The organism is Janthinobacterium silvisoli, from assembly GCF_014200725.1.
GTDB lineage: Bacteria > Pseudomonadota > Gammaproteobacteria > Burkholderiales > Burkholderiaceae_D > Janthinobacterium.
On sequence record NZ_JACHCL010000001.1, the window covers coordinates 173014 to 230684 of the forward strand.

Below are 57671 nucleotides of genomic sequence, written 5' to 3' on the forward strand. Positions count from 1 at the left end.
CCTGTTCTGCCGAATGCATGTTGTACAGGGCGATATGCACTTGCGGGCGGCCCACCCGCAAGGCGCGCAAGCCCTCCGGCAGCACCCCGCTATGCATGGCGTTTTCGATATAGCCGATGCACAGGCCGCCTTCATCGCCACGGCCCAGGCGCTTGGCCAGTGCTTCGAGGCGGTTGCCGTGCGTCAAAAAGGCGCGCGTCTCGGCCAAAAAGGTATTGCCATCGCGCGTCAAGCGGATGCGCTGGGCGCTGCGCTCGAACAGGGTCAGGCCCAGCTTGTCTTCCAGTTGCGCAATTTGCCGGCTCAGCGGCGATTGTGAAATATGCAGGCGCTCGGCGGCGCGGCCCACGTGTTCTTCTTCGGCGACGGCGACGAAGTATTGCAGTTGTCGGATATCCAGCATGGTTGACCTCATTAGACCTTTTATGACTCAAGTTAAGCAAATTATGTCTTGGACAGGCTTAACTTGTCCAGCTATTCTGTCTTCACTGTTTCATCTTATTGAATCTGACACCAAGGAAAAACACCATGAGCATCAAACACTTACTGACCGGCAAACTGGGGTTCGGCACTGCGCCGCTGGGCAATATGTTCCGCAACATTCCTGAAGACGAAGCGCTGGCCACCGTCGACGCAGCCTGGGACAGCGGCATCCGCTACTTCGACACGGCACCGTTTTATGGCGCCGGCCTGGCCGAGATCCGCCTCGGCGCGGCCCTGAAGAAACACCGCCGCGACGACTACGTCCTCAGCACCAAGGTCGGCCGCATCCTGCTCGATGAACTGGAAGACCCGGCTGCCCGCGAACTGGGCGAAAAAGGCGGCTTGTTCGAATTTGGCCGCAAGAACAAGATCGTCGACGACTACACGGCCGACGCTACCTTGCGCTCGATCGAAGATAGCCTGAAACGCCTGGACACGGACCGCCTCGATATCGTCTGGGTGCACGACATCGCCCAGGATTTCCATGGCGACAACTGGCTGGCGCAATTTGAAATCGCCCGCACCGGCGCCTTCCGCGTGCTGACGCGCTTGAAGGAAGAAGGCGTAATCAAGGCCTGGGGCATCGGCGTCAATAAAGTCGAACCGCTGGAACTGACCCTGGACCTGGCCGAAGCGCAACCGGACGGCTTCCTGCTGGCCGGCCGCTACACCCTGCTCGACCATGAACGCGCCCTGCAGCGTCTGATGCCGGCAGCGGCCAAGCAAAACGTCGATATCGTCGTCGGCGGCCCGTACAGCTCGGGCATCCTGGCCGGCGGCGCGCACTTTGAATACCAGAAAGCCTCACCTGAAATCATTGCCAAGGTAGAGCGCATCAAGGCGATTGCCGCGCGCCATGGCGTCAGCGTCAAGGCAGCTGCCCTGCAATTTTCGCTGGCCAACCCGGCCGTGGCCGCCGTGATCCCGGGCGCCAGCCGTCCGGAACGACTGGCCGAAGACCTGGCCGCTTTGAACAGCGTCATCCCTGCCGCCTTCTGGCAAGAGATGCGTGCCGAAAACCTGGTCAGCCGCGCAGCACCGCTGCCTGGCGACACCATTTAACAAGGAGCCACCATGGCAAGCACCACGACTTTTATCGATATCGCCGCCACGCCGGAACAGGTTTGGCAATTGATCGGCGGCTTTAATTCCCTGCCCGACTGGCTGCCCTATATTCCCAGCAGCACTTTGAGCGAAGGCGGCCAGGTACGCCACCTGGCCAATCCGGCTGGTCAAGCCATCGTCGAACGGCTGGAAGCGTATGACAATGCCGCACGCCGCTACAGCTATTCCATCATTGCGGCGCCGTTTCCCGCCAAGGATTACCGCTCGACTCTGCAAGTCGATGCGATCACCGGCAGCGAGCATGCCCGCGTCACCTGGTCCGGGCAATTTACGCCCGTCGGCGTCAGCGAGGAAGAAGTAACGGCCTTGTTCCACGGCATTTACGCAGCCGGTTTGGAAGCGCTGCAACAGTCCTTACGTAAATAAGAGTCTTGCACAAATAAGACAGTGACAAACCCAGTTCCGCGCTTATCTGCAGATAGGCAGCGGCACTGGGATACATCTGTGTTATCGTTAACAACAAGGGCTTTCCTTGTTGTGTGCGGCGCAGCAAATTTGACCGCTCCCCGGCAGAGACTGCCTGAATCTTTTACAATATTGCCTGTGGGCAGCTCTCCCTGCCTTTTTCACCAGCGCATTTTCACCCTGTCATCCTTACCCAGTTAACAACATGCAAGCATCTGTAGATCCATTGATTCCGCGCGTCACTGCGCCTTTTGGCGCTGGTTATGCCGACCTGGCCCTGGCCATCGGCGGACTGGCCATCGGCACGGGCGAATTCGCCTCCATGAGCATCTTGCCCGTGGTGGCCGATGACCTCAACACCAGCTTGCCGCAAATGAGTCATATGATCAGCGCCTATGCGCTGGGCGTGGTGATCGGTGCGCCGCTGATCACCATCTTCCTGGCCCGCATGCCGCGCCGTCTGATGCTGATCTGCCTGATGCTGATGTTCGCTGGCGGCAACTTGCTGAGCGCCATCGCCCCCAATTATGGTTTGCTGGTGGTGGCCCGCTTCGTGGCCGGCATCCCGCACGGCGCTTATTTCGGCGTGGCAGCGCTGGTAGCAGCCGCTCTGGCCGACCCGGACCGGCGTGGCCAGGCCGTGGCGCGCGTGCTGATGGGCTTGACGGTCGCCAATATCTTCGGCGTGCCGCTGGCCACCTACATCGGCCAGACTTTAGGCTGGCGCTCGGCCTTCTTGCTGGTCGCTGCGCTGGGTTTGCTGACCATGTTGATGGTGCGCATCTTCGTGCCGATGGTGGCTGCCGGCGATTCTAGCCCACGCCGCGAACTGGGCGTATTCCGCCGCCTGCAAGTATGGCTGACCCTGCTGATGGTGGCGATCGGTTTTGGCGGCATGTTTGCCGTCTACACTTTTATTACGCCAACCTTGCTGGAAATTACGAAGGTGTCGCCACTGGTCATTTCCATCTTGCTGGCCATTATCGGTATCGGCATGACGGTGGGTAACCTGATCGGCGGCTGGCTGGCTGACCGCTCGCGCCTGTGGACCATCTTCGGCGTGCTGCTGTGGAACGTGGCCGCCCTGGTCGCCTTCAGCTATACCAGCGAACATGTGTGGCTGCTGGCCGTGAATCTGTTCGCCATCGGCGCCGGCATCGCGGTCGCCCCCGCCGTGCAGACGCGCTTGATGGACGTTGCCGGCGACGCGCAAACCGTGGCCGCCGCCCTCAACCATTCCGCCTTCAACATCGCCAACGCGCTGGGCGCCTGGGCCGGCGGCATCGCCATCGCCATGGGCATGGGCCTGCGTTCGACCGGCTGGGTCGGCGCCATGCTGGCCTGCGGCGGCATCGTCGTGCTCGGCATTTCCGTACTGGTGGAAAACCGCAGCCGCAACCTGGATGGCGTGCAGCCGGCTTGATCAATCATTAACCATCAGGGCGCATCGCTGATACAGGCGATGCGCATTGAGCGTTTATCGATGCTGCCGCCGCAGCCATTCATCGGCGACATCACCCAGGGTGACGGGCACCCCACTGCGTATCCAGGCTATAAAATCACGGTCTAACTTGAAAGCCGGCCCACACTGGGCCAGTAAAAAGCGCCGCACGTTCTGCGTATTGCGGTAGCCAGCATCGATAATGGTGCCGCGCCCGATTTGTCCACCGTGCCAGTCGAAGTGCATATCAGTCCTGTTTTTCATGTATCGGTATACCGGCAATACACTGCCGAGGCTTCATCGCTCTTTTTGACCGATTGCGCGCCGGAAAGCAGTTGATCGCGCTCGAACTGGCGCAACTCAAGCAACTGCGACTGCCGGTCCAGCTAAAACACGGCTACACGCGCCTTGAAGTCCCCTTGCGGCTGCATGGTTTGTATCCATGCAAGGTAGCCAGTATCCTCACACTGCCTTCAGCATCTTCTGCAACACCGTATCGAGCTCATAAAAATCCACCGGCTTGGTCAGGTGCAAGTCAAAACCGGCGTCGGACGCCATCTTGCGGTCCTTGTCCTGGCCCCAGCCGGTCACCGCCACCAGGATCACGTCGCGGCCGCACGGTTGGCTACGCAGGTGCCGCGCCACTTCATAGCCGTTCATGCGCGGCAAGCCGATGTCGAGCAGGATCACTTGCGGCAGGAAACTTTCCGCCAGGGCGATGCCGGCCGCGCCGTCGTAGGCGGTGCGCATCTCGTAGCCGAGGATATCGAGCGCCAGGGCCAGGCTTTCGGCCGCGTCGGCGCTGTCGTCGATCACCAGCACCTTGCCGTCGCGCGAACCGGCCTGCAACTGGCGGTTGGCCGCCGATGGCGCGGGAGCTGGCACCGGCGTGGCCGGCAATGGCAGGCGCAAGGTAAAGGTGCTGCCCTGCCCCACGCCGTCGCTGTGCGCGCTGACGCTGCCGCCATGCAATTCGGCCAGGCCCCGCACCAGCGACAGGCCGATGCCCAGGCCACCCTGGGAACGCGACAAGGCCGGTTCCAGCTGCGAAAACATGTCGAATACGCGTGGCAGGTGTTCGGGCGCGATGCCGATGCCGGAATCGCGCACGCTGATCAATACGTCGCCCCCGGCGCACGACACCGTCAGCCAGATCGCCCCCTGGGCCGGCGTATATTTGGCGGCGTTGGTCAGCAGGTTGGCGATCATCTGGCCCAGGCGCGTGGCATCGGCATCGAGCCAGATAGCGCTCGGCCACTGTTCCACGTGCAGGCGGTGACCGGATTCGGCCACCAGCGTGGCCACGCTGTGCAGCGCCGCTTCGACCACGGGCGCCAGTTCCACGCTGTGGCGGCGCAGTTCCAGCCGGCCCCGCGTGATGCGCGACACTTCCATCAAGTCATCGACCAGATGCGTCATATGGCATAGCTGGCGTCCCAGCACGTCGCGCGCCCAGCTCAGGTTAGGGTCGTCCAGCTGCGCCAGCTTCAGCACTTCCAGCACGTTGCGCATGGGCGCCAAGGGATTACGCAGTTCATGCGCCAGGGTGGCCAGGAATTCATCCTTGCGCCGGTCCGCCACCGCCAGTTCCTCATTGAGCGCATGGGCCTTGCTGCGCGCCAGTTGCAGTTGCTGCTCATACTTGCGCCGGTCGGTGGCGACAAACACGGCGATCTCGTCGTAGAGCACGCCATCGTGCTCGCGCCGCACAGCGTTGAACAGCATGGGCACGGACTGTCCCTGACGCTGGCGCATGTCGAGCAAGACTTCCGAGGCCATGCCCTGCACCTGCATCAGCGGCGTCCAGTGGGTCTGGTGGAAGATGCGCCCGCCGATGGTCAGCAATTCCTGCAGCTTTTTTTTACCCAGCAAGTCAATGGCGGTATAACCGAGCCAGCCGCAAAAAGTGGCGTTGACCTTCAGGATGGTGCCATCCGTGGCGCACAGCAGCAATCCGCACGCGGCGTGCTGGAACAGGCTGTCGCTATGGGGCAAGCTTATCCCAGGCAAGGATGGCATGGCGTCACGCATCATAGGCCCAGGCCGTCGAGGAAGGTGCGGATGGTCCGATAGCTGGTGTCGGGTGCGCTCATGTGCGGGCAATGACCCGCATTCTCGATCACTTGCAGATGGCTGTGCGGCAGCATTTCGCGCAGATAGCTGCCAACGGACAGCGGCGCAATAAAGTCGTCGTTACATTGCACGATCAGCGCCGGCGTAACGTTGTGCGGCAAATCGGCGCGGTGGTCGGCCAAAAAGGTGGTTTGCGCGAAATGGCGGGCGATATCGGGATCGGTGCGGCAAAAGCTGTTGACCAGGTCTTGCCCCAGCCCGGGCCGCTCGGGTACGCCCATGATAGCCGGCGCCATGGTGGCTGCCCAGCCCAAGTAATTGCTGTCCATGGTGTTGAGCAAGTCATCGATATCTTCACGGCTGAAGCCCCCCTTGTAGCCCGTCGCCAGGTCGTCGATATAGCATGGCGATGGTGCCAGCATGACTTGCGCGCGGAACAGTTGCGGCTCGGCCAAGGTTGCCAGCAAGGTGCTCATGGCGCTGACGGAATGACTGACGCAAATCACCGGGCCATCCGCCACGGCTTTGATGATCTGGCGCAGGTCGCGCGCATACCCATCGAGGCTGGCGTAGCTATCGAAATCGTAGGCGCTCAGGTCTGAAGCCCCGCTGCCGACCAGGTCAAACAGCACCGTACGGTAGCGCACACGGAACAAAGGTTCAAGATAAGACCACATGGTTTGGTCGCAGCCGAAGCCATGCACAAACACGATCGTGGCTGCAGCGCCCTGCTGCTGCGGGGTGGCGGGCGGCTCGGCCACCCGGATGTTGTTGCGATGTTCAATACGCATGCCTGTTCCGCCTTGATTGTTTCCGTGTGGAATCTACATTGGCATCTTAACATGCGTTATTTACACTATGCCAGCCTCATTGCAATATGGGAAAAGCGACTGCCTGCGCCTCGCATTCCAGCTCCAGGATATGGCAGTAATCGCCGTGCGGCCGGTACTCGAAAGCGCTGATACGCAAGCTGCGCATCAGCTGCGCCAATACAGGATTCGGCTGCAGCAAAACCGTGCGCAATTGCGCCACCAGCTCAGCCGGAACATTCTGGCCGGCAATCATCGGCAATCCCGGCGACGATGCCGAATACTGCAAGACAGATAGCCCTTCCAGCCAGGCCGGATTTTCCTGCTGCAAGTAGGCAAAGGTGACGCAATCGACAGCCGCAATATCGGCCGCGCCATCGCGCACCATTCCCAGGCTGGCATGGTGGCTGCCCGACCAGATCACCTTGCCAAAGAAGTGCCCATCGACAGCCAGCGGGGCGACGGCGTGGCGCAGCACATTCATGCCGCTGTTGGAGTGAGGGTCATTGGCGGCGGCGGTCAAGCCGCGTGCGTCCTCCAGGCCGCTGACGGGGCCATCACTGCGCACCACGATGGCGCTCGAATAATCGCTGCCATTGCAGCCAGGCATGGCATAGCTGGGCGTGGCGATCAATTGCACCTGGCCTTGCAGCTGCGTCATATAGGGGTAGCCGCACGTCTGGCCGAACAGCAAGTCTGGCTGTCTCCAGAATTCCGGCAAGACGGGATCGCGCACCAGCTCAGCCTGTCCTTGCCAGCCACCGGCCCGCAACCCCGCCAGCACGGCGTCGAGCAAGGCTACATAGGCATCGCGCACAGACGGCGAGACGTTATACATGGGTAAGGCTACTTTCCAGGTCATACGGCTACTCCGGCTCAGGCATATGCGGGTGAACGGGCGCATCGATGGGGTTAAAGCCAAAACGGCGCATCAGCTCGCCATACCCATTGACAAAAAAACCGCCGCTGCGCGCAATATACGCGGCCCGGCGCGCCTGGTACACGCGCGGGATCAGATACCAGGGCAGCGAGGGAAAGTCATGGTGTACCAGGTGCAGATTATTATTCAAAAACAGCAAACGAAATACCGGACCCGCTTCATTGATGACGATGCGCTGCTTGTGGTCTTCCGCTGGCCGGTGCTCATAATACGAGCGTATCTTGGCAATCGACTGGGCCGGATAGGAAATGGCCAGCAGATAATACAGTGGCGATACGCCAAAATAGGCATCGATGGCCCACAGCATGATGCCCAGCATGGCAAAATGGATCAACCACATCGGCACATAGCTCCAGTTACCCTTCAAAGGCTGGCGCACCACCTGGCTCCAGGCGCCGCTGATCGATAGCAGCGGGCCGACCAGCATGCGGCCCCAGAAGGTCTTGTTCAGCCAGTGCAGCTTTTGCATCGGTTTACTCATGCCTGCCCACACGGCGGGCGACACATAATAACTTTCCGTATCGAGCGCTGGCATGGTCAGGTGGAAATCAACGTGATGGCGCAAATGGCTGTCGCGGTACAGCTTATACGGATACCAGACAGCCAGCGGCGCATAACCGAACAGGCGGTTGACCCAGGGCCAGGGCGTGGGATGGCCGTGGATCAGCTCATGCTGCAAGGACATATACCAGGCGCACCACCAGATCATCAGCAAAGTGGCGGGCACGGTACCGATCTGGCGCCAGAAAAACAGCGTGCCCAGCCAGCCTGCATGGATCGTCACAATCAATAGCCAGGTCGGCCATTCGGCCAGCCACAGCCTGCGCCCGCGCTCGCTGGAAATATGCAGCTGCTGCTCCTCGTCGATATACTCCGAGCCTGCCGCGTGTTTGTAGGTTCCCAATCCCATAGGTTTTCCCGTGATGCCTTACAGCCTGATATCGAGCAGCGCTTCGATGCGGTGGAGACCGTCGTCGCCCTGGATGAGTTTGGTCGCCGCCTCGATATCGGGCGCCAGCATGCGGTCTTGCGTATACGGAGCGACGTGTTCGCGCAGCAAGGCCAGCGCAGCCCGCGTGCCCGGCGCCAGCGTATCGGAGGGATAAAATTGCAAGGCTTGCCCGGCTGCCAGCAATTCCAGCGCCAGCACCCTTTCCACATTCGCGATCACCTGCAAGGTTTTCAGTGCGGATGGCGTGGCCAGGCTCAGATGATCTTCCTGCAAGGCCGAAGTCACATAGTTGTCCACCACCATGGCTTGCGACAGCACCTTGTTTTCCGCCACCAGCGAAGCGGCCACGTATTGGACGATCATCAGGCCGGAATTGACGCCGCTGTTTTCCACCAGGAAAGCCGGCAGGCCGCTGACCAGCGGATTGACCAGGCGGTCGATGCGGCGCTCGGCCACACCACCCAGTTCGGCCATGGCAATGCGCAACAAATCGGCGGCAAACGCCATCGACTGGCCATGCGGATGGGCTTGCGACACGACCCGGTAGTCGTCGGGCGTGCCCAGCACCAGCGGGTTGTCAGTGGTCGAGGCCAGTTCGATATTGACGTGTTTGGCCACATGCTCGACCTGGTCGCGCGTGGCGCCGTGGATGTGCGGCACGGCGCGCAGGCTCAGCGCATCCTGCGTGCGCACTCCTTGCGCCAGGGCCAGCACCTCGCTGCCGGCCAGCAATGCACGCAGGTTGCGGCCCACGCGCTGCGAACCCGGATGCGGCTTTAACGCCAGCACTTCTTCATCAAACGCGGCCGTCTGTCCGCGCAGCGCCTCAAAACTCATGGCGGCGACAATATCGGCCCACTTCTGCAGGCGCTCGGCATGAAACAAGGCCACGCTCAGCAAACCCGTCACGCAAGGCGTGCCATTGACCAGGCTCAAGCCATCCTTGGCGCCCGGCACCACAGGCTGCAAGCCAGCGGCGGCCAAAGCCTGTTTCGCATCGATCACCTTACCAGCCACGCGCACTTGCGACAGCCCAGCCAGCGGCAAGCCGATATGCGCCATATGCGTCAAATAACCAACAGAACCGCGCGCCGGTACCAGCGGCGTCAGGTTGAGGTTGAGCAAGGCCAGCAAGCCATCGACCAGTTCCGGGCTGATGCCCGACTTGCCATGGCTGTAGTTGCTGATCTGCGCACACATGATGGCGCGCACCAGCACATCGGGCATGGCCTCGCCCACGCCGCAGGCATGGCTTTTCAGGGTATTCAGGGACAAGGTGGCCAGCGAGGCCGGTTCCAGCACCTGTTCGCACAAGGCACCCAGGCCCGTATTGACGCCGTAGGCGCGCAGACCATCGGCCACGATACGCTCGACAATACGCCGCGCATTGCGCAAGCGCGCTTGCACCGCGGGGCTCAAGGCCAGCGGCGCACCGAGCGCCACACGGGCCACGGCGCGCCAATCGAGCGCGGTTTCATCCAATAACACCATCGGGTTTTCCATTTTCATTTTTATTTCCTTAACGCCAGGGCGTCAGACAGCGTTCCAGCACGCGCATCGAGTAATCGCAAGCTACCGCCAGCAAGGCCACGGCCAGCGCGCCTTCCATGACTTGCGTAGCGTTATTGACGGCCAGGCCAGAGACGATGGGCGTGCCCAGGCTGACGCCGCCCGCCATCGGCGCCAGCGAGGCGGTGGCCACCGACAACACCAGGCTGGTGCGCACACCAGCCAAAATCGCCGGCAAGGCCAGCGGCAATTCCACCGCCCATAGCTGGCGCCAGGCGCCCATGCCGATGCCTTGCGCGGCCCGCTTGATATCGCCATCGACTTGCTGCAGCCCCGTCAAAGCGCCCTGCACCGTCGGCATCAAGCCATAGGCAAACAGGGCAAACATGATGGCTTGCGGGCCGAAGCCGAAGATGGGCGTGGCCAGGAACAGCACCGCCACGGGCGGCAAGGTCTGGCCGATGGTGGCGCCATTGGCGATCAGCGGCAAAAAGGTTTTGCCGACCTTGCGCGTCGCCCAGATCGCCAGCGGCAAACCCAAGAGCAATACACCGGCCATCGCCACAGCCACGATCTGGACATGGCTTAACGCCGCTTCCAGCAAGCTGATACGTTCATACAGCACGGGCTGGCCAGGCTCGCCCAAAGGCGCCAGCAAGGTCTGCCACCAGCTTTCACGGCTATAAACCAGCCACAGCAAAGGCCAGCACAGCAAGCCCAGCGCTTGACGGTTGAAGAAAAATTTACTCATGCCAGCGCCGCAAAATCCGACAGCGCGACATGGCCGACCGCCGCGCCGCTGGCATCGACCACGATCAAGGCTGGCTGCCCGCCCAGCAACTTGCTGAGCGCACTGCGCGCGCTGGTCGCCTGCCCTACCCGCTCGGCGCCGGCCAGGCTGGGTTCCGGCGTGCCGGGGCGCATGAAGTCGCCCACGCTATGGCGGCCCAGGCGTTTCAATTCCGGCTCCTGGCCGATAAATTGCGCCGTGAAAGCATCGGCCGGGTGGCGCAGCATGGTGTCGGGATCGGCGTATTGCACTACCGCCCCGTCGCGCATCAGGCAAATCTTGTCGCCCAGGCGGATGGCTTCATCGATATCGTGCGTAACGAACACGATGGTCTTGCGCACGTCGCGCTGTATGCGCAGCAACTCTTCCTGCAATTGCTCGCGCGTAATCGGATCGACCGCGCTGAATGGCTCATCCATCAGCAGCACGGCCGGATCGGCCGCCAGCGCCCTGGCGATGCCCACGCGCTGCTGCTGTCCGCCCGACAATTCCTTCGGATAACGGTTGCCGAATTTATGCGGATCGAGTTGCACCAGCGCCAGCATTTCATCGGCGCGGTCCAGCCGCCTGGCCTTGCTCCAACCGAGCAGGTGGGGCACGACGGCCACGTTTTCACGTATCGTCAGGTGCGGAAACAGGCCTGCGCTCTGGATCACATAACCGATAGAGCGGCGCAGCAGCACGGGATCGATGTCGAGTGCATCCTTGCCATCGATCAGAATCTGGCCACCGCTCGGTTCGATCATGCGGTTGACCACGCGCAACAAGGTCGACTTGCCACAACCGGACGGGCCGATCAGCACCACCAGCTTGCCGTGTTCAATCTCCAGGTTGACGCGGTTGAGCGCCACCACCTGCTCGTAATGTTTATCGATATGATTCAAACGGATCATGCTCGCCCTCCGCGTGGCGTCAAGGCCCATGCCAAAGAGCGTGTGATGGCGTCCGCCGCAAACGCCAGCGCGACCACCGGCAAGGAACCCAGCAAGACCAGGTCGGACACCGATTGTTCCGTGCCGCGCAACAGGAAAAAGCCCAGCCCGCCAGCATTGACCAGCACCGCCACGGTACTTAATCCGATCAGCAGCAGCAAAGCCCCGCGCAGGCCCTGCACCAGGAAAGGCGCGGCCAGCGGCAACTCCACGCGCCAAAAAACTTGCCGCGGACTCATGCCCATGCCGCGCGCCGCTTCCAGGATGGCGGCCGGCACATTGGTCAAGCCCGTATGCGTTTGAATCACGATGGGCCAGATGCCGTACAGCACCAGCGCCACGATGGCGGGCGCAGCGCCCAGGCCACGCAAACCGAGGTCAGCAAAGCTGGCCGAGAGATGCAGATTGCCAATAAACTCAGCGCCATTGGCCAGTAGCTGATACACGGAGATAGCCAATACCGGCAACAGGACCAGCAAGCCCAGCGCAATGATCACGCCATAGGCCGTCAGCAATAAAGGATGATTCCAGCGCTTCAGCAGCAGCCAGCCCGCGCCCGCAAATACCAGCAACGCCAAGGCAAACAGCAGCGCACCGGCCACCGTCACATGGCGTCCATAGGTAGACAGCAAGGGCAGCATCAAGCCAAACAGGGCTATCGACGGTACGGTTTGCAGGAAACTCGTAACACTCAGCAACACGCCTTCGGCGGCAGGCTTGCGCACGGCCAAGAGGCCTATCGCCGCCCCCGCCAATATGGCCAGCGGCAAGGTCGCGGCCACCAGCAGCAGATGGCGTATCAGTTCTTGCTGAAACACATCGGACACCGCCTGGTATTCCAGCACGATGCCCAGGTGCTGATAAGGCGCAGTGAGCGCCAGCGCAGCCAGCACCAGCAAGGGCGCGGCCAGCCACCACGGTGATTCTGATTGCAGCGCAAACAGGGCGATATAGATCGCGGCCAGGCTGCTCCAGGCGCCAGCGGCAATGCTGACGCGCGAAAATTCATTATCGAGAGTCAAGTGCTGCGCGCCCCAGGTCAGGGCAGCAAAACTGGCGCCGGCGGCCAGGCTCAGGCTGAAAGCCAACCCCAGCTTGCGCAGCTTGCCCGGGACCAGCAAGGCGCTGACAGCAAACAGCAGCCAGCCACCTGCCGCCACCGCACCCAAGGTTGCGTTGAGCGACAGCAAGGAATAATCATCGCCCAGCGGCATCACGCGGTTCTGGCGCAGCACCACGAATGGCCAATGCAGGGACAGCAAGCCCAGCAGCGCGGCCAGCAAGGCGATGCTGCTGGGCCGAGCTGACAAGCCCGGCCAGCTGAGGCCGGACTTGCCAATCAAAGGCAAGCGAGGCAAGCGGATGGCCGTCGTCATTTCAAGAAGCCCTTCTGTTTCAGATACTGTTCCGCCACCTTGGCGCCAGACTGGCCGCCCACCACGATTTTCGCGTTCAGGCGCGACAAAGTGGCAACGTCCAGCGTGGCAAAAATCGGATCGATAATGGCCGGGATGCGCGGATATCTCTTCAAGGCCGCGCTGCGTATCGTCAACAACGGTTGCGACACATCGACGGCGCCCGCGTTATCGGTCAAGGCCACCAGGCCCAGCGCGGGCAGTTGGCCATCGGTGGTGTAAGCCATGGCCGCATTGGCGCCGCTGATGCCTTGCGCCGCCGCTGTTTCCGTCTGGGCGGTATTGCCGCCCGGCAGGATAATCAGTTGGGCAGGCTTCAATTTGAAACCGTAGACTTTTTCAAACGCCTTCAAGCCATCGTCGCGGTCGACAAATTCCTGGCTGACCACCACCTTGAACGTCTTGCCCGCATTGATGTAGCGCGCCAGGTCGGCCAAGGTGACCAGGTTTTCCGCCTTGGCCAGTTTTTGCGGCACGGCCAGGCCATAGCTGACGCTGGCTGGCGCAGGTTTCAGCCAGACGATCTGGTTGTGTTCCAGGTCCGCCCTGGCGCCGGCCGCGTAACCCTTGGCGCCATCCTTGAAGATGCCCGGCTCAAACTTGACGTTCTTGATCAGGTAAGGCGCATTGCCGCTGTATTCGGGATACACATCGATCTCCCCTTCCAGCAAGGCCTTGCGCACCACTTGCGTGGCGCCCGTGCCGCACTTTTCCTTCACCTTGATGCCGTTCGCTTCCAATGCCAGCCTGACCATCGGGCATAACAGCGATGCTTCGGTATCGATCTTGGAACCGATGGTAATGCCGGCATCTGCAGCCGCAGGAGCGGCCCCGGCCGCCGCGCATGACAGGGCCATGGTGATCAATGCCAGCATCAGCTTGGCCCTACTTGTAATACTTGCCATCTCAGTCTCCAGAAAAATGCGGCGTTTGCGCGCCGCACTTGTCATGCTTCAATTAAAAACGTGCTTTCACGCGCAGGCCGATGGTGCGTGGCTGCGCCAGGAACAAGGTGTTACCAGGTTGAATCGCGATCACATTGCTGGTCACATCATTGATCTTGGTGCCGTTCGTCAAGTTAGTGCCAAACAGGCCGAACTCATACGCGCCCGTCTTGTAAGTCACAGTGGCGTTGACCATGTTCGACGATGGGATCTCTTCGTAGCTGCCTTGCGCCTTGGCAAAGTTGGTGTAAGCATTGCCACGGTAGGCGTAGCTGGCCGAGACACCGACCTCATCCTTGCCATTCACAGGAATGCTGTAGCTGAGGGTGGCGTTGGCGGCAAAACGCGGTGCATACGGCGTGCGGCTGCCGGCCGGAATGTTTTGCGCGGCGATGCCGGTGACCACGGTTTCCCTGGCGTAAGCATCGTTATACGAAGCGCTGAGGCCGAATGTGGCGTGGCGGCTCAGCTTGAAGGCCGATTCCACTTCCAGGCCCTGGCTGCGGATCTTGCCTGCGTTCAAGGTGTAGTAATAGGTGCACGGCAACTTGTTAAACACTTGCACATCGCTCCAGTCGATGCGGTAGACGCTGACGTTGAACGTCATGCGGCGGTCCAGCAAGGTGTTTTTCGAGCCCAGTTCATAGTTCCACAGACTGTCCGGGGCAAACGTGGACGGTGCGTTGACGCCACAGAAATTGAATGGCACAGGCTGGTTATTGCCGCCGTAGCGGAAACCCTTGCCGGCGCTGGCATACACCATATGGTCGGGGTCGACCCGGTAGGCGGCGGCAAAGCGCGGGTTGGCGCCTTGCGAAGTGGCGCTGCTGGCGCTGGTTTCAGGAACGCCCACCGTGGTCGGCGTGGCGCCGACCAGGTTGCCGAACAGGCCAGAGAAACGCAGGTCAAAATCCTGGGTGCCGCGGAACAAACGCAGGCCAGCCGTCAAGTCCAGCTTGTCCCACACGGTGTACGTGCCTTCGGCAAACAGGGCCACCTGGCGCGACTTGGTGTTTTGCAAGCCCGAGAAGAAATTGTCCGGGGTCAATGCCAGCTCATTGGTTTGCGAGTTATAGCCAGGGAAGTTGCGCGTGGCCGCAAAGCGCGCATCGAAACCGATGGTTGGCTCGTTCTGCACCACGTTGCGCTTGCCGCTTTCAAAAAAGGCGCCCGCCGTCCATTTGAAGGGACCGGCGTCTTTCGAATTGAAACGGAATTCCTGCGCAAAATCGGTGACCTTGTTACCGATCTGATAGGCCGCCGCCATCAGCGGCAGCTGGCCGCCAAAAACAAAGGCGGTGGCCGGATACTGGGCCGACTGCTGATAAAAGGTATCGCGGTGCAAATACGACGTGGACGACACCAGTTGCACACGACCGAAGTCGTAATTCACGGCCAGGTTATACAGTTGCAGATTGTCATTGCTGCTTTGCGGCAGCAAGGCGATGGTGGTAAATGGCGCCAGATCGGCGTAGGCATCGTTCAAGCCCGCCTTCACATTCGAAGCCGTGATGCTGGCGTCCACCGTAAGATCGCGCGAGGCTTTCAGGCGCAAGGCTGCGCGGCCCTGGTTGGTGGACACGGCGTTGGTGGTGCCGCCCGTCAAGGCATTCTTGATATAGCCGGAATCGTTACCCGTGTAACCAGTCAGGCGCAAACCCGCCACATCATCCTTCAGAGGGATGTTAACCATGCCGCGCAGATTATGATTATTGCCGCCGAAACCGGACGTGCGCGAACCGACCGCTTCCACCGAACCGAACAGGTCATTGGTATCGGGCTTTTGCGTAATCTGGCGCACCGCACCAGCCATCGCGCCGGCGCCAAACAAAGTGCCTTGCGGACCTTGCAGCACTTCGATACGTTCCAGGTCCAGCACTTTCAAGTCAGGGTTACCAGATTTCAAGGTCACCGGCATGTCGTCGACATACACCGCCACCAGGGACGCATCCTGAATTTCCGACGGCACGATGCCGCGCACGACCAGGCCGCGCATGGTGATGTTGTTGACGCCAGGTCCTTGCGATTGCACGCTCATGGCCGGCACGGCGCTGGCAATATCGACCAGGTTACCCAGGCCAAACTTGGCCAGGCTTTCCGGCTGCAATACGGTAATCGCGGCTGGCACTTTCTGCACATCGACGGCGCCCGCCGAACGCGTGGCCGTGACGTTGACTTGTTCTATGGTGTCGGAACCCGTATCCGGCGTGCTTTGCTGCTGAGCCTGCGCAGAGGCAATCACGCCAGCCGACAACACGGCCAGCGTGCCGTATCCAATCAAATGCTTACCCATCAGTACCCCTTGTTTGGTTTTTACTATTATTTTTAAGATGTTTTTTACTTGCTATTGATGCATGCGCCAGCGTTGTGTACTGCAATCAGATCGGGTGCCAGCATAAGAAGATGACGCGCCGCCAGCGGCGCTATTGAAGCCGGGCATCCAGGGCGAGATCGTCGCTGGCGCCTGACATGTGGGGAACAGCACTTCGGTAAAGGACATCACCACGAGAAAAAGTATATACAAGTTGAAAATGCCTGAATACGAAGAAAAATATGCTTGTTTATATGAAATTTGTGAGCAAAAAGGCAGGCTGGATTAACATCGAAAACCCAAGCCGCTTGCCAAAAAGAGCGTCACAGCGGAAAATGCGAACGATTCCCATTACTCCAAGCTGAGGCAGCGGCAACAAGCCGTTTTTTTATAAAGGTTTGTTGCATGCGCGCTTTCTGGACTGTCATCCACCGCTGGGCCGGCTTGACCATCGCCCTCTTCCTGATCGTGGCCGGCCTGACGGGCGCCGTCACTTCCTGGGACCATGAACTGGACGAGTGGCTGAACGCCGACATCATGGACACGCCGGGCCGCGGCCCGCTGCTATCCCCATTCGTGCTGGCGAAAAAAGCGGAAGCGGCCGACCCACGGGTGGAAGTCAATTACATGAGCCTGGGCCTGGAAGAAGGCCATGCGGCGCAATTCCTGGTCCGCCCATTGACGGATGCCGCCACCGGTAAGCCCTATGTGCTGGACTACAACACCGTGTATGTGGACCCCGTCACGGGCAAGATCACGGGCACGCGCGACTCGACGGCGATTTCGCTATCTCGCCGCAGCCTGATGCCCTTCTTGCGCCATTTGCATTACAGCCTGCACGTGCCCGCCTTCTGGGGCACCGACCGCTGGGGCTACTGGCTGATGGGCACCGTCGCCCTGATATGGCTGCTCGACAGCCTGGTAGCGTTCTACCTGACCACCCCGCGCCGCCTGCGCGAGCGCCCTGACGCACCGCGCCACCGCGACGCCGCCAACTGGTGGCAGCGCTGGAAACCGTCATGGGTGGTGCGCTGGGCGGCCGGCGGCTATAAACTCAATTTCGACCTGCACCGCGCAGGCGGTTTATGGGTGTGGGCCATCATCATCGTGGTGGCGTTCACTTCGTTTTCGCTCAACCTCTACCGCGAAGTGTTTTACCCCGTCATGTCGCTGGTCTCGAAAACCACGCCAGGCCCGTATGAAACGCAACAACCAGCGCCGTATGGCACGTATATCAAACCTGTTATTGGATTTGAACAGGCCGCCAATATCGCCAAGCAGGAAGCCGTGCGACGCGGCATCAGCACGCCGCTGGGCGGGATTTATTATGGCGGCAACTATTCCTTCTACAACGTCTCGTTCTTTGACCCTGCCGACGAGTTCGGCTCTGCTGGCATGGGGCTGTCGAATCTTTATATTGATGGGATGGACGGCAAGGTCATCGGCCAGCATAAGCCGTGGGAAGGTACGGCGGCAGATGTCTTTGTCCAGCTGCAGTTTCCCCTGCATTCGGGCCGCATACTGGGATTGCCGGGGAGGATAATGATGTCGTTCATGGGGATTATGGTGGCGATGCTGTCAATAACAGGCATTGTCATCTGGGAGAGGAAACGACGCTCCAGGCGATTGCAGGCGCATAAACTTAAAGTGCAGACCTAAGTCAACTTTCAAAAGTCTTAAAAAGAGCGGGCCTTAGTCGCGAGCCTGAGAAAACGGCCAGGGCTGCGTTGCTTGGGCTCGCCGTACATTCGTACTGTCTTCGCCCGGCGCGCCTTGCCCTGACCATTTTTCAGGCTCGCTGGACCCGGGGAGCCTTTGTTGGGGGCTTGGGCCTAGTTGGACTTTATCTGGTGTCCTACTTCTGAATGCTCGGATTCAGGATTTGATATCACACATATCTGCCATCGATTTTCAGAGTACACTGGCACCAGTATTTCAGGCCCCGAATTGACGCATCTTCAATTGATGATGTACAACAAGTCGAGAGAAATGCAGGCATACCGAAAATGGCAGATGTCACACACGTAGAGCTGGATGCAAAATTAGCGACCACGTCTGCACGAGTGGACCGCAGGTTCGAACTTATTGAAACGAGGATGGATGTGCGAGTAGAAGCCATCGATACGAAGTTGACGGCAGGGCTAAGCTCCATGGAGCTGCTACTCGCCCGTAAGTTTGCCGAGTTCGACGCGACACTGCACAAGTCAACAGCCGACACCGTCAAATGGGTGGCCGGCATTGTCATGGGGCTAGGCGTGATTGGAATCTCATTGATGACATTCCTTCTCAATAATGTTCCCCCTAAAAATCCCCCTCCTCCGCCAGCTCCCGTAGTTATCTACGCCCAGCCGGCTCAGGCGCCTACGCCGCCTGTCACCCAGCCCTGATCAAAGCCCGCTACATGCGGGCTTTTTTAGATCCATCTATAGGCATAGAAGATGAAAAGTGCGAGCTCTTGATCGCGGGCCTGAGAAAGCGGCCAGGACTGCGTTGCCTGGGCTCGCCGCGGTGCGCGTACTGTCTTCGCCCGGTACGCCTGGGTTTGACAACTCGCTGACCATTTTTCAGGCTCGCGGCCCGGGGAACCTTTGCTGAAGGTTTGGGCCTGGTCGGATTTTACCTGGTAGCTTGCATCGGAAGGGCAACTTAGATTCTGCTAGTTGTCGAGTTCGTGTATGAATTGCAGAACTGCCTCTACCTTTCTACCTTCCTACCTCCCCATGGTGATCATTACAGATTGGAAATAATGACAAAGTGTGAATATTCGCCCTGCAATATTAATTATATTAACAATGTTGACTATAGTTAACTTTCGATTCTAATTTTTTTGGAGCATTAATGATAAGTATGAAAGTTCTTGTAAGCGCGCTTTGCTTTACACTTGTTTGCAGCCAAGCTTTTGGAGAATCACCAACGGGTAACGCTGCGAAACAGATCATAGTCGGACCTAAACTTAGCGGCCAACAAGTGAGTGCCTGCATAACTGCGAATGGAGCGTCGCCTGACGTCTGTGCCACACTCGCATTGCCAGTTCAATTCGGTAAAATTTCAGCAATATTTAAAACTACCGACATAAAAATTCAAACGCATCCTGGATTGCTATTGCAGAAAAAGATTTACTATTTTGTGGCTTAAATTTCGCCAATAATAATCTTTGGTGTTCAGCAATAGTTGGCCTACGCAAGGCAGCTATAGACGCTCCGACTGCGCGTAACCAACGTATTGTCCAAGTGTTAGAGGATGCAAAGCCTGCATTGGCTAGTGCTGCACGACATGTTTCACATCAGCTTGGCATCGAACTCGCTAAATCTCAAATGAAGACTATGTCTTTCGGCAACGGCTCTGGTGACGAAGACGAGGACCAAGGCCCCGGTGAGGCCAGCGGTAGTGGTGGATGCGATGAAGGGTGTGACGATATCCCATCCGTTGAAGTTTCCGGGAATATGGAAGGCGATATCGGTCCTGAAACACCGGCAGGCCCGGGTCCAACAGTTTCTCCACCTGGCGCCGGTCCAACCGAAAGTAAGGCTTGGGCCGCCTGTACATCCTCTGCCTATGTAGCTTGGTGGCTCGAAGACGCCGTTTGCAAAAGCATCAAAAATCCAGTTACACGTTCGCAGTGCAACGACTACAATATACGCGAATACACTATTTCGCTGGATCTTTGCAGAGAGATCCCATAGTTTAAGCAAACCCTGCCTCATTGTTTTTTTCGGCAGGGTTTCTTGGTTTAAAATTTAAAGGTGGTTTTATGTTCACAATTAAAGCAATTATAAAAGATGATGTAAATGTTCAGATAGATGGAAAAAATTTCACCAGTCGCCAAGAGATAGTAAATAAATTGAGTAATTTACTCAAAAATTATCCTGACGCAGCTCTGCATATTGAAGCAGATAGCAATGTATACTTCAGGGCAATAGGCAATATAATTTATGCCTCGCAACAAGTTGGAGTTCCGAAAAAAAATATATCGATTACTACGCCAGAAGGCAGTATTTTTAAATAAGCACTGCAGAAATAAAGATCCAGGAAAAGTTTTACCATTTCAACACAACCTCATCCATCAAAAATCCAAGCAGAGCAAAAGCACGCCCCAGCCCCCCCGCAAAGGCTCCCCGGGCCCAGCGGGCCTGAAAAATGGTTAGCGAATTGTCAGACCCAGGCGCGCCGGGCGAAAACAGTAAGCACCAAGGCGAGCCCGGGCAACGCAGCCATTGCCGATGTCCATGCTCACCACTCAGGCCCGCTATCAAGGCCCGCACTTCAGCTCATCAGCTTATCGGTACGGCAACGTACATCCTGATCCCGCCCTCTCCCCGTAAAATAGCCAGTTAAGCATCAATTACCGACATCCATCCCACCATCACGAAGGAGTTTTCGCCTATGGATCTCACCACGTTTCATTCTCTGATGGGCGGCCCGCTGCGCTCCGCCCTGACCGTGCTGGTTTCTGCGCTACTGGTCACTCTGGTCGCCATCGGCGTACACCGCGCCGGCATCAGCTTGCTGAAAAGGCTGGCCAATGGCCGCCCTTTTACTACCACTGTTACGCGCGTGGCGTTTCGTTCCAGCCAGCTGTGCGTGGTCATTTTCGGCTTGCGCATGGTGCTGGCCGGGGCGCCGGATGACACGCCGGGCCTGGTTGCCATGTCGCACCTGGCCAATGTGGCGCTGATCGTCGGCCTGACCTGGCTGGCCATGCAATGCATACAGTCGCTGAGCATCACTATTTCTGACATCAATCCGGTCGACATGGCTGACAATATCCGGGCGCGGCGGTTGATCACGCAAGCCCGCGTGCTCACGCGCAGCGCGCATGCGGTGGTGGTCATGCTGGGGATTTCCTTCGTGCTGCTGACCTTGCCTGGCGCGCGCCAGATCGGCGCCAGCCTGCTGGCCTCGGCCGGCGTGGCGGGCCTGGTGGCCGGTATCGCGGCGCGTCCCGTACTGGGCAATTTCATTGCGGGGCTGCAAATCGCTTTTTCGCAGCCTATTCGCATCGATGACGTGCTGATCGTCAATGGCGAATGGGGCAAGGTCGAGGAAATCAAGGGCACTTATGTGGTGGTGCGCGTGTGGGATGAGCGCCGCCTGATCGTGCCGCTACAATGGTTTATAGAAAATCCATTCGAGAACTGGACCCACAGTTCCACGATGCTGCACGGCACCGTGTTTCTGTGGCTGGACTTCAGCATCCCGCTCGAACCGCTGCGCGCGGAACTGAGGCGTATCTGCGAAGCCGCGCCCCAGTGGGATGGCCGCGCCTGCACGGTGGTCGCATTCGACGCCAATGAACGGGCCATGCGCGTGCGCTTCCTGGTCACCGCAGAGAATTCGGACGAGGTGTTTGCCTTGCGCTACCTGGTGCGCGAACAGATGCTGGCATTTATTACGGCCAACTATCCGCATGGCTTGCCGCGCGTGCGCGCCACGCATGATCCGATCAGCATGCAAGATATGCAGGCAGAAAACGACAAGGTTTCGTTCGAGAAAGCCTGAAGCCAGCTGAAAACCAGCGGCGCGCTGCCTATCTCGACGCGCCGCTAGAATGAATCGCCTGCATTCACCCGAGAAAGGCTGGTCCATGAGCATCACTGCCTGGTTCATCCTGATCGGCTGCCTGATGCTGGCGCGCGGTCTGGCCGCCACCAGCATCGCCCGCCTGCCATTCACCTCGGCCATGGCCTATCTGGGCGTAGGTTTGCTGCTGGGCCCGATGTTCCTGGGCCTGTTTTCCATTGATCTGATCAAGCAGGCGCCGCTGCTGGAAACCTTGACGGAAATCGCCGTCCTCATTTCCCTGTTTTCCGCTGGCGTCAAGATGCCGGTACCGTTCAGCCTGGCCCGCTGGCTGCCTTCGCTGCGCCTGGCCTGGCTGTCGATGGCACTCTCCGTTGCGCTGGTGGCCGCGTTCTCATACTGGGTGCTGGGTTTGCCGCTGGGCGCCGGCGTGCTGCTCGGTGCAATCCTGGCGCCCACCGACCCGGTGCTGGCCACCGATGTGCAAGTGCGCCGCGCCGGCGACAGCGACCATCTGCGCTTTACCCTCACCTGCGAAGCGGGTATGAACGATGGCACGGGTTTTCCTTTCGTGATGCTGGGCCTGGGCCTGCTGGGCCTGCATGAGCTGGGCGACCATGGAATCCGCTGGGTCTGGCACGACTTGCTGTGGGCCAGCGCGGCCGCGATAGCCCTGGGCATCGCCGGTGGCGCGCTGCTGGCCTGGCTGGGGTGGCAATTGCGCGGCAAGGCCCCGAAACATGAAGTGCTGGATGACCTGGCGGGCCTGGGCTTGATCGCGCTGGTGTATGGCCTGGCCGACGCCATGCAGGCCTGGGGTTTCCTGGCTGTCTTCTTTGCCGGCGTGGCCTTGCGCCAGACCGAGCTGGTGCTGGCCGGCGCGCCGAAGGACAGGCAAGGCTTGCTGCAGGCCGAGGAAGTGCACGCCAGTTCAGCCGCCAAGCCCGCAGAGCAGGAAGTGCCCCTGACCGTCAGCGGCGAGGCGCTGGTGTTCAAGGAACATCTGGAACGGCTGTCCGAACTGACCCTGGTGCTGCTGCTGGGCGGCGCCATCAGCGCGGCAGCCTGGAACTGGCGCTCATGGGCCATGGGGCTGTTCCTGTTGCTGGTGGCGCGTCCCTGCAGCGTCATGCTGGGTTTGCTAGCATCCGGCACCAGCCTGCGCCTGCGCGGGCTGGCCGCGTGGTTCGGCGTGCGCGGTATCGGTTCCGTGTATTACCTGTGCTACGCCATCCACCATGGCCTGCCGCCTGCGCTGGCGGGTGAACTGAGCAGCATCACCATCGTCGTCGTGATGTTGTCCATCATCATGCATGGTCTCAGTGTCAAACCGCTGCTTGACCGTTACTGGCACAATTGAAGCGGCATTTGCACCGGCCTTTTCTGAAATGTTGCTAATATAGTCAAATCGCCCTTGTGCAGAAGGGCGAACGCAATCATCGACAGTTACAGCAAGGAAAACAAACCATATGAAACGTAGAAGCGTGCTGGGACTGGGCGTCTCGCTGGCCCTGCTGCAGGCCGGCTGCGCCAGCAATACCGTCAATTCCGCCCATCTGGCCTGGGAAAAAGAATTCGACGCCTTCATGCTTGACGGCCTGGCGAAAACGGAAACACCGGGCATGAGCGTGGCAGTGGTGCGTGGCGACAATACCCTCTTCGCACGCGGCTATGGCTGGGCCGATATCGAGGCAGGCAAAAAAGTCGATGCCGACACGGTATTTCATATCGCCGACGCCAGCAAGATCGTTACCGCCACAGCCATCATGATGCTGCTGGAGCAAGGCGGATTCCAGCTCGACGACAAGGTGTCAGCCTATCTGGATTTCCCCATGATGCATCCGAAGTTTCCCGATGTAGCAATTACCTTCCGCCATTTGCTGACGCATACTTCCGGCATTTCCGACGTTGTATATGACAAGACCAGGGCGTTTGCCGTGCAGGGCGATCCACGCCTGCCCCTGCGCGATTTCCTGACCGGTTATCTGTCGCGTGGCGGCGCCTGGTACGACGCGGAGCTGTCATTTGCGGCCCGTCCCGGGACGGAATGGCGCTACAGCAATGTCGGCATCGCCTTGCTCGGTTACCTGGTGAGCCGGATCAAGCCCGATGGCTTCGATGCCTATACGCGCACCCGGCTGTTCGAGCCGCTGGAGATGGACCATACGGCCTGGAGTCTTGCCAGACTGCCACCCGGCACGGTGCTCGCCCAGCCGTATGCCGACAAGGATCCCGGCGTGCAATTGCTGCCACCCGTCGGTTATCCGGACTGGCCCGCAGGCTTGCTGCGCACTTCGGCGCATGACTTTGCGCGCTTCCTGGCCATCTTCAGCAATGGCGGCAAGGCCGATGGCGAGCGTTATCTGCAGGAAGCCACCGTGCAAGCGTTTCTGGCGCCGCAAGCGGCGTCCATGCCAGCGGCCATGCTGGCCACCGACCCATCGCTGCGCCAGGCACTGGTGTGGCAGTTGCGCGACCTCGATGGCGCGCCCGTGGCCGGCCACAGCGGCAACGCCCCCGGCGCCGCGTCCATCGTCTGTGTGGACCGGGCCAGCAAGACGGCCGTATTGGCCTTCGCCAACATCAGCGCTGACCGCGAATTTCGCAGTTTCCAGAAAGACGTGGTGAAGCGGCTGCTGGCCTATGGCACAGGCAGCGCCGCGGCGAAGGTTCAGGCTTAGCTTCAGGCGCCGAACCAGTCACCGAGTTTCTCCGTGGCGCGCTGTTTCACATCAGCTGTGATATAGCTAGCAACAGTGGCGACGGCGGCGGCCAGCACAGCCAGGTCGTCGGCGTAACCGATGACGGGGGTGATATCGGGAATGGCGTCGATGGGAGAGATGAAATAGCCGAGTGCGCCGTAGATGGCGGTCTTGGCCCATAGGGGCGTATTGGGTTGTTGCGCGGCGTAATACAGCCACAGCGCTTTTTCGATGACTTCGCGGCCGGCCGTCTTCGCGAACTTGACGACCTTGTCCCAGAAACTGTCATCGGTATATTTTTTTTCGTATTGCGGCTGTGCTCCCTGCGCCTGCTGCACATGGTCTTGTTCCAGATTATTTTTTCTGCGAAACATCGGTGACTCCGGTTGCCGTCCAAGGCCTGACAGGGCGCACAGTAGCACAAGATCGGCCTTGCGCACAGCACGCCAGCAAGGCCGGCACGTTAGGATGAAATATGGAAACAGCGATCTCGACCAGCACAATATCCACAACGCCGTCCGCGCCAGCGACTGCCCGCTGCGCCGGGCTGCGCTATGTGGACGACCAGCAGCCCGGCATCCATCGCCAGGGCGCGCCGGGCAAGTTTTATTATCTGGGCACCGATGGCGAGCGCCTGCACGATGAAAATATCCTGGCGCGTATCCAGGCGCTGGCCATACCGCCGGCCTGGACCGATGTATGGATATGCGCGCGCGCCAACGGGCATTTGCAGGCGACCGGCCACGATGCGCGGGGACGCAAGCAATACCTCTACCACACGCGCTGGCGCAAGCTGCGCGACGCCGCCAAGTATGAGCATATGCTCAGCTTTGGCCGCGCCCTGCCCGCCATCCGCCGCGCCGTCGATGCTGGCATGAAACTACCGGGCCTGCCCCGTGAAAAAATACTGGCCACCATCGTGCACTTGCTGGAATTGACGATGATGCGCATCGGTAACGAAGAATATGCGCGCACCAACAAATCCTTCGGCCTGACCACCTTGCGCACGCGCCACGTCAATGTGGACGGCAGTACCGTGCAATTTCACTTTCGCGGCAAGAGCGGCGTACACCACGATATCGAACTGAGCGACCGGCGCGTGGCGCGCATCATTGCCCGCAGTAATGAATTGCCGGGGCAGGAACTGTTTCAGTATCTCGATGAAGACGGCCAGCGCCACGCCATCGATTCAGGCGACGTCAACGACTATCTGCGCGAGATTACAGGCGAGGACTACACGGCCAAGGATTTCCGCACCTGGTCGGGCACCTTGCTGGCCGCGCTGGCGCTCGATGAATTCGAGAAAGTCGATTCCGAAGCGCAAGCCAAGAAAAATATCGTGCAAGCGATCGAATCGGTGGCCAAAAAACTGGGCAACACCCCCTCGATTTGCCGCAAATGCTATGTGCACCCGGCCATACTGGACGCCTATCTCGACGGCACCTTGCTGAAAGGCTTGCGCGCACGAGCAAAACAGCAACTGGAAGAAGACTTGCACGCGCTGTCGCCGGAAGAAGCCGCGGTCCTCGCTCTGTTGCAACGGCGGCTGCAGAAAGCGGCTTAGTTATTCGTGCGTGCCTGAATCGGGATCTTTCACCTGCAACACGCCTTCCACCGCTTCCAGGCGTTTCTGCAAAGCCAGCAGTTGCACCGGCGTCACCCTGCCAAACGTGATCACGATATCGTCGAGTTGCGGCGCGCTGTCTTTTTGGCGGATCACGAATTGCTGCACCCGCGTGGTGCCGGCGCCCAGCGCCTCATGCAGTTTATCGAGTGACAGCGCGTCGCGCTCAGCCGTGATCAGCAAGTCGCGCTTTTGCCGGCTGCCCATGAAATGCTGCTCCAGCGGCTTGATGCCCGCCAAAATAATCAGGATGATAATGGTGGCCGCTACGGCCGGCGTGTACAAGCCGCCGCCCACGGCAAGGCCGATGCCGGCCACCGACCAGACGCTGGCCGCCGTCGTCAAGCCGCGCACGATCTCGCCGCGCGCCAGGATCGCGCCGGCGCCCAGGAAACCGATGCCCGACACCACTTGCGCCGCCATCCGCGACGGGTCCAAGGTCACGCCATTACCCAGCACGTCGCTGAAACCGTAGGCCGAGACGATCATGATCAGGGTCGAGCCCACGCACACCAGCATATGCGTACGCAAGCCCGCCACCCAGGCCAGCCGTTCGCGTTCATAGCCGATCGCGCTGCCCAGCAAGGCAGAAAACACCAGCCGTCCCACCAATTCCCATTCCGTTGCCATCGTCACTCCTGATCTTTGCCCATGGGCCACGATTCAATTTACCACGCCTGAGGCTTGCTTTCCGTGCACACGACTTGTTTGCGCTGGCTCAATCGTGCAGCCGCGCCGCACTCCTATGCTGGTTGGTTCAAAAAAGAAGAATGGCCGGCGCCGCGCAGCAGCCGGCCTGATGCATGTATCCCGTCATATGCATCGCTATGCGCCATGAGTGCCATGTCCAGTCGCGCTCTCATCTGTACCTTAGTTTCACCATCACCTACACCAAGGAGTCTGCAATGAACCAACACTCGCATCAAAACAATAGTCAACGCATCGTCTTTCACGACAGCATCCTTCCCTTGCCCGAACTGCCGGGACTAGCGCCCAACGGCTTGAAACTCAATCACGCCGGCCCCGGCAAGGACGACGCCCCCATGCTGCTGAGCTTTTCGTTTGCCTTGCCGGACGACAAGCAGGCGGCGCTGGTCAAGGCTGTGGCCGAAGGACAGCGTATCCCGTATGCCGACCAGCTGAAGGATTTTGCCACCGACCGCGCCCAATGCCAGAAACTGACGCAATGGCTGGAGCAGCAAGGCTATACCATCGATCATGTGGCCAGCGACAACAGCACCGTCTTTGCCAAAGCCAGTGCCTCCGTGATCGAGCAGAGCCTGGGTGTCACCATGGTACATGTCACCAAGAACGGCGTGACTTATCTTGCTGCGCGCAATGCCCCCAGCCTGCCTGCGGATATTGCCGGACAGGTGCAGGCGATCGGCGGCCTGCAGCCCTTTCGTCATGCCCGCAAGCACTCCCGCCGCATGCCCTCCATGAACCGTACCGATGCAGGCTACAAGGTCAACATCAATGGCGTGCCTGCCCCCACCAGCAATATCGACTTCGCGCCGCCCTACCTGCCACATGAAATCCGGCAAGCCTACAACGCAGACGATGCGCGGCTCACAGGGCGCGGCCAGACCATCGCCATCCTGATCGATGCAGCGCCGAACGACGCCGACCTGAGCGCCTTCTGGCAGCGCAACAACATCGCCGCGCCCGGCTCGCGCGTGTCCATCATCAACGTCAACAATACCGATCTGCCGCCGCCCGAAGGCGAGGAAACCCTGGATGTGGAATGGGCTGGCGGTATCGCCCAGGAAGCGGCCATCCACGTCTACGCCACAGGCTCGCTGCAATTTACGGCGCTGGACCGGGGCCTGGACCGCATCCTGAACGACTTGGCCGACCAACCGGGCCTGCGCCAGTTGTCGATCAGCCTGGGACTCGGTGAGAGTTACATGCAGCCGGCTGAACTGCGCACGCAAAACCTGAAATACCTGCGCCTGGCCGCCGCCGGCGTCAACGTTTTTGTCTCCAGCGGCGACGCCGGATCGAATCCGGACAACACGGGCCACGCCTCAAATGGTCCGCTGCAGGCAGAATATCCTGCCTCGGACAACTACGTCATCGGCGTGGGCGGCACCACGCTCAAGCTGGCTGCCAGCGGCACGGTCAACGATGAAACAGGCTGGCCCGACAGTGGCGGTGGCAAAAGCGCGTATTTCGGAGCGCCCTCATGGCAAAGTGACCTGGGCGGCAAGGCCCGGCATCACCGCCTGGTGCCTGACGTGGCTCTGGCGGCCGACCCGAATACGGGCGCGCTGGTCATCCTGGGGGGGCGCGACATGCAATTTGGCGGTACCAGCTGGAGCGCCCCCGTCTGGGCCGCCTTCTGCGCCGGCATCAATGGCGCCCGGCTGGCGGCAGGCAAACAGGCGCTGACCTTCTTGCCGCCGCTGATGTATCCGCTGCAAAAAACGGCCTGCTTCCGCGACATCACCATTGGCAATAACGGCGCCTTCGACGCCGTCAAGGGCTACGATATGGTGACGGGCCTGGGCGTGCCAGATGTCGGTGAACTGCTGAGTGCGTTGAATTCATCAAGCAAGGCAAGCCAGTCCACGAACCAGTCCGCAAGCCATTCCACCAAGCCATAAACTAGCTAGCGCCGGCGATACCCCAGTGTCGGGGTATCGCCTAGCACACTATGTTTTATCTGAATCCTTACTTCTTGTAACAAACGGGACATATGGCAAGCAAAAAAAACGCACACATCGGTATTGCGCCGCGTAAATAATGCGTATGCTGGCGGTATCGGATCAGCTTGCACAGCACTCTCGACGAAAATAGGCCGGGAGCCATCGGCGTGCGCGTGCGGCGGGCCACAAGCAAGGCAGATTCTTTTCCCTATCCCCCAAAAAAGCGAGACAAGCACACATGCATAGCCAGGATCAGACAACAGGCTTCCCCACCACTGCCGGCCCAGCCGTCGCCACGGCGCGTCCGCTGACGCGCCAGGACTACAAGACACTGTCGCTGGCCGCCTTGGGCGGTGCACTGGAATTTTACGATTTCATCATCTTTGTCTTCTTTACCAATGTCATTGGCCAGTTATTCTTCCCGCCCTCCACGCCGGACTGGCTGCGCCTGCTGCAAACCTTCGGCATTTTTGCCGCCGGCTATATCGTGCGTCCGCTGGGCGGCATCGTGATGGCCCACTTTGGCGACTTGCTGGGCCGCAAACGCATGTTCACCATTTCCATCCTGCTGATGGCCGTGCCGACTTTGCTGATGGGCATGCTGCCGACCTACGCCAGCATCGGCATCGCCGCGCCCATCCTGCTGCTGTTGCTGCGCGTGCTGCAAGGCGCAGCGGTGGGTGGCGAAGTACCGGGCGCCTGGGTGTTTGTCGCCGAACACGTGCCTGCCCGCCGCATCGGCTATGCCTGCGGCACGCTGACGGCGGGCTTGACGGTAGGCATCATGCTCGGTTCGCTGGTCGCCACCGGTATCAATACTGCTTACACGCCAAGCGAAGTGGCCGACTGGGCCTGGCGTTTGCCATTCCTGCTGGGCGGCATCTTTGGCCTGGGCGCCATGTATCTGCGCCGCTGGCTGCATGAAACGCCGATCTTTGTCGAACTGCAACAACGCAAGGCCCTGGCCGCGGAAATGCCACTCAAAACCGTGCTGCGCGAACACAAGCACGCCGTCATCGTTTCCATGATGCTGACCTGGCTGCTGTCGGCCGCCATCGTGGTGGTGATCCTGATGACGCCGGCGCTGCTACAAAAACTGTATCACTTCGATGCGCGCACGGCACTGGAAGCCAACGTGGCAGCCACCATCGCGCTGGCCTTGGGCTGCATTGTGGCCGGTACCCTGGCGGACCGCTTCGGCACGCAGCGCTTGATGTTCATCGGCAGCCTGCTGCTGGCCATCTGCACCTATTTCTTTTACACCAGCCTGCAAACGCGCCCTGACTTGCTGCTGCCCCTGTATGCACTGATGGGCCTGGCCGTGGGCGTGGTGGGCGCCGTGCCCTGTGCACTGGTGCAAGCATTCCCTGCGCAAGTGCGCTTTTCCGGCCTGTCGTTTTCCTACAATCTGTCGTATGCCGTGTTCGGCGGCCTGACGCCACTCACCGTTACCTTGCTGCTCAAGCAAAGTCCGCTGGCGCCCGCCTGGTATGTGATCGCCATAGCCGTGCTGGGCATGGTCACAGCCTTGTTCATCAAAAAAGCCCCGCAATAGCTTTAACAATAATTTGATCGGCAGGGTGGGGTTCGCGCCCCGCCCTGCGTCTCCATGGAGTGTGTTGTATTCACTCTGATGGAGATTCCTGCATGTCCTTTCTTCCTGGCTGTTTTCCCACTGTCACTTTCACAATGATGCGCGGAGCGTCCGCGTGAAGGACAGTTTTCGCAAAAGCATGGCCTGGCTGCACACCTGGTGCGGCCTATTCTGTGGCTGGGTGCTATGCGCCATCTTCCTGACGGGTACGCTCAGCGTCTTCCGTGAACCGATTACGCGCTGGATGCAGGCCAAGCCATTGTTGCCACTGGTCGTGAGCAGCAATGCCATGGAACAAGCCAGCGCCTACCTGACCACGACAGCGCCGCGTGCCTCATCCTGGCAAGTCGACTTGCCACGCCGACCCGGCGATGCGATGCAGCTGGCCTGGAAGACAGACGATGGCTCCAGGCATAATGTGATCATGGATCCCGGCACCGGTAACGTGCTGGACCAGCCCTGGGGGCGGACCACCCAGGGCGGCCGGCATTTCATGGCGTTTCACTACATGCTGCATGGAGGCTTGCCCGGCTACTGGCTGGTGGGATTGCTGTCCATGGGCATGCTGGTGGCATTGGTCTCGGGCGTGGTCGTGCATAAACGCATCTTCAAAGACTTTTTTACTTTCCGTCCCGGCAAGGGCCAGCGCTCCTGGCTCGATGCACACAACGCCACCGCCGTGCTGTCGCTGCCCTTTTTGTTCATGATCGTCTACACGGGCTTGTCGGTATTCTATGTCAGCTACATGCCCTGGCCGATGGAAGCGGCCTATGGCGGCAAGGATGCCTACGAACAATATCAAGCGGAACTGGCGCTGAAGCCGCCGCCGTTGGAGCCAGCTATGCCCAGTGGACAAACTGCCGCCCTGCCCGACCTGGCAGCGCTACAGGTGCGCGCCACCAGCCTGATGCAGCGCCCGGCCTTGAGCATGACGGTGGATTTGCCCGGCGATACGCACCAGCGCGTGCGTTTCGATGCGCGCAGCACAGAAGGCGACGATTCCCGCGACTTGCTGAACCATGCCCGCAGCGTCACTTTCGATGGCGCCACCGGCACAGTCCTGCAACTGGGCGCGCAGCACGATGCTCCTTACGCTGGCAAGTTCAGCCACGAAGCGATGGAGCAGTTGCACCTGGCCCACTTTGGCGGCTGGACCGTGAAATGGCTGTACTTCGTGGGTGGCTTGATGGGCACAGCCATGATGGCTACGGGCACTATCTTGTTTTGCGTCAAGCGCCGCAAGAAAAGCGAGCTGGAATTCGGCGCCGCCACGGCCACCGTCTACCGCGTGATCGAAGCGTGCAACGTGGCTGCCCTGGCCGGCACGGCGCTGGCCGGCATCGTGTATTTTTATGCCAACCGCTTGTTGCCCGACACTTGGGATAGCCGGGCGCTGTGGGAAGTGCGCGCCTTTTTGCTGACTTGGCTGGCCAGCCTGCTGCATGCGCTGGTGCGCACGTTCCTGAGTTCCCCGCGACTAGCCTGGCTCGATCAATTGTGGACCACCGCCCTGCTCTGCCTGGCCTTGCCGCTCTTGAACTGGGCCACTACAGGCCAGCACCTGGGCTTATATTTGATCAACGGCGACGGCCAGAGCGCTGCCGTGGAATTCACGGCGATGGTGTTTGGTATTGTCTTTATCTGCATGGCCAGGCATGTAGGCAAAACCGTTCAAGCCGCGCCCGTCAGGAAGGCAAGTCGCCCAGTTCCAGCTCGCTGAACCCCGCCCTGCGCCGCGCTTCCAGGTTGAACGGGCCGCGCAAAGTGGGCGCTTCATAGCGGACCGCCAGTTCCGCATAGGTCGCGCGCAACTCCAGACCGCGCTGGTCGCACAGATAGCCATACCAGCGGTTGCCGATTTCCACATGGCCCACTTCATCGCGCAAGATGATGTCGAGAATCGCGGCCGCCGCCATATCGCCAGCCTGCGCCAGCTTGGCGCGCAGCGGAGGAATCGCATCCAGCCCCCGCGCCTCCAGCGTGCGCGGCACCAGCGCCATGCGCGCCAGCACATCGCCGCGCGTCTTGTCGACCATTTCCCACAAACTGTCATGGGCGGGATAATCGCCATAGCCATGGCCCAGCACCTGCAAGTGGGCCACCAGCATGGCAAAGTGCGTGGCCTCTTCCTTAGCCACCCGCAGCCAGTCCGTATAGTACTCAGCCGGCAAACCGGGAAACCGCCATAGCGCATCGAGCGCCAGATTCATGGCATTGAACTCGATATGCGCCAGCGCATGCACCAGCATCGCCCGCCCCTCCTGCGTCACCATCGACCGCCGCCCCACCAGCCGCGGCGGCACCAGCTCCGGCCGTTCAGGACGCCCAGGCACCGGCCCTTGCGGCTCTAGCGACGCCGTAGGATCAAGCCTGAGTTCCGCCTGCGCCATCGCCGCCGCCATCGCCACCTTGGTCGCCGGATCGGACTCCACCAGACAAGCCAGCGCATAGGCGCGCAGTTCTTGTGGGGTGGCAGAGGTCGAGGGGGATGGCGGGTGGTGCATGGGAATCCTTGGTGCGCGATTTTTCAATGAGGGGCGCAGTGTAGCAAATACTAGGGTATTAGCTCAAAATGCACCCAGCGTATATCGTCACAAGATCTGCAAAGTGCAGTTTTTTTCTGGACTCCAGATGTTGATGAGAACGACCTACGCAGTGACCTGCTTATCTCTTTGTACCTCTTTGTTTAAAACATCGATCAGCTTACTAAGGCGTGATACAACAATCGTACCGTGTCGTTGAACTTGCTTTTGAATGTGGGGGGCCATGAAGCGATCAGCACGAAATACCTGTACGTATGGTGCGTATATGGCGTGAATCGCATCTACCGGTTGACTGTCGCTTGGCTCCTCCAATCTAGCTGCAGTGACATTTACCCAAGCCGACGAATATAAGGATCTAATCATTGATGACATACCTGGACAATATTCTTGCATTTCCGCCGGAGTATAATTTCTCAAACTAATATCCTCAGAGTTCGCTACATGTTGAATAAGATGAACCAGTTGACTATTCTGTAGTTTGCCCCAAAGACGTAAGACCTCTCCACCTTTGCCTGTGGGGTTGCCGTCTGTATTATTCGCGCTTAATGCCGACGCATGTCTGATAGACAGATCCACTAGATCTCGAAGATGAGCCCCTAGCTCTTGACCTGGTTTGCGGACCAAATCCGATATGGGACCAGCCATAGAGTAATTGGTTGCAAACCATTTCATCATCCAGCGCGGATCTCGCAGACTATCCTTAAGCGCCTTACCGAATTCTTCATCAGTTGCACGCCCAAAGCTAAATTTAACCATCAGTTCGGCATGCTCCGGCTTCATGGGGTATTGCTTTAAAAATTCACTCGCTAACCATTCCTGACTTTGGTTCTCAAGATATTTTTTGAGCTCCCCACGAGGCTCACCGTTCTTAAACATTTTTCGCATTGTCGCTCGATTTTGCTGGCGAGACATTCCCTTTGCCACTAAATCACTCTCGGCTTGCTGAAGCATATAATTCCAGGGAGATTCCGGTAAGGCTTGTGTGCCAATTTCAGGAAACCAGTAGCCATGTGGGTCAAGCATGCTTTTCGGGGCGCCAGATCCATTGGCGAGTGCCGTTGTTTCCGCAGTGGCGAGTCGATCAAATGAAACCAGTGCATTGAAGCCGCAGAGGTCACTCAGAAGTTCCGCTTTCAGCTCGGCCAATCGCGATGCTTCCGGTGATGTAGGCACCGCTTCACAAATGACGGTAGAGGAATAGACAAACTTAACGGTGCCTTCGCGTGCAAAATTAAGAAGTGCTTCCCGTATCTGTAATTTTTCATTTGTGAGTACCTTAGGATCTGTCAATGTCGAATAATCCTGTGAATCCAAATAGCAAGTAATCATTACTGTCCATCCCTAGATAGCGCTAATCTGTGTAAGTGTATGCTCTAATGCTCCTATATAATGGGTGATACTCCTGTATTACTCAATTGCAACTCAGTATAAAGTAAGACTTTCTTGAAGGCTCTCCACCCCAAACGCAAATCCCCCCTGATCGTCATGACAGCCATCCTGATGTGAAGCACCTCTCTCGGCCTATTTCTCAACATCTCTGAAATCTTTGGCCCGGTTAGCGGTCTGGCCCTGATTTTTAGCGTCAGCGGCTTGATCGCATCGGCAATACTGGGCTTGCCAAATGTACGCCAAATGCGGCCCATGTATCCATCTGATAATGCGACGAACTGTCGCGGACTGAGTGAGAACGTGTACAGGCTTGTCACAACTCAGACGAATCGATCCGACCGCGATACCGTTGCCGGCCGCCGTTTTCACAAGGTTATAGGCAATATTTGCCGATTCGATGTTCGGCATCACCAGCAGGTTCGTGTCACCAGTGAGCGTAGAATTGGGCATGATCTTGTTTCGCAGCTGGGAGCCTAGCGCGATGTCACCATGCATCTCGCCATCCACTTCCAGCGACGGATCACCTTGTTTGAACAGTTCCAGCGCTACGCACATCTTCATTGCCGATGGCTTATCGGACCAGCCTAAGTTGAAGTGATACGGCAGCCCGGCGCGCGGCGAAAAACCAAAGCGACGCATTTCTTCAGCAGCCATCAACGTAATCGCATCCAGGTTGATGTCGCTTGTACTCAGCACTGCCGCACCATTGGCAATCAGCACAACAAGATTGCTGCGTGCTGGATACCTGAAAGCATTTGCAGCACCTGGCATGTATGCCAAGGCGAGAATCAAGTGGCGCGGCCAGCCATTGCTGGCGCGCTTACCAAGAAAAAATCAGAGGCTGGCGCTAGGCGAAACGTGCTCACCCGGCACAGCAAGGGGCTTTTCGGCAAGGGGAGCCACTTCCGTGGGCACGGACACATCACGTCCAGCTGCCGAAGCGGCGAACGCGCGGTTCATCTGCTCCAGATCAAGTGCCCCTTCCCACCTGGCCACCGCGATGGTCGCGACACCGTTGCCTATCAAGTTGGTCACGGCGCGCGCCTCGTTCAGGAAGCGGTCAATCCCCACCAGCAGCACCAGGCCGGACAGGGGAATCTTGTGCATGGAAGCCAGCGTGGCGGCCAGGGCCACAAAACCGGCGCCCGCCACGCCAGCAGAACCTTTGGAGGTCAGCATCATGACACCTAGGATACCGAGCTGTTCCCAGATCGTCAGGTCGATATTGGTGGCCTGCGCGATGAAAATGGCTGCCATCGCCAGATAGATTGCCGTGCCGTCTGCATTGAAGGTATAACCGGTTGGCAGCACCAGACCCACCACTTTTTTCTGGCAACCCATGGCCTCCATCTTTTGCATCATTTGTGGCAGCACCGCTTCCGTCGAGGCGGTACCCAGCACGATCAGGATTTCATCCTTGATATATTTCAGGAAACCCCACAGTGGCACGCGGCAGTAGCGCATCACCGTTCCCAGCACCAGCACCACAAACAGGATGCAGGTGAGGTACACGGCGGCCATCAGTTCGGCGAACGAGTTCAAGGTGCCAATGCCGTATTTGGCGATGGTGAAGGCGATACCGCCGAAAGCACCGATCGGCGCCAAATGCATGACGATGCGCACCACGCCGAACATGCCATGCAAGAACATATCGAGGCCATCGATCAGCGGCGTGACTTTGCTGCCCAGCCGGTTCAGCGCAAACGAAAACAGCAAGGAAAACAGGATGATCTGCAACATATCGCCCTGTGCAAAGGCGCCGACCACGCTGTTGGGTACGATGTTCATCAAGAACTCCAGCGTCGTATGATGCTGTGCTGCCAGGGTATAGCTCTTGATAGACGCGGTGTCGATGTGCGTCGGATCGATGTTCATGCCCACCCCGGGCTTCATCAGATTGACCACGATCAGGCTCAATACCAGCGACAAGGTGGAACATATCTCGAAATAGAGCATGGCCTTGGCGCCGACGCGTCCGGTTTCCCTGACGCTGCCCATGCGGGCGATACCCACTACCACCGAGGCGAAGATGATAGGCGCCAGCAGCATCTTGATCAGCTTGATAAAAAGGTCGCCTAGCGGTTTGAGCTCGACGCCGATATCGGGATAGAAATAGCCCAGCAGGATACCTGCGGCAAGGCCGACAATAACTTGGATGTATAAGGTGGATGCCAGTTTTTTAAAGCGTTGCGCGTTCACGGCGGGTCTCCTCCAGCGGAACAAAAATAATGGGCGAGCGCCAGCAGAGAGCGTGCCAGCGGCATACCGCCCGCGCTCTGCGCTGTGCTTTTATTTGAAAGGACGACGCACCAGCTCTTCGGCTGTTTGCGTAGTCTGTGCGCGTCGTACCGCTGCCGGTTTATTCCGCCAGCTTGCGCATTTCGGCGTACAGGTCGGCCTTGCCTTCGAAGCCGATGCCTGGCAGGTCTGGCATCGTGATGTAGCCATTGTTGACCTTCACACCGTCGGGGAAGCCGCCGTAAGGCTGGAACAGGTCCGGGTAAGACTCATTACCGCCCAAACCCAGGCCGGCTGCGATATTGAGCGACATCTGGTGGCCACCGTGCGGGATGCAGCGGCTAGGCGACCAACCGTGCTCGCGCAGCATGTCGAGCGTACGCAGATACTCAACCAGGCCGTAGCTCAGTGCGCAGTCAAATTGCAGCCAGTCGCGGTCGGCACGCATGCCACCGTACCGTATCAGGTTGCGCGCGTCCTGCATCGAGAACAAGTCCTCGCCGGTGGCCATGGGATTCTTGTAGTAATTGCGCAGGGTTGCTTGCAGCTCGAAGTCCAGCGGATCACCTGGTTCTTCATACCAGAACAAATCATACTGTGACAGCGCCTTGGCATACTGCACTGCCGTATCGAGGTCAAAGCGGCCGTTGGCGTCCACCGCCAGTTTCTGGCCATCGCCCAGCACGCTCAAAATCGAGTCGATGCGGCGCAGATCTTCATCCAGCGAGGCGCCGCCGATTTTCTTTTTGACCACCGTATAGCCACGGTCGATATAGCTGCGCATCTCGTCCTTCAGCTTGCCGTGGTCCTGGCCTGGGTAGTAGTAGCCACCGGCCGCGTACACGAAAATATTACGGTCAGGGCTGCCATTGCCATAACGGTCTGCCAGCAGCTGGAACAAGGGCTTGCCTTCGATCTTCGCCACGGCGTCCCAGATCGCCATGTCGATGGTGCCGATGGCAACCGAACGTTCGCCGTGACCACCGGGTTTTTCGTTGGTAAACATGCAGTTCCAGATCTTGTGCGGGTCCAGATTGGTGCCTTCGTCGTTCACCAGCGAGGCAGGATCTGCCTCCAGGATGCGCGGAATGAAGCGTTCGCGCATCAGCGTGCCCTGGCCATAGCGTCCATTCGAGTTAAAGCCGTAGCCGATCACCGGCTTGCCATCGCGGATCACGTCGGTCACCACAGCGACCAGGCTCAAAGTCATTTTGCTGAAGTCGATGTAGGCATTGCGGATCGGGGAGCTGATCGGTACAGTTTTTTCGCGGATTTCAATAATTTTCATGCTAGGTCTCCAGGTGTCGGGAAGTGCTGTCTTTCAGCGCATGGGAGTAGCTTACTATTGAATATAACTGGTAAGATTAACTTAGATTGAAACCTTTATTCACTTAAAATGAAAACTGATACCGCCCCCGATCTGGCATTTTTTGTGTTGCTGGCAAAATTGAGCAGCATGACGGCAACTGCCCGCGAACTCGGCGTCACGCCGCCGGCGGTGACCAAACGGCTGAACCTGATGGAGCAGAAACTGGGCGTGCGGCTGGTCAATCGCACCACCCGGCGCATCAGCCTGACCAATGAGGGGGAGTTGTATCTGGCGCAGGCGACCCAGATCCTGCACCAGATTCGCGAGATGGAGGAATCGATCTCCAGCGGGCGAGCCGAGCCGAAGGGGCTGCTCAGGATCAACGCCACGCCGGGCTTCGGCCGTACGCGTATCGCCCCCATCCTGTCGCGCTTCGCCCATGTCCATCCCGAAGTGGAAGTCGAGCTGCACCTGACTGACCGGCCCATCAGCCTGGTTGAAGAAGCGTACGATCTGGCGATACGCTTCGGCGAGTTGCCGGACACCCGTTTAACCGCGCGCAAGCTCATGTCCAACCGCCGCTTCCTGTGCGCCTCCCCCGCCTATCTGAAAAAATATGGCGAGCCACAGACGCCTGCCGAATTACAGCGCCATCGCTGCATCCTGCACCGGCAGAACGATGACGTCTACGGCACCTGGCGCATTCAGAAAGGCAAGGCGGACGAGTTAGTGAAGGTACGGGGTGCAGTGTCCAGCAACGACGGCGACGTGGTCATGAACTGGGCACTGGAAGGCCACGGGATAGTGCAGCGTTCCGAGTGGGACGCCGCCAAGTATCTGGCAAGCGGACGGCTGAAAGAGGTCATGAAAAGCTACTGCCTGCCCGACGCCGACTTGTACCTGTACTACCTCAGCCGCAGTAATCTGCCTGCCAAAATGCGCGCCTTTATCGACTTTATCGCGCAAGAGTTCCGTTAATCGGCACCAGTCGAGCACCTGTGCCTGCCAAACCAGAGTATCCGTCCACTTCGTCCACCTGCCTGAATAAGCATGAATTTTCTGCAATCTCACCACCCCGAACACAAATCCACCCTGATCGGCATGACCGCCATCCTGATGTGGAGCGCTTCCCTAGGCTTGTTTCGCAGCATCTCGGAAATCTTTGGCCCGGTGGGCGGTGCGGCCCTGATTTTTAGCGCCAGCGGTTTGCTTGCGTCGGCGGTGCTGGGCTTGCCGAATGTACGCACGATGCGACCCATGTATCTGTTAGTCTGCGGGGCGCTGTTTGTTGCTTACGAGATTGCGCTGGCCTTGTCGCTGGGGCTGGCCCATGACCGGCACCAGGCGCTGGAACTGGGCATGATCAATTATCTGTGGCCCAGCCTGACGGTCTTGCTGGCCATCGCGACGCGCAGCCAGCGCGGGTCCTGGCTGTTGTTGCCCGCGATCGCCCTGTGTTTTAGCGGTATCGTCTGGGTGATGAAGGGCGATGGCGTGCTGTCCGCCTCGCTTTTGTGGGGCAATGTGCTCGGCAATCCAGTCGCTTATGGCCTGGCCTTTGCTGCGGCGTTTATCTGGGCCAGCTATTCGGTCATGACGCGCCGTTACGGCCAGGGGGCGAATGGCGTGCCGCTATTCCTGCTGGCCACCGCCACGGTCTTGTGGATCAAATATGCGCTCAGCGACGAAGCGACCTTGCACATCAGCTATGCCGGGATAAGCCAAGTTGTGCTGCTCGGGGCGCTGACGGCAACGGCGTATTCGTGCTGGAATTTCGGCATCCAGCACGGCAGCCTGGCGGTACTCGCGACCACTTCCTATTTCACGCCCGTGCTGTCGGCCACGCTGACCAGCTTGTGGCTGGGCATTAGGCCGGGCCGCTCTTTGTTGTTCGGGGTAGCCATGGTGACGGCCGGTTCCTTGCTATGCCTGTGGGCAACGCGACAGAGAGACTAGTTCTTCATTGCTTGCCCCATCAACCACTCCACCAGGGCCTGCACTCTTGCCGGCAAGGGCGTCCTCGCCGCATGCACCAGGTAATACGCTTGCGGACTGGCCAGGCTGAAACCGCCAAACGGCAAGATCAGTTGGCCACTGTCCAGCCAAGGCTGCGCCAGTTGGCGGCGGCCGATGGCGATGCCGGCGTGGTGGATGGCGGCCAAGGCGCACAGGTCGGCGCGGTCGAAGCGCAGGCTGCGGGTGGGTAATGTTACTGTCGGGCTTAGCGCAGTTGCCCATAATTGCCATTCGGCATCAGGCGCGCAGGCGGGCCAGGCCAGGGTGTCGTGCAGTATGGTCGCGTTTTTCAGGTTTTCTGGCCTGTCCAGCAAATCGTGTTGACATGCGTAGGCGGGGCTGCAGACGGGCGCCAGCCATTCGTCCATCAGGTGCTGCGCGGCAAGTCCGGGAAATGTCCCATCGCCATAATGGATGGCCAGGTCGACCTGGCCGGCGCGAAAGTCGACTTGTTCATTGCCTACGCGCAGGTCCAGGCTGATGTCGGGGTATAAGGCCGTAAAACCGGCCAGGCGCGGCACCAGCCAGCACTGGGCTATCGAGGGGCGCGCATGGATGGTGATATTGCCAGCCAGAGCATCGCCACCGTGGATAGCCGCATGCAGGCTGTCCCAGCCTTGTTGCAGGGCCGTGTAGATGCGCTGGCCATCGGTCGTCAGCCTGATTCGGCGCGTCAGGCGCTCGAACAGCAGCAAACCCAGGCTGTCTTCCAGGCGGGCGATGCGGTGGCTGACGGCACTGGGTGTCAGGGCAAGTTCCTGCGCCGCCAGCGCAAAGCTGGCGTGGCGCGCCGCGACCAGAAAGGTATGCAGGTTGGCGAACTGGCTGGCCGTCAACTGGGCGCCCGTTGCCATCAGCCCTGCTCCAGCAACGCCCTGCCCCGCGCCACATAGGCATCCATCTCGGCTGCGGGCACCATGCTGCCGCCCGTGCCCCAGACCAGGTGCGTGGCTTGCTGCAAGCGCTGCGGCGTCAAGCCCAGGCGCTGCTGATAATCGTGCGCTTCCAGCACATGCCTGATGCCTGCAAAACCGGCCACGGCGGACGGCTCCAAGCGCCAGCCTTCGGTCTGCTCCAGCACAGCCAGCAAGCGGTACAGTGTTTCATCGCTGACAGTGGCGTAGCCATCGATCAGGCGCTGCATGGCGCGGCCCACAAAACCGGAGGGCCGGCCCACGGCCAGGCCATCGGCGGCCGTCACATTATCGATGCCGATATCCTGCACGCTGATCCCTTCATGCCAGCCAGTATGTACGCCCAACAACATGCAGGGCGAGTGGGTCGGTTCGACAAATACGCAATGCACGGCATCGCCAAAAGCCAGCTTCAGGCCTAACGCCACGCCGCCAGGGCCGCCGCCCACGCCGCAGGGCAAATAAACGAATAATGGATGCTCGGCATCGACAATGACGCTGGCTGCGTCGAACTGGCGCTTCAAACGCTCGCCCGCCACCGCGTAGCCGAGGAACAGATCATGCGAATTTTCATCATCGACGAAGTGACAGCTGGGGTCGCCCTGCGCCTGGCGGCGCCCTTCTTCCACAGCCACGCTGTAGTCTTGCGTATATTCCACCACCGTCACGCCATGCTCGCGCAGTTTGTCTTTCTTCCACTGCCGCGCATCGGCGGACATATGCACGCTGGCGCGAAAGCCCAGTCTGGCACTCATGATGCCAATCGACAAGCCCAGGTTGCCGGTGGACCCCACGGCGATGGCATATTGGCCAAAGAAGGCCTTCAAGGCATCGCTGGCCAGCAGGCTGTAATCGTCGCCTTTTTTAAGCAAGCCCGCATCCAAAGCCAGGGTTTCCGCGTGTTTCAGCACTTCATAGATGCCGCCACGCGCCTTGATCGAGCCGGAAATCGGCAGATGGCTATCCTGCTTGAGCCAGACTTTGCCAGTCGTCACTCTCAGGGCAGCCTGCATGGCGGGCAGAGGCACGATGGGCGACTCGATAATGCCGCCGCTGGCCTGGGTTTCAGGAAACACTTTGGCCAGGTAAGGCGCAAAACGGGCCAGGCGGGCGCTGGCGTCGTCCACGTCATCCAGCGTCAATCCCACATCGCCCAGCGCTTCGGCAGACGGTGCGATGGCGGGATTAAACCAGCCCAGGGGCTGCAAGGCCGTCAAGGCGTCGATCAGGGGAAAATCGGCGCGCAAGGCGGCAATCAAGTGTGGGGACAACGGCGGGGGCAACATGAAAACCTCTTTATCTCGTCAAAAGCAGCCATGATTAGACAACATCAGGCGCCGCCTGGCAAAGGATGCTTGCTCAGGCGACAGGTGACGAGGATTCAACTATCCACTAAAACTTCAGTTGCAAGCCCACGTCGATCGACCGCCCTTCCGCCGGCAAGGCTTGCAGCGCCCCGCCATTGGCTAACAAGCCAGACAGGTAAACGCCACCCAGCGGGTCGGCATACGCGCGCTTGAACAGGTTGCTCACGCCAAAGTTCAGGCTCGCCATCTTGTTGACGGCCACGCTGCTGCGCAGGTTGACCAGCGCGTAGCCACCTGTGAGCGGTTCCAAACGCCGGGCATCGACGTCATCCTTGCGGCTCACCACCTTGGCCTCGATGCGGTTGCGCCAGGCGCCTGTGGCTTGCTCAACGGCAAACAAGGCGTTGAACGGCATCATGCGGTACAGATCGCCACCATCGCTGCGTTTGCCGCGTGTGTAGGCGGCGTTGCCCGAGGCCGTGAAGCGGCCCCAGCGCGAGCTGTTGGCCAACGGCAATTGCCACGACAGGTTGGCGCCGTACAGGTGGGCGTCATGATTGGCGAACTGCAAGAGATTGCCTTTCGCACCCATCTGCATATACGGGTTGAAGGTGCCCAGCACATCGACATCAATGTAATTGTTGACCTTGCTGTAATACGGGTTCAGGCGCACAAACCATCCAGTATCACCGCCGCCATGCCAGTCGGCCGTGAACGCCGCCGTGTAAGCCGTTTCCGGCTTCAGGTCCAGATTGCCCACATAACCATTGCCATCGCCAAACCAGTTGGTCATGGTCATCGCCATCGTGCCGCGGCCCCAGGAATAACGTTCGTACAGGTTGGGCGAGCGCGTCTTGCGGGCCAGCGCAAATTCATAGCTGCTATTCGCATCCGCCTCGAAGCGGGCTTGCGCCGTGGCGTCGATATTCGTGTCGCGGCGGCTACGGTCACGCGCATTGAAAGCGACCGCGGCTGCCGTGTCCGCCATATTCATCATATTGTCGCCATACGATTGCACCTGGCCGGTATCCATGCGCACGGATTCGCCGCGCAAGCCGACGATGCTGGTCCAGCGCGCATCGTGGCGCGTTTCCAGTTCGCCGAACAGCACGGTGCGGTCGCGCTTGCCGTCATTGATATTGAGATAGTTGCGCGGGCCCATCATCATCGAACCGGGCACGGCCGGCCAATAGTCGTCCAAGCGGAAGCCATGGTATTCCTGGCCCAGGCGCAATTCGCCCGCGCTGGTGGGCAGGCTCGCCTGCAGCGCATAGCCGATATTGCGGCCATGCGTGAGCATCGGCATGGTGCCGGGCCGCTCGCTGCTGAAAAAGCCCATTTCATGGTCCGTCTGCTGCCAATAGGCGCGCGCGTCCAGCACACCCCAGCCGAATTGCCCCTTGTACGCCAGGTTGGCGAACTGGCCATGGTTATCCGTCATGTCCATATATTGATTCGGGAAACCCTGGTAAGGAATATGCTGCACGCCGGCACGGAACGTCACTTGCTGCCCTTCCCCACGGGCTGCCAGCACGATGGCCTGGTTGATGCTTTCAACCATGCTGCCCAGCACCTTGTTGCCATGTCCATCGTCATAACTGTGTCCACGCGTATAGGCGCCGCTGTAGCCGATACTGAACTTGTCGGTGGCGGCCGACGCGGCGGCGCTGGTCGACACGCTATTGTTGACGCTGCGGCCAGCCACGGCAAAGCTGCCTTCGGTGCGCAATGGCCCGCCAGGCTGGGCAAACACGGGCGCGGCGGACTGTACTTCGATAGTGCCGCCGATATTGTCGCCGCCCACGCTGACAGGCGTCACGCCAGCGAGCAGGCTGATGCGCTGCACCTGTTGCGGATCGATATAGGACAAGGGCGCATTCATGTGGTTGGCGCAGGCCGAGGTGATTTCCATGCCATCGATGCGTATCTTCAGGCGGTCGTCGGCGAAGCCATTGACCATCGGCAAACCCGACACGCCGCCACCGGCCGCCACGCTGTAACCAGGCGTACTGGATAGCATCTGCGCCGTATCGGCGGCGGGACGGTAGCTGTCGCTAATCGCCGTGACGATGACCTTCATTTCAGGCAAGACGGAAGAGTCTGGATTATTGCTTTGCGCTACGGCGGGCAAGGCGATGGCAAAGGCCATCAAGAATGGAGTATGTTTCATTTTTGCTGCTTTCAGATTCGTATAGGCGAGACGAACGGCTACCAACGCAACAAACGTGCGGCAGGCAGCAGTTCAAACGGGAATGGAATTCAGAAAGTGGCAGGCGGGCCGCGCGGCTGGACCGGTGTCCAGGCAAACAGCGGTGTAATCGATTGATAAAACAGGACAGGCAGCAAGCCCGTGATCAGCGCGCCCGAAGCTGGCGCCAGTGTCATGGGCGTGACGTTCAAGGTGGCCACATGCATGCTGCAGCACGGACAGTCGCCCATGCTCATGGTGGTTTTTTGCGGTCCATCAGGCGCTTGTCCGTTGAATTTCAGCGGCACCATCGTCAAACCACCGGCCACCGAGCAAATCTCCATGCTGGGCACGGTGTCACCGCGGGCCACCGTCAGCGCGCGCGACAGCGTCGGGGCGAGCGCCGCCATCAGGATGGCGAGACAGGCGATCCACAGGACGACGACGGCTTTGCTTTTACTGACGAACATGGCGGCATTATAACGGCCAGGCTCACATGCCGAAACCCCTACAAGCCATTGAGCTTCTGCTGCTCCACCTGCAAATCCCGCTCGCTGAGCGGCAGATACCCTTCTTCGCTATCCTGCTGCGCATTGATGATGGCCTGCCCTTGTGGCGACAGGGCCAGTTGCAGATAGGCTTTCACCAGCGGATCGAGCGGCTTGCCCGGCGCGCGGTTGACGTAGAACTGCACCGGCATCGACAGCGGGTACAGTCCGGCGCGCACATTGGCCTTGTCCGGGCCATAGTACGGTGCACCGGCCTTGGCGGCCAGCGGCAGCACGCGCACCTGGTCGGAGGTGGCGCTGGCGTTGACCCAGCCCAGCACGGCGATGCCATAACGGTCGGCGGCCACTGCCTGGATCACGGCTTCGCGCGTGGCCAGCGCTTCATAGCTGGCCGTGAATGGCCGCTTCTTGAAGCGCGTATAGCGCAGGCCGGTGGCGAAACCGCCGTCGTCGCGCAAGCCATACACGTGGATGCGGCGCGGCGCCCAGCCATCCTTCAAGCCCAGTTGCGACCATAGCCGGATATCGCCGGCAGCGGCGCCGGAGGTCAACACCTGGCCCACCTGCGCCATCGTCAAACCAGCCAATGGATTATCGCGGTGCACATATACAGCCGGTGGCGTTTTGGCCGGTGGGCGCGGGCCGTGGCCGTTGTAGCCGATGCGGATGGGCGTGGCGTCATAACCGTAGACCTGGCGGAAGGCTGCCTGGTCGCCGGGCCACATATCGCGCGTGAGCGGCGCAAACGCGGTGGCGCCAGCCGTCAGCGCAGGCATGCCGGCGGACGAACCTTCCATGCGCAAGCTGAAACGCACAGCGGGATACTGGCGCATAAACAAGGCGTTCAATTGCCGTATCACTTCTTCCAGGCCGTCATTGCCGACGATGGCCACCGTGCCGTCGCGGTTCACATACGGTTGCGCGGGGTCGGCCTGCAGCGGCGCGGCAGAAGTGCTGGCGGCGATCGCCAGGCCGGCAAACAGAGCGCTTAAGCGTACCAATCTCATTTCAACTTCTCCATTTCCGCTTGCGCCTGTGCGGCCGTCAGCGGCAAATAGCCATTCGGCTGCGCGGCGATAATCGCCTGTCCTTCGCGCGACAGCACCATGCGCAGATATTCCTTCGCCAGCGGATCGACAGCCTGGCCAGGCACGCGGCGCACATATAAATACACATAGCGGCCAAACGGATAGCGGCCAGATACCACTTCTTCATCAGTACCGGTGGTCGCCACGCCGTCTTTAGTCACGATGGCCAGCTGGCGCAATTGCGGGTTGCGCACGCCCAGCGCAGCCACGCCGATGCCGGCCGGGTCTTGCGCGATGCGGCCCGTGATGGCTTCCGTGTTGGCCAGTTCCTCATGGTTGACGGCCAGGGCGCGCCCCTGAAACAGCTCGCGCTGCAGATAATCGCCAAAACCCGTGTAGGCAGCCGTGCCGTAAGGGTGAATCACGCGGTCGCGCCATTCCTCCTTCAGCCCCAACTGCCCCCAGCGCGTAAAGTCGCCGCCAACATTACCTGTCGAGAGGATTTGCGACACTTGCGCCGACGTCAGCTGCGTCAATGGGTTGGCCACATTGACATACACGGCCAGCGAGGTGGCCAGGTGCTGGTCGGGCGTGGCGGCCGTGTGCGCAATGCGGATGGCCAGCGCGTCGCCGCCGACAATTTTACGGTAAGGCACGGTCTCGATGGGATTGATGGCGCGGCCCATGGCGCCGAACAGTATCTTGTCATGCATCAGCAAAGGCACGGCGCTGCTGGTGCCCTTGCCATCAAAACCCAGTTTCACACCGGGATGCGTGGCCATGAACAGCGCATTGAAGCGCCCGACGATGAACGCCACGTGTTCGGCGCCGCCCAGCATGGCCACGCCCGTCTTGCGGTCGACATAGCCCGCCGTGGCCGGCACCGTCACCGGCTGCGGCGCATACGCGGGCAAGGCGGTGTCGAGCGCCGGGGCGGCGACAGCTGCGCCGGCAAGCGCCAATTGGGCAAGCAGGAATACGCTGGTCGGTGTGCGCATTACAGATCAACCTTCACGCTCAGCTTGACGGAGCGCGGCGCACCGGACGCCAAACGGGTGCCGGCGCCAGCCCAGTAAAACTTGTCGGCCAGGTTTTCCACGTTCAGTTGCCAGGTCACGTCTTTATTGGCCAGGCGACTGGCGTAGCGCGCGCCGGCGCTGAACAGGGTCACGCCACCCAAAAAGGCCTGGTTCAAATCGTTGACGGGACGGGCGCTGTAATAATAGGCGCCGCCATTGACCGACAAGCCCGGCACGCCATCGAAGGCGTACGACAGGAAAGCGCTGCCCGTGCGTTTCGAGGCGTTTTCCGGCGCCTTGCCGTTGTACAGGGCGTTGATATTTTCAAAGCTCGGGTCCAGGAACTGGGCCGACGTTTGCCACGACAGCTGGCGCGTCAGCTTGCCCTGGGTCGACAACTCCAGGCCACGGTAATGCTGCTCGCCGTCAGAGGTGTAGATATTGCTGGTGTTGGTGTAATAACCTGGGCGGCTGATATCGAACAAGGCGGCCGACACCAGGGTGCCGGTCGGCGCCATCCAGCGCGCGCCCAATTCCTTTTGCTTGCTGACGCCCGGCGCCAGCTTGACATTCTGGTTGGCCGTGCCGGTCGGCGCCGTTGCGCCCTCTTCCAGGCCGCGCGCCGACGAGGCATAGAAAGACAGATCCGGCGCCAGCTTATAGACCAGCGACACCATCGGCGTGGTCTTGCTGACGTCATAGTGATTCGTGCCCTGGTCGCTCTGGTAGCTGGAATGGCGCACGCCAACCACGGCTTCCCATTGCGGCGTGAACACCAGGCGGTCCAGCGCATACAAACCCGTGTCGCGCGTGTCCAGCGCGGCCGTGGTCGGGGTGGCCGGCACGGCGCCAAACACCACCTTGGTGATCGGCACCGGGTTGTACAGGTTTTGCGAGGCGATCGTGTAATTTTGCTGGTAGATCGGGGTTTGTGATTTATCCGTGCGCGAGGCGCCCAGGGTCAGTTCGTGCTTGACGAAACCCGTGCTGAAATTGCCGGCCAGTTCGGCGCGCAGCAAATCGGACGCCATCACGGCATTCTGGATATTGCCCGTGATACTGCCGGCGCCCGTGGTCACGGCGGCAGGATTGGTCAAACGGAAAATCGACAGGCGGCGGTCGCGCGAGGTTTCCGAATGGCCGCCTTCCACCGTCAGTGCCCAGTTGTCGCTCAAGGCGTAATCGGCGCGCAGCTGGGCATTCTTGGTTTGCGCTTCAAAGTTGGACCAGTCCGGGCCGATCAAACGGCTAGGGTCGACTGCGTGCGGCAAGGTGATCACGCCATTGACGGCCGTCGGCAAGTTGATGCCGGCCTGTTCGGTCACCTTGCGGCGGTCGTATTCCAGGTCGGCCTTCAACAGCAGACGATTGGTCACGCGCCAGTCCAGCGCGGCCGATAAAAAGCTGCGGTTGCCATTGCCCACGTTATCCATGTAAGAGCCCAGGGTGCCGCCAGCCGCGTTCACGCGTACGCCGAATTGCTGTTCCTCGCCAAAACGGCGGCCCACATCGATATTGGCGACCGCGCTGCCACGGTCGCCTACCGTCAAACCCACGCTGGTGACAGGCTTGCTGCCGGCACGCTTGGTGACAAAGTTGACCACGCCGGCTGGCGAGGTAAAGCCATAGTACAGGGCCGACGCGCCCTTCAGCACTTCCACCCTTTCCTTGTCTTCCATGGGCACTTGCGAGAAGTTCATGATGGGCAGGGAACCGTTCAAACGGTAGTTCGTGCGGTTTTCCACGGCGATGCCGCGTATTACCAGCTGATCCCAGGTCTCTCCGCCGTTTTGCTGGCGCGTCACGCCGGCCGTATTGCGCACCGCATCGTACAGGCCGCCCACGGCTTGCAGTTCCAGCAGTTCGCGCGTGATCACGTTGACGGTCGACGGCACGTCCATAATGCTGGAGCCGCGGAAACTGCCCGCCTCGGTGGTGGTCGGCACCAGGCCTTGCGCGCGGGCGCCCGTGACCTGCACCGCCTGCATGACTTTTTCATCGCCGGCGGTCAGGTCATCCTGGCCATTGCCACTATCGGCAGCAAAGGCAGAGGTGGAAGCGAAGGCCAGCGACAAGGCGGCGACGAGGGGAAGCAACTGGATGGCGGGGGAAACGGCGCGCATGAAGGGAAAACTTTCTACAAAAGGAATAGCCGCGAGGCTGAAGATAGCCCGCATCATATCCGTAACGAGAATCATTCGCAAGAAAAAGTGAATTTTGGTGAGTTTTCTATCGGCAAAAAAGTCGCTCTGGGAATGTTTTTTAACTATCTACCTCGGCACTGGAGCACGCTTCAATTTTGCAGGCTCTGCGACAAAAAGGCATACTGACAGTTAAGACGCGTACGACGTCTATTACCAAAGGTTGATCGTGAAAAAAACAGAAAACAAAAGCGTGCAGCCGAAGAAATTTCGCTGGAAACGCTGGCAACGCTGGACCGTGGGCACTGCCTGCGTGCTGGGCGCCTATAGCGCGGCAGGCTTCTGGCTGGTGCCGCATCTGATACAAAGCCAATACCCCAAATTTGTCACTCAAACACTGGCGCGCCAGGCCAGCATCGGCGAGGTGGACTTCAATCCATTTACCTTGCGCCTGGAAGCGCATGACATCGTATTGAAGGAGGCGGCCGGCGCCCAGGGCGCACCGCTGCTCGACATCAAGGCGCTGATCGTACAGCTGGAATGGAAATCCATCGTGCGCCGCGCCTGGAGCCTGGCGGAAATCCGCATCACGGCGCCACAAGCGCATTTCACCATCACGCCGGACGGCAAGTTCAACCTGGCCGAATTGATTGACACCTGGAACCGCCGCCCGCATGAACCGTCCGATGGCAGTTTGCCGCGCCTGGTGATCGGCCATTTCGCGCTGGAACAGGGCAAGGTGGCCTGGCAAGACCAAAAGGCCGGTTATGCCGACAACTTCACGCCGATCAACTTCGCGCTGGACAATATCTCCACCCTGCCCGACGCCAACGGCAGCTACACCTTCAGCGCCGATGCGGCGCGCGGCGGCAAGCTGCACTGGCGCGGCACGGCTTCCCTGAGCCCTATCCGTGGCGAAGGCGAACTGATCCTGACGGACGCCTCGCTGCCCGGCATGGCCGCCTACCTGAAAGCCTACACGCGCGCCGAAGTCACCAAGGGCGCCTTGTCGGCCCGCCTGCCCTACGCTTTTTCCTATGCGGATGGCAAGCTGGAAGCAGGCATCAAGGGCGCTGGCCTGGCCTTACGCGACCTGGCACTGGTGCGCGACGGCAAGGGCGAACCCTTCACCGCCCTGCAAACCCTGGCCGTGACCGGCGTCAACGCCGACCTGGCGCGCCAGACTGTGAGCGTGGACAAGATCGGCCTCGATGGCGGCAAGGTGGCCGTGCATCGGGACGCCAAGGGCGAGATCGACCTGGCGAACCTGATGGTAGCAGGCGCTCCGGCTGCTGAGGCAAGCAAACCCGCCAAACCCAGTTCCGGCAAATGGAAAGTCGATCTGAAACAGCTGGCATTGAGCAATCTGGACGTCAGCGCCATCGACGACACCGTCAAGCCGGCATTGGCCCTGAGCGCCAAACAACTGCAATTGCAGCTGCAACTGCAGTTGCAGCAAGCGCCGGCCGGCACGCAGATCATGATCGATGGCGCCCGCTTCGGCCTGGCCGACCTGGCCCTGCAGCGCGGCACGCAAACGCCGTTCAAGCTTGCCCAGCTGGGCTTTGAAGATGGCAAGATCGATCTGGCGGCCCACACGGTGCACCTGGGTTCTGTGACGGCCAGCGGTGCGCAAATCGACCTGACGCGCAACCACAAGGGCCAGTTCGCCATCGCGCAAAACCTGCCCGTATTTGCGTCAAGCAAACCCTCAGCCTCCGAAGAAAAACCATCTTCTCCCTGGTCCACCACGGTCGGCAAGGTAGAGCTTAGCAAGTTCGGCGCCCTGTACAACGATCCCGGCACCGGCCTCAAGGGGCAATTCCAGGACGCACACCTGAGCCTGACGGACGCCAGCAGCGACTTGAAACAAGCCCTGCCCTTTGAACTGGGTGTGGGCTTGCGCGAAGGAGGTTTGTTGACGGCGCACGGCAAGTTCGTTCCCGGCACGGGCGCGCTCGACGCCCAGCTGAACCTGAAACAGCTGACGCTGCGGCCGGTCCAGCCTTTGCTGGCCCAGCATTTGAAACTGAAACTGGCAGGCGGCACCTTGTCGGGCAGCGGCCGTCTGACGACAGGCGGCGGCGCGAAGAATGCGCCCACCGTGCGCTATGTGGGCGGCGTGGATATTGCAGGCCTGGTCTTGAATGAAGTCGATGGCAAGCGCTTCGCTTCCTGGAAAAGCGTGCGGACCGACAAGCTGACGGCCAGCGTAGGCCCCAACTTCCTCGATATCCCGGAATTGCGCATTGTCGAACCGAACGCCCAGCTGATCATTGAAAACGACCGCAGCCTGAACGCCCAGCGGCTGCTGGTCAAGCCAGCAGAACCAGCAGCGGCCGCAGTTACTCCTGCTCCAGTTGCAGCCGCTGCAACGCCGACGGCAGACGCCAGCTTCCCCGTGCGCGTGCGCCGGGTGCGCCTGCAAAACGCCAAGCTGGATTTTGCCGACCTGAGCTTGCGTCCGCAGTTCGGCGCCAAGATTTATGAGCTCAACGGCATCGTCACGGGCCTGTCGACCAAGCGCGATGCGCGCAGCCAGATCGAACTCGACGGCCGCATCGATGAATTCGGCCTGGCCCGGGTGCGCGGCCAGCTGAACCCGTTTGCGCCCACCGACAACACGGACTTGAGCGTCATCTTCAAGAACGTGGACATGGTCTCGGCCTCGCCCTACACCATGAAGTTTGCCGGCTACAAGGTGGCCGAAGGCAAGATGTCGCTGGACTTGCAATACAAGGTGCGCAACCGCCAGCTCGACGGCACCAACCAGATCGTGCTCGACAAGCTGACCCTGGGCGAACGCATCGACAGCCCCGACGCGCTCAAGCTGCCACTGACACTGGCGCTGGCCATCCTGAAAGATTCAGACGGCCGCATCGACCTGGGCTTGCCGGTGTCGGGCGACATGAGCGACCCGCAATTCAGCTACGGCGCGCTGATCTGGAAAGCCATCGGCAACGTGCTGACGAAAATCGTTACGGCGCCGTTCCGCGCACTGGGCAGCTTGCTGGGCATCAATAGCGACAAGCTGGAAGCCGTCGACTTCGACGCAGGCAGCGCCGTACTGCTGCCGCCCGAACGCGAAAAACTCAAGCAGGTGGCGCAGATTCTGGCCAAGCGCGAACAGCTGAAACTGGCCGTACCGGCCCAGTACAGCGACAGCGATGCGGCCGCCCTGCGCGAACAAGCCGTACGCCTGGCCATCACAACAAAGGCTGGCATCAAGCTGGAAGCGGGCGAAGCACCGGGTCCGCTGAACCTGGGCGAACGCAAGATACGGGGCGCCCTGCGCGATCTGTATGCAGAACGCTTTGGCAAGGCTGAACTGGACAAGCAAAAGAAAGCGGCCGAGGTGGCAATACCGACGGCGGCGCCAGCAGCAGCCAGCGCCAGCGCATCTGCCTCGGTTCCAGCACAGGCGGAAAAAATCCCCGTCTGGCAACGCCTGGGCAAGCTGATCGAAGGCGAACCGCAAGTGGCCGACACGGGCGCTTTCTACAATGGCTTGCGCGCGCAGCTGGAGCAAAAGCAGGCCCTGCCCGCCGATGCCCTCACCAAGCTGGGCAATCAGCGCAGCGCCGCCATCATTGCAGCCCTGCAGCAAGATGGCACGCCAGCGGCCAGGGTCAGCGCAGGTGCGCCGGAAAAAACCGACGCCACGCCAGGCAAGCCGGTGGGCTTGAAACTGGGGCTGGCGGCGCAGTAATTAGCGTGGCATCAATCAGGCGGGCGGCCTTGCACTGGGGCGGCCCGCCATCATGAGCGCCAAATAAACTTGCCAGAAAGAGTTGCCAAGATTTATAGTCGCGCCTGCCTGACGCGCTGCCATGTGGCCGCCTGCGGGAATCTGGAGAAATGATTTATGCGACTTGCCAGCACCCTTGCACTATTCCTCTGCTTGAGCTCGACTTCCTACGCCGCAGACACGCCAGCAGCCCCAAAGCCACTGTCAGAACCGGCCATGTGCAAATCAGTCTGCGTGTCAAGCCGCCAAGACTGCCGCGCAAAAGTACAGGGCGCTACCGAAAACGATACTGACCATCTGGTGCTGTCTATGAAGCCAGACAACAATCCCTACGCCAACGCCAACGCCGCCAAGGATGTGCGCCTCCAGTCGCAGCAACTGCGCCCCACCGAAGCCGAAGCCTTCCGCGCCCGCCGCGCCGAACGCCTGCAAGCGTGCGAAGTACCGTATCGCAGTTGCACAAGGGCTTGTGGGTAAGCGATTCAGCCTTCAACTTAATAGCAACCTTGCCCTTGCTCAGCGCTGCAATGGCGCCAGATAAATGCCCGGCTCATCCGACAAGCCCCGCTTGACCTTGCGTGTAATCTCGTCTGCCAGCACTTCCTTGACGCCAGCTTGCACGCCGTCCAGGATTTGCCCGGCAACATCGGCTGCGCTGACCTTGGCAACGTCAAATCCTTTGGTCAGGTCGGTATCCATAAAGCCCACGTGTACTCCGACCAATTGCGTGCCTTGCGGAATCAAGTCGTTGCGCAGGCCGTTGGTCAGGCTCCAGGCGGCAGCCTTCGACATCGCATACGGGCCCATCTGGCCGGAGTTGGTCCAGCTGGCAATCGATAATATGTTGACAATCGCGCCGCCACCATTCTTGCCCAGCGCCGGTGCGAAGGCTTTGGCTGCACGCAGCGGGCCATAGACGTTCGCTTCGAATATTTCACGTGTCACTTCGATGCTGTCCTCAGCGAGAAAGCCGACCAGCTTGGCGATGCCTGCATTGTTAATCAGCAATGTCGTGTCAGCGCAATGGGCAGCAGCGGCCGCGATGTCGGCCGGGTTGGTGACGTCGAACTGGACCGGAATGACGCCGGGCAGATTGATGCTATGCACATCGCGCACGCCGGCGTAGATTTTGGCGGCGCCGCGCGCCTGCAATTGCTTGACCAGTTCCAGGCCCAGGCCGCGATTGGCGCCGGTGACGAAGGCGACCGAATTCTTGATATCCATGCTAAATCCTTTCAATGGAGGGATAAAAATCGATGCAATATGTGCATGTATCGTGGCTGCCAAGCTTGGGCAGCAGCGCACGGCCACGCAAATACTTGCACAATCCAAGCAACATTACGCCAATAACTTGCATTATGCAAGTAACTTTTTTATCCCTCACAACGACTATGCCAGGCTGACCTTGAAACTATCGCGATACTGATACGGCGTCACCCCAAATCGTTGGGCAAACACCAGGCGCATGCGGGCGGCGCTGCCGAAGCCGCAGCGGTAGGCGATGGTTTTCAGGGGCAGTTCGCTGCCTTCGAGCAAGTTGCGGGCGGCGTCGATGCGGGCGCGCAGCACGAATTCGGCTGGGGTAATCTGCATTTCCTTGACGAACAGGCGGGCGAAATTGCGGGCGCTCATGCCGGCGATGTCGGCCAGGCGCTCGACCGACAATGGCTCAGCCAAATGTTCCATCACATGGCGCTGGATCACCGCGGCCAGCGCATCGGGCCGTGCCTGGGCGTCAAGATAGGGGCTGAATTGCGATTGACCGCCCTGCCGCTGGGCAAGTACCAGCAGGCGCTTGGCCACCGACAGGGCCACCGAAGGGCCATGGTCTTCCGCCACCAGCGCCAGCGCCAGGTCGATGCCAGCCGTCACGCCAGCCGACGTCACCAAGCCCCCATCGCGCACGTGGATGCGGTCGTGCTCGACCTGCGCCAGCGGGAATTGCTGACCCAACCGGCCCGCATCGCTCCAGTGGGTAGTTGCGCGCTTGCCGTCGAGCAGCCCGGCGCGCCCCAGCAAAAAAGCGCCGGTACAGATCGAGCCATAACGGGGCACGCTGCTCGCCACTTGCCGCAGCCAGGCGGACAGGGCCGGGTTTTCCTCTTCCTGCGCCAGCTGCGGGCCGCCAGCCACCAGCACGATATCGTAATCACTACCCGCCTGGTCCAGGCTGAAATCAAAGCCCAGCTGCTGGCCATTCGATGCGCGGACCGGCGATGGCTGCGTGCCCACCGTGAGCAGGCGATAGCCCTCGCCCTCGCCCACGTAATCATTGGCTTCGGCAAACACATCCATCGGCCCTGACACGTCCAGCGACTGTACGCCAGGGAAAATCAGCAGCGCGACAGTTTTCATACGGCGGCCGGGCCTGGCGCCAGCGGGAAATACGTGCCCCTGACCAGCAAGCGTATCGAGCCAAGCGCAACATACAGCACCAGCAGCAAGGTAGCGGCAAAGACGATGGCGGCCACGGCTTCCAGCAGGCCATTCGGATGGCGCTGCACCATCAGCATCAAGCCCTGGCCCAGGGTCGCGAGGCCGAACGTGTAGGCCCAGTAGCCGGGCGCAAAGTCTTGCCGGGCCAGCCAGCGCGAGGCGAACAGCAGACCGGCGAAGATGAACAAGGCGTAGCCAGCCAGTGCATAGGTGATCGCAGGGTTGGCTTCGCTACCGGCCAGTACCTGGTACGCCACCAGCGCGACCACGGGTGGCGCACTGTAGATGCCCATGAAGTTGCGCGTTCTTTCTGCCAGGCCACCCGTCATCAGCTGGTGCGTGATGCTTGAATCCATGATGAGCCAGGAAATCGCACCCACGCCAAACAGCATCCAGCCGTAATCCGTGTAGCCAAACACGCCAGCCGCCAGCGCATTGACCAGCACGCTGGCCGTGTACGGCAGATAGAGCGGCGGGACGATCTGCGCGGTATCGCGCTGGTGGCTCCAGTGCGTGGCCAGCCGCCAGGCGCCGTACAGCAGATTGGCTGCGGAGCCAAGCCAGAAGCATAGTTTGGCGGCGGCCGGCGCGTACGGCAGCAGCGCCAGCGCGATCAGGATGACGGATTCCGGGATCAGGGCCAAAAAGGCCGACTGTACAGGGTCGCGCACTTCAGCCACTGCCGCTGCCCGCTGCACCAGCCATTTGCGTGCATACATGACGATAAAAAGAAGGAATGAAGCGATGGCCAGCAGCTCGAACAGTTCGCCCATCAACGGCGGCAAGGACCAGAGCTCGCGGGCAAAGCGCCAGGCATTGCCGGTTTCGGCCAGGCCCAGGGTCAGCGCAAAAAAAGATGCCGGTAATATTTTCAATGAGAGTTGCGGTAGGCGTTCCATATAGGCTGCAGTCAGATCCAGTAGGTGAACAATGAAACTAGTGTAGTCGTTTCATCGCCTGGCATGAAGCGGACAAATGGATCAAATCCTGCCAATATGGGATGAAATCTGCCTGGCAGCCTGTGTTGGCTGTCGTGTATCTTTAAAGCAACTAACTTATAAAAGATAATGTCCTTTTATTATTTTTTCGTTCATCATATGCCTCGGTCTCGCCTGCATGATTTACTTACGGATGTAGAAAGAAATTATCTTGAAAACAGTTGCTTCTCACTCCAGCCCGGCCAGCAGCTGCCATAACTGCAGTACTGCGGTCGATGGAAATTTCTGCAGCGCCTGCGGCCAGACGACTACCCTGCACGTGCCCAGTGCGCGTGAATTCGTGCACGAATTTATTGCGCATTATGTGGCGCTGGAAGGCAAGCTCTGGCGCACTCTGGCCCTGCTGCTATTCCGTCCCGGTGCGCTCAGCAAGGAATACATTGCGGGCCGCCGCGTACGCTATGTGGAGCCGCTGCGTATCTATTTAACGTTCAGTATCCTGTTGTTTGCCATCCTGAGGTTCGGTAGCGGCGACCTGGTGCACGTCAACAATTCGGAACAGGTACACCTCACTACTCAGGCCGTCGAGCAGACAGGACAGCCAGGAGAAGAAAAACAAATCCATCTGCGTTACAGCATGCTCGGCCAGTTTCCCGTCCTATCCAGCCAGTGGCAGCGCTTTGAACAACTGTCTGGCGCCGAACAAAAGCGGCTCGCGATAGAAAGTTTTTTCCACTATGCACCGTACGGCATGTTTTGCCTTATGCCGATATTCGCCCTGTACCTGAAGATACTTTACCTCGGCAGCGGGCGGCGCTATGGCGAACATTTCCTGTTTGCCCTGCATACGAATGCTTTCGCCTTCATCATGATGGCCCTGATAGTCATTATGCCGGGACTATTTTTCCGCATGGCGCTGGGCTGCTGGCTATTAGCCTATCTGCCATGGGCCATGTGGCGTGTGTATGCTGGTAACAAATTCGGCACTGCCGTCCGATGGCTGCTGTTAATGACAAGCTACAGCATCACGCTGAGCATCGCAGCGCTGGCCAGCGTTGCGACGGGCGTGATGCTCAGCCATTAATCGTTGAATGGCGCCTCGGGTTAGAGGCAGCAGTCCAGGCTAGCCTTGAAGTAAGAGAAGCTGGTCAGGATGCTGTTGCGCACGCCATCGACCTCCTCCTTGCTCGGCTCATGTCCCAGCAAGGTGGCGACGATGTCTAGTGCTTCCCAGGGATGGGCGTCGTCGTAATGGGCATGCAGTTGCAGCCAGCGCATGGCTTTTTTCCGTGATCCTTCAGGAAAGCTTTGCTCATAATCCGGCTTGCTGCACACCAGGGTCGCCCAGTCGCCCGTCACGCCTTCGATGGCGTAATTGGTGGCGGCCATGGCGGACGCCAGCGCGTGGGAGCTGCTGCTGCTCCAGCACCAGTGGCTCAGTGCAAAAGCGGCAGGCGGGCCTTCGGCGCGCAGCAACTTGCTTTTCGAGACATCATGCATGCCTGCCCAGTCGACCCAGTAATCGGCATGATTCTGCTCGACACGGATATTGCGCGTCAGATAGCGGCGCGCCATATCTTCCCCTTCCGAACGGCCAAAACGCGCCTTGAGCAAATTCATCGCCATATACTGCGGGAATTGCTCGACCACTGGCCAGCCGTTGACAAAGAATGCCGCGAACTCGCGCGCGCCCAGCTTGGCGTCGCGCATGCCGGTGAAGACTTGATGTCC

At 59.9% G+C, this 57671-nt stretch carries 48 protein-coding genes (2 of these 48 only partly in view); 18 read left to right on the forward strand and 30 right to left on the reverse strand.

Going from position 1 to position 57671, the window contains the following annotated elements:
* Positions 1 to 403, reverse strand: partial view of a LysR family transcriptional regulator gene (locus HDE75_RS00700; RefSeq protein WP_183679042.1) — the 5' end (the start) only. The gene continues 515 nt to the left of window position 1, outside the view; 403 of the gene's 918 nt are visible here — the first part of the coding sequence; the start codon lies at positions 401 to 403; its stop codon lies beyond the left edge, outside the window.
* Positions 404 to 528: 125 nt separating this feature from the next.
* On the opposite strand from HDE75_RS00700, the gene HDE75_RS00705 reads away from it, so the two are divergent.
* From HDE75_RS00705 to HDE75_RS00715, 3 genes are all read left to right on the forward strand, one after another.
* The gene (locus HDE75_RS00705; protein ID WP_183679044.1) at positions 529 to 1545 is read left to right on the forward strand and encodes an aldo/keto reductase; all 1017 of its coding nucleotides are present in this window, start codon (positions 529 to 531) and stop codon (positions 1543 to 1545) included.
* A gap of 12 nt (positions 1546 to 1557) precedes the next feature.
* Positions 1558 to 1974, forward strand: a complete 417-nt coding sequence (locus HDE75_RS00710; protein ID WP_183679045.1) for an SRPBCC family protein — start codon at positions 1558 to 1560, stop codon at positions 1972 to 1974.
* Between the two features lie 244 nt (positions 1975 to 2218).
* The gene (locus HDE75_RS00715; RefSeq protein ID WP_183679047.1) at positions 2219 to 3436 is read left to right on the forward strand and encodes an MFS transporter; all 1218 of its coding nucleotides are present in this window, start codon (positions 2219 to 2221) and stop codon (positions 3434 to 3436) included.
* Positions 3437 to 3490: 54 nt separating this feature from the next.
* On the opposite strand, the gene HDE75_RS00720 is transcribed toward HDE75_RS00715, so the two are convergent.
* From HDE75_RS00720 to HDE75_RS00770, 11 genes are all read right to left on the reverse strand, one after another.
* Entirely contained in the window at positions 3491 to 3700 is a 210-nt protein-coding gene (locus tag HDE75_RS00720) for a DUF6434 domain-containing protein (RefSeq protein ID WP_183679049.1), read from the reverse strand.
* A gap of 216 nt (positions 3701 to 3916) precedes the next feature.
* The gene (locus HDE75_RS00725) at positions 3917 to 5473 is read right to left on the reverse strand and encodes a hybrid sensor histidine kinase/response regulator (protein ID WP_183679051.1); all 1557 of its coding nucleotides are present in this window, start codon (positions 5471 to 5473) and stop codon (positions 3917 to 3919) included.
* Positions 5474 to 5484: 11 nt separating this feature from the next.
* Complete coding sequence (locus tag HDE75_RS00730; protein ID WP_183679053.1) at positions 5485 to 6318, reverse strand: alpha/beta fold hydrolase; 834 nt, start codon at positions 6316 to 6318, stop codon at positions 5485 to 5487.
* Between the two features lie 76 nt (positions 6319 to 6394).
* Positions 6395 to 7198, reverse strand: coding sequence for a phosphate/phosphite/phosphonate ABC transporter substrate-binding protein (locus HDE75_RS00735; protein ID WP_183679054.1), 804 nt, complete (start codon positions 7196 to 7198; stop codon positions 6395 to 6397).
* A 4-nt stretch (positions 7199 to 7202) separates the two neighbouring features.
* Positions 7203 to 8186: a fatty acid desaturase gene (locus HDE75_RS00740; protein WP_183679056.1), complete on the reverse strand. Its 984-nt coding sequence runs from the start codon at positions 8184 to 8186 to the stop codon at positions 7203 to 7205.
* A gap of 18 nt (positions 8187 to 8204) precedes the next feature.
* Positions 8205 to 9737, reverse strand: a complete 1533-nt coding sequence (locus HDE75_RS00745) for an HAL/PAL/TAL family ammonia-lyase (protein ID WP_183679058.1) — start codon at positions 9735 to 9737, stop codon at positions 8205 to 8207.
* 10 nt (positions 9738 to 9747) lie between these two features.
* Positions 9748 to 10488, reverse strand: coding sequence for an ABC transporter permease (locus HDE75_RS00750; protein WP_183679060.1), 741 nt, complete (start codon positions 10486 to 10488; stop codon positions 9748 to 9750).
* Positions 10485 to 11420: an ABC transporter ATP-binding protein gene (locus tag HDE75_RS00755; protein WP_183679062.1), complete on the reverse strand. Its 936-nt coding sequence runs from the start codon at positions 11418 to 11420 to the stop codon at positions 10485 to 10487. The genes HDE75_RS00750 and HDE75_RS00755 overlap by 4 nt, the downstream gene beginning before the upstream one ends.
* Positions 11417 to 12835: an ABC transporter permease gene (locus HDE75_RS00760; protein WP_183679064.1), complete on the reverse strand. Its 1419-nt coding sequence runs from the start codon at positions 12833 to 12835 to the stop codon at positions 11417 to 11419. Before HDE75_RS00760 ends, HDE75_RS00755 begins: the two co-directional genes overlap by 4 nt.
* Positions 12832 to 13779: a glycine betaine ABC transporter substrate-binding protein gene (locus HDE75_RS00765; RefSeq protein ID WP_183679066.1), complete on the reverse strand. Its 948-nt coding sequence runs from the start codon at positions 13777 to 13779 to the stop codon at positions 12832 to 12834. Before HDE75_RS00765 ends, HDE75_RS00760 begins: the two co-directional genes overlap by 4 nt.
* 52 nt (positions 13780 to 13831) lie before the next feature.
* Entirely contained in the window at positions 13832 to 16111 is a 2280-nt protein-coding gene (locus HDE75_RS00770) for a TonB-dependent receptor (RefSeq protein WP_183679068.1), read from the reverse strand.
* A gap of 423 nt (positions 16112 to 16534) precedes the next feature.
* Here HDE75_RS00770 and HDE75_RS00775 point away from each other — a divergent pair, with 423 nt between their 5' ends.
* From HDE75_RS00775 to HDE75_RS00800, 6 genes are all read left to right on the forward strand, one after another.
* Positions 16535 to 17788, forward strand: coding sequence for a PepSY-associated TM helix domain-containing protein (locus HDE75_RS00775; protein ID WP_183679070.1), 1254 nt, complete (start codon positions 16535 to 16537; stop codon positions 17786 to 17788).
* Between the two features lie 347 nt (positions 17789 to 18135).
* On the forward strand, positions 18136 to 18516 hold the full coding sequence (locus HDE75_RS00780; RefSeq protein WP_183679072.1) for a hypothetical protein: 381 nt from the start codon (positions 18136 to 18138) through the stop codon (positions 18514 to 18516).
* A gap of 1364 nt (positions 18517 to 19880) precedes the next feature.
* The gene (locus HDE75_RS00785; protein WP_183679079.1) at positions 19881 to 20135 is read left to right on the forward strand and encodes a biopolymer transporter ExbD; all 255 of its coding nucleotides are present in this window, start codon (positions 19881 to 19883) and stop codon (positions 20133 to 20135) included.
* Between the two features lie 377 nt (positions 20136 to 20512).
* On the forward strand, positions 20513 to 21628 hold the full coding sequence (locus HDE75_RS00790) for a mechanosensitive ion channel family protein (RefSeq protein WP_183679081.1): 1116 nt from the start codon (positions 20513 to 20515) through the stop codon (positions 21626 to 21628).
* 85 nt (positions 21629 to 21713) lie between these two features.
* On the forward strand, positions 21714 to 23009 hold the full coding sequence (locus HDE75_RS00795) for a cation:proton antiporter (protein WP_183679083.1): 1296 nt from the start codon (positions 21714 to 21716) through the stop codon (positions 23007 to 23009).
* A 109-nt stretch (positions 23010 to 23118) separates the two neighbouring features.
* A complete protein-coding gene (locus tag HDE75_RS00800) occupies positions 23119 to 24330 on the forward strand; it encodes a serine hydrolase domain-containing protein (RefSeq protein ID WP_183679087.1) in 1212 nt (403 codons plus the stop codon).
* Between the two features lie 2 nt (positions 24331 to 24332).
* Here the strand turns inward: HDE75_RS00800 and HDE75_RS00805 are convergent, their stop codons facing one another.
* Positions 24333 to 24725, reverse strand: coding sequence for a YkvA family protein (locus tag HDE75_RS00805; RefSeq protein ID WP_183679089.1), 393 nt, complete (start codon positions 24723 to 24725; stop codon positions 24333 to 24335).
* Between the two features lie 101 nt (positions 24726 to 24826).
* On the opposite strand from HDE75_RS00805, the gene HDE75_RS00810 reads away from it, so the two are divergent.
* The gene (locus tag HDE75_RS00810; protein ID WP_183679091.1) at positions 24827 to 25915 is read left to right on the forward strand and encodes a DNA topoisomerase IB; all 1089 of its coding nucleotides are present in this window, start codon (positions 24827 to 24829) and stop codon (positions 25913 to 25915) included.
* Here the strand turns inward: HDE75_RS00810 and HDE75_RS00815 are convergent, their stop codons facing one another.
* Positions 25916 to 26605 carry an MgtC/SapB family protein gene (locus HDE75_RS00815; protein ID WP_183679093.1) on the reverse strand — a complete coding sequence of 230 codons (690 nt, stop codon included), beginning with the start codon at positions 26603 to 26605 and terminating at the stop codon, positions 25916 to 25918. It abuts the gene before it with no gap.
* Between the two features lie 275 nt (positions 26606 to 26880).
* Between HDE75_RS00815 and HDE75_RS00820 the strand changes: the two genes are divergently transcribed.
* The 3 genes from HDE75_RS00820 to HDE75_RS00830 all read left to right on the forward strand — a co-directional run bounded on the left by HDE75_RS00820 (position 26881) and on the right by HDE75_RS00830 (position 31937).
* Positions 26881 to 28581, forward strand: a complete 1701-nt coding sequence (locus HDE75_RS00820) for a S53 family peptidase (protein WP_183679095.1) — start codon at positions 26881 to 26883, stop codon at positions 28579 to 28581.
* 280 nt (positions 28582 to 28861) lie between these two features.
* Positions 28862 to 30178 (forward strand): MFS transporter, encoded by a 1317-nt coding sequence (locus tag HDE75_RS00825; protein WP_183679097.1) that lies wholly within the window; start codon positions 28862 to 28864, stop codon positions 30176 to 30178.
* A 154-nt stretch (positions 30179 to 30332) separates the two neighbouring features.
* Positions 30333 to 31937 carry a PepSY-associated TM helix domain-containing protein gene (locus HDE75_RS00830; RefSeq protein WP_311735139.1) on the forward strand — a complete coding sequence of 535 codons (1605 nt, stop codon included), beginning with the start codon at positions 30333 to 30335 and terminating at the stop codon, positions 31935 to 31937.
* Here HDE75_RS00830 and HDE75_RS00835 read toward each other — a convergent pair.
* From HDE75_RS00835 to HDE75_RS00855, 5 genes are all read right to left on the reverse strand, one after another.
* Positions 31903 to 32721, reverse strand: a complete 819-nt coding sequence (locus tag HDE75_RS00835; protein ID WP_183679099.1) for a ferritin-like domain-containing protein — start codon at positions 32719 to 32721, stop codon at positions 31903 to 31905. The two genes, HDE75_RS00830 and HDE75_RS00835, sit on opposite strands and share 35 nt — an antisense overlap.
* A gap of 144 nt (positions 32722 to 32865) precedes the next feature.
* Positions 32866 to 34089, reverse strand: coding sequence for a hypothetical protein (locus tag HDE75_RS00840; RefSeq protein WP_183679101.1), 1224 nt, complete (start codon positions 34087 to 34089; stop codon positions 32866 to 32868).
* A 192-nt stretch (positions 34090 to 34281) separates the two neighbouring features.
* Positions 34282 to 34941: a phosphate acyltransferase gene (locus HDE75_RS27010; RefSeq protein ID WP_409254922.1), complete on the reverse strand. Its 660-nt coding sequence runs from the start codon at positions 34939 to 34941 to the stop codon at positions 34282 to 34284.
* A 42-nt stretch (positions 34942 to 34983) separates the two neighbouring features.
* Entirely contained in the window at positions 34984 to 36348 is a 1365-nt protein-coding gene (gene dctA / locus HDE75_RS00850) for a C4-dicarboxylate transporter DctA (RefSeq protein ID WP_183679103.1), read from the reverse strand.
* Between the two features lie 160 nt (positions 36349 to 36508).
* The gene (locus HDE75_RS00855; RefSeq protein ID WP_183679105.1) at positions 36509 to 37675 is read right to left on the reverse strand and encodes a mandelate racemase/muconate lactonizing enzyme family protein; all 1167 of its coding nucleotides are present in this window, start codon (positions 37673 to 37675) and stop codon (positions 36509 to 36511) included.
* A 108-nt stretch (positions 37676 to 37783) separates the two neighbouring features.
* On the opposite strand from HDE75_RS00855, the gene HDE75_RS00860 reads away from it, so the two are divergent.
* Both HDE75_RS00860 and yddG read left to right on the forward strand, forming a co-directional pair.
* A complete protein-coding gene (locus HDE75_RS00860) occupies positions 37784 to 38674 on the forward strand; it encodes a LysR family transcriptional regulator (protein WP_183679106.1) in 891 nt (296 codons plus the stop codon).
* A 72-nt stretch (positions 38675 to 38746) separates the two neighbouring features.
* On the forward strand, positions 38747 to 39652 hold the full coding sequence (gene yddG / locus HDE75_RS00865; protein ID WP_183679108.1) for an aromatic amino acid DMT transporter YddG: 906 nt from the start codon (positions 38747 to 38749) through the stop codon (positions 39650 to 39652).
* On the opposite strand, the gene dsdC is transcribed toward yddG, so the two are convergent.
* The 7 genes from dsdC to HDE75_RS00900 form a co-directional block, all read right to left on the reverse strand.
* Positions 39649 to 40566: a DNA-binding transcriptional regulator DsdC gene (dsdC, locus tag HDE75_RS00870; RefSeq protein WP_183679110.1), complete on the reverse strand. Its 918-nt coding sequence runs from the start codon at positions 40564 to 40566 to the stop codon at positions 39649 to 39651. The genes yddG and dsdC overlap by 4 nt on opposite strands.
* Positions 40566 to 41912 carry a D-serine ammonia-lyase gene (dsdA, locus tag HDE75_RS00875; protein ID WP_183679112.1) on the reverse strand — a complete coding sequence of 449 codons (1347 nt, stop codon included), beginning with the start codon at positions 41910 to 41912 and terminating at the stop codon, positions 40566 to 40568. Before dsdA ends, dsdC begins: the two co-directional genes overlap by 1 nt.
* 106 nt (positions 41913 to 42018) lie before the next feature.
* Complete coding sequence (locus HDE75_RS00880) at positions 42019 to 44103, reverse strand: TonB-dependent receptor (protein WP_183679115.1); 2085 nt, start codon at positions 44101 to 44103, stop codon at positions 42019 to 42021.
* Between the two features lie 89 nt (positions 44104 to 44192).
* Positions 44193 to 44591 carry a DUF2946 domain-containing protein gene (locus HDE75_RS00885; protein ID WP_183679116.1) on the reverse strand — a complete coding sequence of 133 codons (399 nt, stop codon included), beginning with the start codon at positions 44589 to 44591 and terminating at the stop codon, positions 44193 to 44195.
* 38 nt (positions 44592 to 44629) lie between these two features.
* Positions 44630 to 45637 (reverse strand): PstS family phosphate ABC transporter substrate-binding protein, encoded by a 1008-nt coding sequence (locus HDE75_RS00890; protein ID WP_183679119.1) that lies wholly within the window; start codon positions 45635 to 45637, stop codon positions 44630 to 44632.
* Positions 45634 to 46656 carry a PstS family phosphate ABC transporter substrate-binding protein gene (locus HDE75_RS00895; RefSeq protein ID WP_183679121.1) on the reverse strand — a complete coding sequence of 341 codons (1023 nt, stop codon included), beginning with the start codon at positions 46654 to 46656 and terminating at the stop codon, positions 45634 to 45636. The genes HDE75_RS00890 and HDE75_RS00895 overlap by 4 nt, the downstream gene beginning before the upstream one ends.
* Entirely contained in the window at positions 46656 to 48800 is a 2145-nt protein-coding gene (locus HDE75_RS00900) for a TonB-dependent siderophore receptor (protein ID WP_183679123.1), read from the reverse strand. Before HDE75_RS00900 ends, HDE75_RS00895 begins: the two co-directional genes overlap by 1 nt.
* A gap of 247 nt (positions 48801 to 49047) precedes the next feature.
* On the opposite strand from HDE75_RS00900, the gene HDE75_RS00905 reads away from it, so the two are divergent.
* Both HDE75_RS00905 and HDE75_RS00910 read left to right on the forward strand, forming a co-directional pair.
* Positions 49048 to 52527 (forward strand): DUF748 domain-containing protein, encoded by a 3480-nt coding sequence (locus HDE75_RS00905; protein ID WP_311735140.1) that lies wholly within the window; start codon positions 49048 to 49050, stop codon positions 52525 to 52527.
* 348 nt (positions 52528 to 52875) lie between these two features.
* A complete protein-coding gene (locus HDE75_RS00910; protein ID WP_183679125.1) occupies positions 52876 to 53043 on the forward strand; it encodes a hypothetical protein in 168 nt (55 codons plus the stop codon).
* 39 nt (positions 53044 to 53082) lie between these two features.
* Here HDE75_RS00910 and HDE75_RS00915 read toward each other — a convergent pair whose 3' ends face one another.
* The 3 genes from HDE75_RS00915 to HDE75_RS00925 form a co-directional block, all read right to left on the reverse strand.
* Entirely contained in the window at positions 53083 to 53790 is a 708-nt protein-coding gene (locus tag HDE75_RS00915) for an SDR family oxidoreductase (protein WP_183679127.1), read from the reverse strand.
* Positions 53791 to 53955: 165 nt separating this feature from the next.
* Positions 53956 to 54921: a GlxA family transcriptional regulator gene (locus HDE75_RS00920; protein ID WP_183679129.1), complete on the reverse strand. Its 966-nt coding sequence runs from the start codon at positions 54919 to 54921 to the stop codon at positions 53956 to 53958.
* Entirely contained in the window at positions 54918 to 55877 is a 960-nt protein-coding gene (locus HDE75_RS00925; protein ID WP_183679130.1) for an SLAC1 family transporter, read from the reverse strand. The genes HDE75_RS00920 and HDE75_RS00925 overlap by 4 nt, the downstream gene beginning before the upstream one ends.
* Positions 55878 to 56304: 427 nt before the next feature.
* Here HDE75_RS00925 and HDE75_RS00930 point away from each other — a divergent pair, with 427 nt between their 5' ends.
* The gene (locus tag HDE75_RS00930; protein ID WP_311735141.1) at positions 56305 to 57024 is read left to right on the forward strand and encodes a DUF3667 domain-containing protein; all 720 of its coding nucleotides are present in this window, start codon (positions 56305 to 56307) and stop codon (positions 57022 to 57024) included.
* 20 nt (positions 57025 to 57044) lie between these two features.
* On the opposite strand, the gene HDE75_RS00935 is transcribed toward HDE75_RS00930, so the two are convergent.
* Positions 57045 to 57671, reverse strand: the 3' portion of a protein-coding gene (locus tag HDE75_RS00935) for an iron-containing redox enzyme family protein (RefSeq protein WP_183679132.1). Its footprint extends 108 nt past the window's final position; only the last 627 of its 735 coding nucleotides appear in the window; the start codon falls outside the window, past its right edge — the gene reads right to left on this strand; the stop codon is at positions 57045 to 57047.

Coding starts and splice junctions, on each gene's coding strand:
- HDE75_RS00705 (WP_183679044.1), top strand. CDS start 529: ATGAGCATCAAACACTTACTGACCGGCAAACTGGGGTTCGGCACTGCG.
- HDE75_RS00710 (WP_183679045.1), top strand. CDS start 1,558: ATGGCAAGCACCACGACTTTTATCGATATCGCCGCCACGCCGGAACAG.
- HDE75_RS00715 (WP_183679047.1), top strand. CDS start 2,219: ATGCAAGCATCTGTAGATCCATTGATTCCGCGCGTCACTGCGCCTTTT.
- HDE75_RS00720 (WP_183679049.1), bottom strand. CDS start 3,700: ATGCACTTCGACTGGCACGGTGGACAAATCGGGCGCGGCACCATTATC.
- HDE75_RS00725 (WP_183679051.1), bottom strand. CDS start 5,473: ATGCCATCCTTGCCTGGGATAAGCTTGCCCCATAGCGACAGCCTGTTC.
- HDE75_RS00730 (WP_183679053.1), bottom strand. CDS start 6,318: ATGCGTATTGAACATCGCAACAACATCCGGGTGGCCGAGCCGCCCGCC.
- HDE75_RS00735 (WP_183679054.1), bottom strand. CDS start 7,198: ATGACCTGGAAAGTAGCCTTACCCATGTATAACGTCTCGCCGTCTGTG.
- HDE75_RS00740 (WP_183679056.1), bottom strand. CDS start 8,186: ATGGGATTGGGAACCTACAAACACGCGGCAGGCTCGGAGTATATCGAC.
- HDE75_RS00745 (WP_183679058.1), bottom strand. CDS start 9,737: ATGAAAATGGAAAACCCGATGGTGTTATTGGATGAAACCGCGCTCGAT.
- HDE75_RS00750 (WP_183679060.1), bottom strand. CDS start 10,488: ATGAGTAAATTTTTCTTCAACCGTCAAGCGCTGGGCTTGCTGTGCTGG.
- HDE75_RS00755 (WP_183679062.1), bottom strand. CDS start 11,420: ATGATCCGTTTGAATCATATCGATAAACATTACGAGCAGGTGGTGGCG.
- HDE75_RS00760 (WP_183679064.1), bottom strand. CDS start 12,835: ATGACGACGGCCATCCGCTTGCCTCGCTTGCCTTTGATTGGCAAGTCC.
- HDE75_RS00765 (WP_183679066.1), bottom strand. CDS start 13,779: ATGGCAAGTATTACAAGTAGGGCCAAGCTGATGCTGGCATTGATCACC.
- HDE75_RS00770 (WP_183679068.1), bottom strand. CDS start 16,111: ATGGGTAAGCATTTGATTGGATACGGCACGCTGGCCGTGTTGTCGGCT.
- HDE75_RS00775 (WP_183679070.1), top strand. CDS start 16,535: ATGCGCGCTTTCTGGACTGTCATCCACCGCTGGGCCGGCTTGACCATC.
- HDE75_RS00780 (WP_183679072.1), top strand. CDS start 18,136: ATGGCAGATGTCACACACGTAGAGCTGGATGCAAAATTAGCGACCACG.
- HDE75_RS00785 (WP_183679079.1), top strand. CDS start 19,881: ATGTTCACAATTAAAGCAATTATAAAAGATGATGTAAATGTTCAGATA.
- HDE75_RS00790 (WP_183679081.1), top strand. CDS start 20,513: ATGGATCTCACCACGTTTCATTCTCTGATGGGCGGCCCGCTGCGCTCC.
- HDE75_RS00795 (WP_183679083.1), top strand. CDS start 21,714: ATGAGCATCACTGCCTGGTTCATCCTGATCGGCTGCCTGATGCTGGCG.
- HDE75_RS00800 (WP_183679087.1), top strand. CDS start 23,119: ATGAAACGTAGAAGCGTGCTGGGACTGGGCGTCTCGCTGGCCCTGCTG.
- HDE75_RS00805 (WP_183679089.1), bottom strand. CDS start 24,725: ATGTTTCGCAGAAAAAATAATCTGGAACAAGACCATGTGCAGCAGGCG.
- HDE75_RS00810 (WP_183679091.1), top strand. CDS start 24,827: ATGGAAACAGCGATCTCGACCAGCACAATATCCACAACGCCGTCCGCG.
- HDE75_RS00815 (WP_183679093.1), bottom strand. CDS start 26,605: ATGGCAACGGAATGGGAATTGGTGGGACGGCTGGTGTTTTCTGCCTTG.
- HDE75_RS00820 (WP_183679095.1), top strand. CDS start 26,881: ATGAACCAACACTCGCATCAAAACAATAGTCAACGCATCGTCTTTCAC.
- HDE75_RS00825 (WP_183679097.1), top strand. CDS start 28,862: ATGCATAGCCAGGATCAGACAACAGGCTTCCCCACCACTGCCGGCCCA.
- HDE75_RS00835 (WP_183679099.1), bottom strand. CDS start 32,721: ATGCACCACCCGCCATCCCCCTCGACCTCTGCCACCCCACAAGAACTG.
- HDE75_RS00840 (WP_183679101.1), bottom strand. CDS start 34,089: ATGATTACTTGCTATTTGGATTCACAGGATTATTCGACATTGACAGAT.
- HDE75_RS00855 (WP_183679105.1), bottom strand. CDS start 37,675: ATGAAAATTATTGAAATCCGCGAAAAAACTGTACCGATCAGCTCCCCG.
- HDE75_RS00860 (WP_183679106.1), top strand. CDS start 37,784: ATGAAAACTGATACCGCCCCCGATCTGGCATTTTTTGTGTTGCTGGCA.
- yddG (WP_183679108.1), top strand. CDS start 38,747: ATGAATTTTCTGCAATCTCACCACCCCGAACACAAATCCACCCTGATC.
- dsdC (WP_183679110.1), bottom strand. CDS start 40,566: ATGGCAACGGGCGCCCAGTTGACGGCCAGCCAGTTCGCCAACCTGCAT.
- dsdA (WP_183679112.1), bottom strand. CDS start 41,912: ATGTTGCCCCCGCCGTTGTCCCCACACTTGATTGCCGCCTTGCGCGCC.
- HDE75_RS00880 (WP_183679115.1), bottom strand. CDS start 44,103: ATGAAACATACTCCATTCTTGATGGCCTTTGCCATCGCCTTGCCCGCC.
- HDE75_RS00885 (WP_183679116.1), bottom strand. CDS start 44,591: ATGTTCGTCAGTAAAAGCAAAGCCGTCGTCGTCCTGTGGATCGCCTGT.
- HDE75_RS00890 (WP_183679119.1), bottom strand. CDS start 45,637: ATGAGATTGGTACGCTTAAGCGCTCTGTTTGCCGGCCTGGCGATCGCC.
- HDE75_RS00895 (WP_183679121.1), bottom strand. CDS start 46,656: ATGCGCACACCGACCAGCGTATTCCTGCTTGCCCAATTGGCGCTTGCC.
- HDE75_RS00900 (WP_183679123.1), bottom strand. CDS start 48,800: ATGCGCGCCGTTTCCCCCGCCATCCAGTTGCTTCCCCTCGTCGCCGCC.
- HDE75_RS00910 (WP_183679125.1), top strand. CDS start 52,876: ATGAAGCCAGACAACAATCCCTACGCCAACGCCAACGCCGCCAAGGAT.
- HDE75_RS00915 (WP_183679127.1), bottom strand. CDS start 53,790: ATGGATATCAAGAATTCGGTCGCCTTCGTCACCGGCGCCAATCGCGGC.
- HDE75_RS00920 (WP_183679129.1), bottom strand. CDS start 54,921: ATGAAAACTGTCGCGCTGCTGATTTTCCCTGGCGTACAGTCGCTGGAC.